The sequence below is a fragment of the Variovorax sp. 05L425 genome, from assembly GCF_056397705.1.
In genome coordinates this window covers 56,882-112,350 of the sequence record NZ_JBFTNY010000012.1, presented here as the reverse complement: position 1 = coordinate 112,350, position 55,469 = coordinate 56,882, and the positions used below count along the sequence as shown (strand labels likewise).

The following is a 55,469-nucleotide window of genomic DNA, read 5'->3' as shown; positions in this document are numbered from 1 at the left end:
ATTCGCGTTGCAAGCGCTCTACCAACATCTGGTGGGCCACAACGACGCGACGGCGATCGACGAATTCACGCGCGACCTCGCCGGCTTTCACAAGGCCGATGCGGCGCACTACGACGCGCTGCTGCATGGGTCGATCGCGTCCGCCGAGCAGCTCGATGCGCTGATCGTCCCGCTGCTCGATCGCAAGCTCGCGGAGATCTCGCCGATCGAGCACGCGGTGATGTGGATCGGCGTCTACGAATTCCAGAATTGCCTGGACGTACCGTGGCGCGTGGTGCTGAACGAATGCATCGAGCTCGCCAAGGAATTCGGCGGGACGGACGGCCACAAGTACGTGAATGCCGTGCTCAACGGACTCGCGCCGCAACTGCGCGCATTGGAGGTCGAGGCCGACCGCGCGAGTGGGAAGGCGAGGCCATGAGGATTTCGAAGCGCGCGGAGCGCATCGAGCCTTTTTATGTGATGGAGGTCGCCAAGGCCGCGTCGAAGCTCGCTCGCGAAGTGGCGCACACCGACCGCCCGATGATCTTCCTCAACATCGGCGAACCGGACTTCACCGCACCACCGCTTGTGCAGGAGCACGCCGCCCGCGCGGTTCGTGCCGGCGCCACCCAATACACACAGGCCACCGGGCTCGACCACCTGCGCGAACGCATCAGCAACTGGTACGCGCAGCGCTTCGGCGTCGACGTGCCGGCGCGCCGCATCGTCATCACAGCGGGAGCTTCGGCTGCCCTGCAGTTGGCCTGTCTTGCCCTGATCGAAGCCGGCGACGAGATGCTGCTGCCCGATCCGAGCTATCCGTGCAACCGGCATTTCGTCACCGCCGCAGACGGCCGCGCCGTGCTGGTGCCGACCACGGCGGCCGAGCGCTTCCAGCTCAGCGCCGCCAAGGTCGAAGCCGCATGGACCGACCGCACGCGGGGCGTGCTGCTGGCATCGCCATCCAACCCGACCGGCACCTCGATCGCGCCGGGCGAGCTTCGCCGCATCCACGAGGTTGTCAGCCAACGTGGCGGCATCACGCTCATCGACGAGATCTACCTCGGCCTGTCGTACGACGATGCCTTCGGGCAGACCGCGCTGGCGATCGACGACCAGGTCATCAGCATCAACAGCTTCAGCAAGTACTTCAACATGACGGGCTGGCGTCTCGGCTGGCTGGTGGTGCCGGAGTCGCTGGTGCCTGCGGTCGAGCGACTGGCGCAGAACCTCTTCATCTGCGCGAGCACGGTGTCGCAATACGCCGCCCTCGCCTGCTTCGAGCCCGACAGCATCGCCGAATACGAGCGGCGTCGCGCGGAGTTCAAGGCGCGGCGCGACTGGTTCATTCCGCAACTCAATGCGCTGGGCCTCGAGGTGCCGGTGATGCCCGACGGCGCCTTCTACGCCTGGGCCGACTGCACCAGCTTTGCTGAGCGGCTCGGCATCTCCGGCAGTTGGGACTTTGCCTTCGAGGCCATGAAGCAGGCCCATGTCGCTGTCACGCCGGGCCGCGATTTCGGTACCGCCGAAACCTCGCGCTTCATCCGTTTCTCGACGGCGAGTTCGATGGCGCACCTCGAAGAATCGATCGCGCGGCTGCGAGCCTGGGCAGGCGCCGCCGTTCCCGCATGAGCGCAGCGCCGGGCCGCCCCAAGCAAGCTCGCACCGCAGTGCGAAGCACGAAGGTACTCCAGTGAGCTTTGCGCTGCCCATCCGCGTTTACTGGGAAGACACCGATGCGGGTGGCATCGTGTTCTACGCCAACTATCTCAAGTTCATGGAACGCGCCCGCACCGAATGGCTGCGCTCCATGGGCATCGCGCAACGCCAGCTGCGCGACGAAACCGGCGGCATCTTCGTCGTCAGCGAGACGCAACTCAAGTACCACCGTCCGGCACGGCTCGACGATGAACTGCTGGTTACAGCCGAGCTTCGCCAGATCGGTTCCGCGTCGCTCATAATCGCGCAGCGCGTGCTATCAAAATCAGAGCAATACGCGGAGGTGGAGAAGATGGCGGATACCGCCCTCTTGTGCGAAGGCACGATCCGCATCGGCTGGGTCCATGCCGACACGCTGCGGCCTGCGCGCATCCCACGCCAAGTTTCGGGAACCCTCGAGCGCCACGCCGGCTCCATGTCTCAACCTTTCAAGCCATGAATCAAGAACTCTCGATCATTTCCCTGCTGCTGCACGCCAGCCTTCCGGTGCAGCTCGTGGTGCTGCTGCTCATCGTCGTTTCCGTCGCAAGCTGGGCCGCGATCTTTCGCAAGTACTTTGCGCTCAAGCGGACCCGCTCGCTCAACGAAGACTTCGAGCGCGACTTCTGGTCGGGCACCAGCCTGAACGAACTCTTCTCCTCGGCCGCGCAGAACGCCAAGTTCGCCGGGCCGATGGAACGCATCTTTGCGTCCGGCATGCGCGAATACCAGAAGCTGCGCGAGCGCCACGTGTCCGACACCGGCACCCTCCTCGACGGCGCACGTCGTGCGATGCGCGCGAGCTTCCAGCGTGAACTCGATGCGGTCGAGCAGAACCTCTCCTTCCTCGCGACCGTCGGCTCCGTTTCGCCTTACGTCGGCCTGTTCGGCACGGTGTGGGGGATCATGCATGCCTTCACGGGTCTCGCGGCCCTCGCACAGGTCACGCTCTCCACGGTCGCGCCCGGCATCGCCGAGGCACTGGTCGCCACCGCCATCGGCCTGTTTGCGGCCATTCCGGCCGTGGTCGCCTACAACCGCTTTGCGCGCGAAATCGACAAGATCGCCATCGCGCTCGAGACCTTCATCGAAGAGTTCTCGAACATCCTGCAGCGCAACCTGACGGCGCACGTGCATCCGGCGTCCGTCACCGCGGCCACGGGCCGCTGAAGCGGAGCATCCCACCATGCCAGCCCTGTCCTCCCGCGGCCGTGGCCGCCGAACGATCAACGAGATCAACATGGTCCCGTTCATCGACGTGATGCTGGTGCTGCTGATCATCTTCATGGTCACCGCGCCGCTGATCACGCCGAGCGTGATCAACCTGCCCACGGTCGATCGCGCCAACAAGCAGCCCGACAAGCCGATCGAGATCGTCATCAAGAGCGACGACGAAGTGCAGATCAAGAAAGACCCGTCAACCGGCAGCGGCGGCAGCTCCATCCCGATGACGCAGATCGGCTCGGCCGCCAAGACCGCGCAGGGTGGCGACGTCGACCGCCCGGTGGTCATCAGTGCCGACAAGTCCGTGAAGTACGAGACGGTCGTCAAGGCGATGAACCAGCTCAAACGCAGCGGCATCGAGCGCGTCGGCCTCTCCGTGCAGACGACAGGCGCGAAGTAAGGCATGTCGCTGGCCGCAGACCGCCCCGAATTCGCACCGCCGCCGCAGCGCGGCACGCCGCGCGCGGTGTTGCTGGCGCTGATTGCGCACGCGCTGCTCATCGCCGCCCTGACCTGGGGCGTCAATTGGCGCAGAGAAGCCGAGAACGACGCGGTCGAAGCCGAGCTGTGGTCTTCGACCGTCCAGCAGGCCGCGCCGCGTGCCGTTGCGCCAACGCCCACGCCGCCGGTACCGACGCCGACCCCCGCCCCACCGCTACCTCCCCCTCCGCCTCCTCCGCCGCAAGCGGTGAAGCCACCAGAGCCCACGCCGGCCCCGCGCGCGCCCGACATCGCGCTCGAACGCGAGAAGAAGCTCAAGGAGCAGAAGGAACGCGAACTGGAGCAGCAGGCGCAGCAACAGAAGAAGCTCGATGCCGCCAAGAAGGCCGCGCAGGAAAAGAAGGACGCCGAAGCGAAGCAACGCGCCGAGGACGAAGCCGAGCAGAAGAAGGAAGATCAGCAGAAGCAGGCGGAGCTGAAACGCAAGCAGGAAGCCGAGGCCAAGCAGGCCGAAGCCGCGAAGAAGAAGGAAGCCGAAGCCAAGCAGGCGGCGCAGGCCGCCGCCGACCGCGCAGCCACGCTCAAGCGCATGCAGGCCATGGCCGGGTCGGGAGGAGAAGGCGCCGCGGCGAAGTCTTCGGGGCCTTCCGGCAGTTACGGCGGCAAGGTCGCCGCGGCCGTGCGGCCCAACGTCGTGTTCCCCGACGCAGACCTCGTCGCCGGCAATCCTGCGGCCGAGTTCGACGTCCGCCTTGCGCCCGATGGAACCATCGTCGGCACGCCGACGCTCACGAAGTCGAGCGGCCTGCCGAATTGGGACGAGGCCGCGTTGCGCGCGCTACAAAAGACGGAGAAACTCCCACGGGACGTCGACGGAACCGTGCCACCGCGGTTGGTCGTGTCGCTGAAACCGAAGCGCTGAGTTCCGTCCAATGCACACCAACGACCTGACAGCGTGGCAACACGACCACGTATTCGACCAGGGCAACGCCGCCGGCGAGCGCGGCACCAAGCTTGTGATGTGGATCACGGCCATCATGATGGTGGCCGAAATCACCGCCGGCTGGGCCTACAACTCGATGGCGCTCTTGGCCGACGGCTTCCACATGAGCTCTCATGCGGTCGCCATCGGACTCAGCGCGTTCGCGTACGCTGCAGCGCGGCGCCATGCCAAGGACCGGCGCTTTGCATTCGGGACCTGGAAGATCGAAGTTCTCGGCGGCTTCGCCAGCGCGATCTTTCTGCTGGTGGTCGTCGGGCTGATGATCGTGGGCTCGGTCGAGCGGCTGATTTCCCCTGCGCCGATCCGTTATCAAGAGGCCATCGTCATCGGTGCGCTCGGCCTGGTCGTCAACATCGTGTCGGCATTCATCCTGGGTGCGGCGCATCACCACGGGCACGATGACCATCATCACGATGGGCACCATCACGGGCACGGCCACCACCACGACCTCAACCTCAAGTCGGCCTATGTCCATGTCGTTGCCGATGCGGCGACGTCCGTGCTGGCGATCGTTGCACTCGTGGGCGGCTGGCTCTACGGCTGGTCGTGGCTGGACCCCGTCATGGGCATCGTGGGCGCAGTCGTCGTGGCGCTTTGGGCCAAGCGCCTGATCGCCGACACGAGCAAGGTGCTGCTCGACCGCGAAATGGACCACCCCGTGGTGGATGAGATCCGGGAAGTCATCGAAGACGGCGGCCGTGCCAGCGAAACGCGCGTGACAGACTTGCACGTCTGGCGGGTTGGCAAGGCGACCTACGCCTGCGCCGTCAGTGTCGTCACGCATGACGAGGCGCTCACCCCGGAAATCGTTCGCCGCTGGATCTCGGTGCACGAGGAGGTCGTCCACGCCACGATCGAAATCAACCACTGCCCAGACGATCACGGTTCTTGACATTCCCACAGTGGCAAGCTTTAGAGTCGCAGCTTCGGCTGAAACTCGGTCCATCGTCTTCTTGAAATTCCTTCGGATATTCCTCCTGCTCATGCTTGCGATCTCGCTGCCCATCCGGGGCGCGAGCGCAGCGGCCATGCCGTGCATGCCGGCGGCAGCGGAAATCCATGCATCGACAGCTGCGGCCGGTCACGACCACACGGCGCATGTCCACGACTCGACGGCGCATGAACAGCACGACAAGTCCGCCGGCACTTCGCACAAATGCAATCTCTGCTGCGACCTCTGCTCCCTGACGCCGCTGGCGAGCAGTTGGCCCACCATCCCGATGCCGCAAGACACTGCATCGGTCATCTTCCCCGACGTTTCCGCTCCCTCTCCGAGCTTCCTCTCGGAGCGGCAGGAGCGACCTCCAAGAAGCATCTGACCCCACACGGCCTCCATTGCGAGGCCTGAAGGCGCTCGTGCGTCCGCCGCACGGGCAATGGTTGGCCGGCCCAGACCCAGGCCAACGGCTCAGATGCTTCCAACATGAATATCTACGTCAAGACAATGGCGGGCGCTGCGGCACTCGTCCTTGCTGGCTGCGCCTCTTTCTCGAAGGACGGTGGCTTTGACAAGGTCGCCGAACTGACGAAGGAGCGCACCGGGCAAACCGCCAAGTGGCAGCGCACGCCTTCGGACACCGACTCCGCCCAGAAGCGCACCAGTGAAATCCTGAGTCAGCCGCTCACGGCGGACGGCGCCGTTGAACTCGCGCTCCTCAACAATCCCGGACTGCAGGCCAGCTATGCCGACCTCGGTATTGCCGAATCCGACCTCGTTCGGGCCGGGCGCCTCGCCAACCCGTCCTTCGGCTTCGGGCGGCTGAGCGGCGGCGGTGTCACCGAAATCGACCGCTCCATCCTGTTCAACGTGCTGGGGCTGCTGACGCTGCCCGTTGCCCAGGAGGTGGAGCAACGCCGCTTCGAGCAAGCCCAATACCAGGCCGCCTCCAACACCGTGGCGCTTGCGGCCGACACGCGTAAGGCGTTCTTCGGCGCGGTGGCGTCGCGTGACCTCGTCACGTACTACCAGCGCGTCGAGAAAGCCGCGGACGCCTCCAATGAGCTCGCACGCCGCATGGTTCAAGCCGGCAACTTCAACAAGCTGTCGCAGATGCGCCAGCAATCCTTCCATGCGGATGCGACTTCGCAACTGGCCCGCGCTCAGCATCAGGCGATCGCCGATCGGGAGCGTCTGGTCCGGCTGCTCGGCCTGCCCGGCAGTCCGAACGCCCTCCAGCTTCCCGAGCGCCTGCCGGACCTGCCGAAAGAGCCGTTGGAGCCCAAGGACGCGGAACAGACGGCGATGGACAAGCGCCTCGACGTTCAGATGGCCAAGCGCAATTCGGAAGCCACCGCCAAGGCCCTCGGCCTGACCCGGGCGACGCGGTGGGTCAACGTCCTGAACGTGGGCTATGCGAACAAGAGCCAGACAGGCGAAGAGCGCGAGAACGGCTACGAAATCGAGGTCGAGCTGCCGCTGTTCGATTTCGGGACGGCACGCACCACGCGCGCCGAAGCGACCTACATGCAGTCGATGCACCGCGCCGCGGAAGTCGCCCTCAACGCGCAGTCGGAGGTTCGGGAATCGTATGCCGCCTATCGCACGGCCTACGACCTGGCCAGGCACTACCGCGACGAGGTGGTGCCGCTGAAGAAGCGCATCTCCGACGAGAACCTGCTTCGCTACAACGGCATGCTCATCAGCGTCTTTGATCTCCTTGCCGATTCGCGCGAACAGGTGATGAGCGTCACGGCATACATCGAAGCGCTACGCGACTACTGGGTCGCCGAAACAAACCTCCAAACGGCGCTCACCGGCCGATCGCCTGGCGCGGGCGGCCCATTGTCGCGCCCCTCCGCAAGCGCAGCCGCCTCTGGCGGCGACGCAGCGCATTGAGAGAACAGCCATGAACAACCGCAGAAACTTTCTCCGCAGCGCCGGCGCAACGGCACTTGGCACGACGGTCGTGAGCCGCGTCGGCGCGGCGTCCTTGCCGGAAGCCGCCACCCAGGCATCGCCGGCCACGCAGCCGCCGCTCGCCCCGAAAACGGGTCGCCCGTACAACCCCGTCGTCACGCTCAACGGCTGGTCGCTGCCGTGGCGCATGAAAGGTGGCGCCAAGGAGTTCCACCTCGTCGCAGAGCCCGTGGTGCGCGAACTGGCACCGGGCATGAAGGCGAACCTGTGGGGCTACAACGGCACGAGCGCAGGTCCGACCATCGAAGCCGTCGAAGGCGACCGTGTTCGCATCTTCGTGACCAACCGGCTGCCGGAGCCAACCAGCATCCACTGGCACGGGATGCTGCTGCCCTCCGGGATGGACGGGGTGACCGGCCTGACACAGCCGGCCATCGCACCCGGCAAGACCTTCGTCTACGAGTTCCTTCTCAAGAAGTCGGGCACCTTCATGTACCACCCTCATGCGGACGAAACGCTGCAGATGGCGATGGGAATGATGGGCATGTTCATCGTCCATCCGAAGGATCCGGACGCGTTCAAGGTCGACCGCGACTTCGTCTTCCTGCTCGCCGCCTATGACATCGAGCCGGGCTCGGCGACGCCCAAGGTCAACACGATGCTCGACTTCAACCTCTGGACCTGGAACAGTCGCGTGTTCCCCGGCATCGACCCCCTCGTCGCGAGGACCGGCGACCGCGTGCGCATTCGCGTCGGGAATCTCACGATGACCAATCATCCGATGCACCTCCACGGGCACCACTTCGAGGTGACCGGCACCGATGGCGGCTGGGTGCCGCCATCCGCCCGCTGGCCGGAAGTGACGACCGATGTGGCGGTCGGGCAGATGAGAGCGTTCGAGTTCGACGCAACCGCCGGCGACTGGGCGTTCCACTGCCACAAGTCACATCACACGATGAACGCGATGGGTCACGACGTCCCGACGATGCTCGGGGTCGATGGCCGCGACGTCGCCGAGAAGATCACGCAGCTCATCCCCGACTACATGCACATGGGCGACCGCGGCATGCACGACATGGCGGAAATGGAAATGCCGCTGCCGGACAACACGCTGCCGATGATGACGGGCTCCGGTCCGTTCGGTGCCATCGGCATGGGCGGCATGTTCAGCGTGGTCAAGGTGCGCGACAACCAGAAGCCCGGCGACTACAAGGACCCCGGTTGGTTCAAACATGCCGCCGGCACGCTTGCGCGGGAATACACGGGCCACCTCGAACAACCCGTTCGCGGTCGAGCACCCGCCGCGGACGCTGGCACGCTCAACGCCCGCAAGCCATCGGGCCATCAAGGCCACTGACTCTACGCAATCCCATTGAAAGCATCGCCATGAAAACCAAACTCGGCCTGCCTGTCCTTGCCGCTTCTCTTTTGTTCGCGTCGAACGCAGCCCTCGCTCACGGTGACGAAGACCATGCCGCAACACCAAGGAAATACGACGCCGGCAAGGTGGAAGCAAAGTCCTTCGGCCAGGAAGGCGACCCGAAGAAGGTGACACGCACTGTCAAGGTGAGCATGGCCGACACCATGCGATTCACGCCCGGCAACGTCACGATACGTCGAGGCGAAACCGTCAGGTTTCTCGTTCACAACGATGGGACGGTGCTCCACGAAATGGTGCTCGGCACCCCGGAAGAACTCAAGGCGCATGCCGAGTTGATGAGGAAATTCCCGGAGATGGAGCACGCGGACGCGAACATGGCGCACGTCAAGCCCAACGCCAGCGGTGAAATCGTCTGGCAGTTCACCCAGCCGGGTGAGTTCCAGTTTGCGTGCCTCATTCCCGGCCACTTCGAAGCAGGAATGGTCGGCAAGATCACCGTCAGATGAAAGCCTTCGCCTACCCTCCCCAACTTATTTCAAGAAGCACTCCCATGAAAAAACTACATCTGTTGACCGCCGCACTTGTCGTTGTTTCCGCCGTAGGCGTTCATGCACAAACCAACCCGGCCGCGCCCCCGAACTCAGCTGCTGCGGCAGCGACATCCATGACTGACGGCGAAGTCCGGAAAGTAGACCCTGGCGCGGGGAAGGTGACGCTGCGTCACGGCCCCATCGCCAACCTCGACATGCCTGGCATGACGATGGTCTTCAAGGCCACGGACCCGAAGATGCTGGAGCACCTCAAGGAAGGCGACAAGGTGCAGTTCTCCGCGGACCGCGTCAACGGCGCGATCACCGTCACGCGGATCGAAGCGGTGAACTGACGGCGCTCACCGCGGGCGCCGCGCTCGCCTATTCGTAAACCACCGCCGCCTTGCCGGCCTCCGCCTGCGCCATCCAGCTCGCCAGCGCAGCATCCGTCGGGAAGAACTTCGCGCGCTCGCCCAGTTGCAGTTCGACCTGTGCGCCGCCTCGCGCCATCGACAGCCGCACGCCGAGCCCTTGCTGCAGTTCGCCGTGCTCGCTCTGCTCGGTGCGCGGCGGGAACTCCCGCACCAGGCGCGCGATGTCCGGCGCCTTGCCGTTGACCGCCACGCGCAGGTACTTTCCGAAACGGCAACGCGCGGCCGCGAGATCCCAGACCTGCATGACCTGGAAGCGCGCCTCGAAGCCGCCGCGGCCCGGCTGAAGGCGGCCGCTCACGATGATCAGCTCGTCGTCCTTGAGAACGTTGCGGTTGTTGTTGCAGAGCGCTTCGTCGGCCGTCGCCTCGATCGAACCCGACTTGTCGTCGAGCTTGAAGATCGCCAGCCGGCCGCGCTGGCCGTTGATCACGCGGAAGTCGCTCACGATGCCGGCAATGACCTGCTGCTCGCGACTGTCGATCAGGTCATCGATCTCCCGCTTGCAGAAGCGACGCACTTCATGCGCGACTTCATCGAAGAGATGGCCCGACAGGTAGAAGCCGACCGCGGTCTTCTCGTAAGTCAGGCGCTCCTTCACGCCCCAGGGCGTGGCATCGATCATCTCGGGCTCTTGTGTCGCGGAACCGTGCTCGCTGTCCCCGAAGATGTCCACCTGCGCCGCATTGGCCTCGGTCGCCACGGCGAATTCGAAGGCGCGGTCGAGCGAGGCGATCAGCGAAGCCCGGTTCTGCTGCAGTGAGTCGAACGCCCCGGCCTTGATCAAGGCCTCGACGGTGCGCTTGTTGATGCGCTGCCGGTCCACACGCACGCAAAAGTCGAAAAGGCTCCTGAACGGCCCGCCCTCTTCCCGCGCCTTGACGACCGACTCGACCGCCAGTTGGCCCGTGCCCTTGACGGCACCGAGACCGTAGCGGATGACCTTGTCGTTGACCGGCTCGAAGCGATAGTTCCCGCGGTTCACGTCCGGCGGCTCGAAGCTCATGCCGAAATTCTTCTGCGCATCCTCGAACAACACCTTCAGCTTGTCGGTGTTGTCCATTTCCACGGTCATGTTGGCGCAGAAGAACTCTGCCGTGTAGTGCACCTTGAGCCAGCCCGTGTGATAGGCCAGCAGCGAGTAAGCGGCCGCGTGCGACTTGTTGAAGCCGTAGCCCGCGAACTTCTCCATCAAGTCGAAGATCTCGTCGGCCTTCTTCTGGTCGATGCCGTTCTTGGCGGCACCCTTGCGGAAGATCTCGCGGTGCTCGGCCATTTCCTCGGCCTTCTTCTTGCCCATCGCGCGGCGAAGCAAGTCGGCGCCCCCCAGCGAGTAGCCGCCGAGGATCTGGGCGGTCTGCATCACCTGTTCCTGGTAGACCATGATCCCGTAGGTCTCGGAAAGCATGTCGGCCACCAGCGGATGCGGATACTCCACAGGCTCGCGCCCATGCTTGCGCGCCACGAAGCTCGGGATCAGGTCCATCGGGCCCGGGCGGTACAGCGCGTTCAGCGCGATCAGGTCTTCGAGCCGCGTCGGTCGCGCGTCCTTCAACATGCCCTGCATGCCGCGCGATTCAAACTGGAACACGGCCTCCGTCTTCCCGTCGGCGAAGAGCCTGTAGGTCTGCGCGTCGTCGAGCCGAATGTTCTCGAAGGCGAAGTTCTCCTGGCCCTTGTGGCGCTTGACGATGAATTCCTTGGCGATCTCCAGGATCGTCAGCGTCGCCAGCCCCAGAAAGTCGAACTTCACGAGGCCGACGGCTTCGACGTCGTCCTTGTCGTACTGACTCACGGCCGAGTCGCTGCCCGGCTGCTGGTAGAGCGGGCAGAAGTCGGTGAGCTTGCCCGGCGCGATCAGCACGCCGCCGGCGTGCATGCCGATGTTGCGGGTCATACCTTCGAGCTTCTGGGCCAGCTCGACCAGGGTGCGGACTTCCTCTTCCTTCTCGATGCGGGACGCAAGCTGCGGCTCCATGTCGATGGCGTAGTTGTTCTTGTCGCCCTCGACCTTCGGACTCGGCGGGTATTGCAGCGTGACCGACATGCCCGGCTTGTTCGGGATCAGCTTGCTGATGCCGTCGCAGAACATGTAGCTCATGTCGAGCACGCGTCCCACGTCGCGGATGGCGGCGCGCGCCGCCATGGTTCCGAAGGTGGCGATCTGGCTGACGGCATCGCGGCCGTATTTGTCCTTGACGTAGTCGATCACGCGGTCGCGGTTGCCTTGGCAGAAGTCGATGTCGAAGTCGGGCATCGAGACGCGTTCGGGATTCAGGAAACGCTCGAACAGCAGCTTGTATTCGAGCGGATCGAGGTCGGTGATCTTCAGCGCATAGGCGACCAGCGAGCCTGCGCCCGAGCCGCGGCCAGGGCCGACCGGGCAACCGTTGTTCTTGGCCCAGTTGATGAAGTCGCCCACGATCAGGAAGTAGCCGGGGAACCCCATCTTGAGGATGGTGTTGATCTCGAATTCGAGCCGCTCGACGTAACGCGGGCGCTCGGCATCGCGCTTGGCGAAATCGGGGTACAAGTGCGCGAGGCGCTCTTCCAGGCCCTCGAACGAAGCGACCCGGAAGTACTCCTCGATCGGCATGCCGTTGGGCGTCGGAAAATTCGGCAGTTGCGGCTTGCCGAGCACGAGCGTCAGATTGCAGCGCTTGGCAATCTCGACCGTATTGGCAATGGCGCTCGGCACGTCGGCGAAAAGCTTCTCCATCTCCGCGGTCGACTTGAAGTACTGCTCGCGCGTGAACTTGCGAACGCGGCGCGGATTGCCCAGGATCTCGCCTTCGGAAATGCAGACGCGCGCTTCGTGCGCCTCGTAGTCGTCGGCCGTGCCGAACTGCACCGGATGCGTCGCCACCACCGGCAGCTTGAGCCGCGCGGCAAGTTGGACCGCCGCCACGACGTGCGGCTCATCCTCGGGACGTCCGGCACGCTGCAGTTCGATGTAGAAGCGATGCGGAAAGAGGCCGGCCAGTTGCAGTGCGACTTCGGCTGCCCGCTCGGCCTGGCCTTGCAGCAGCGGCGCACCCAGGGGGCCTGCCTGCGCGCCCGACAGCGCGATCAGCCCGCCCTGCAATTCCTGCAGCCAAGCCAGCTTGCAGGCGGCCTGCGCCTGTCCCCGGCCCACGTTCTGCGTCCAGGCGCGCGCGAGAAGCTCGGAGAGATTGAGATAGCCCTCCTTGTTCTGCACCAGAAGGATGATGCGCGTGAGCGAGCCGGGCTCCGCGCCGAACCCTTCGACGAACACTTCGGCGCCCAGCACCGGCTTGACGCCCTTGCCGCGCGCCTCCTTGTAGAACTTGACGCCGCCGAAGAGATTGTTGAGGTCGGTGATCGCCAAGGCAGGCTGGCCATCCTTGGCGGCGGACTTGACGATTTCATCGATGCGGTTGGTGCCGTCGACGACGGAAAACTCGGTGTGCAGGCGCAGGTGAACGAACATCCGTCGATTGTAGGAAGGCCGCCCCCCACGATGTGATGTGGCTCTCCCTAGCCCCACCTAAAATCCCGCCCCGTGCAACAGATTTTGAATATCGCGGCCTACAAGTTCGTCCCGATTGACGACGCCGCAGAACTGCGTGAAGAACTTCGGACGAGCACCCACGCGCTCGCGCTCAAGGGCACGATCCTGATCGCGCCGGAGGGAATCAACCTTTTCCTGGCGGGCGCCCCCGAATCGGTGCATGCGTTTCTGGCGTCGCTGAGAGCGAATGCGCGATTTGCCGACCTGGAGGCCAAGGAAAGCTGGTCTGCCAGCCAGCCTTTCCGCCGCATGCTGGTCAAGCTCAAGCGCGAAATCATCCGAATGGACCACCCGGCCATCCAGCCGGCCGCCGGTCGCGCACCGGGGGTGGACGCGCCGACGCTCAAGCGCTGGCTCGACCAGGGCCACGACGATGCGGGCAAGCCGGTTGCGCTGCTCGATACGCGCAATGCCTTCGAGGTCGACTACGGCACCTTCGAAACCGCCATCGATTGGCGCATCCACAAGTTCACGGAATTCCCGAAGGCCTTGCAGAAGCACCGCGACGACCTCGCGGGCAAGACCGTGGTCAGTTTCTGCACGGGCGGCATCCGCTGCGAGAAGGCCGCGATCCTGATGCGAGAGGTCGGCGTGGCCGATGTGCTGCAACTCGAAGGCGGCATCCTCAAATATTTCGAACAGGTGGGCGGCGCGCACTACCAGGGCGAGTGCTTCGTCTTCGACGGACGCGAATCGCTGTCGCCGGACCTGAAGGCGCGTGCCAGCGGCGTGAGCGCCCGGGCTGCCGAAGACCCGGACATTTCGATCAAAAAATAAGCTCGCCCCCAGGTTGCCCGCACTTCGCGTCGGGCGCCCACCCCCTACCGGGGGCAACACCGGCGGCCCGGCAAAGCCGGTTCCGCGGTGTTCCCCCGATCAGGTCGGTGCCTGGACCTGGAAGGGATGGCCCGGCAGCGGAATGAATTCGGTCTCGCCGGGCACATGGCCCATGCGTTGAGCGGACCAGTCCGTGCCGGCTTCGAGAATGCGCTCGCGCCGGCTGGAAACGAAGTTCCAGGTGATGAAGCGCGGTCCGTCGAGCGGCTCGCCGCCGATGACCACGACCCGGACGGCGCCCTGGGTCGTCAGCACGGCGCCTTCGCCATCCGCCAGCATTGCCATCGTGTGCTGCTCGACGGGCTCGCCGTCGATCGACAGATCGCCATCGACCGGGTAGATCGCGAGCTCGGGCGCCAGGGCAGGCAACTCGAAACGCGCGCCGGCCGGTAACGCGAGATCGAGATAGATGGTCTTGGAAAACGTCGCCACCGGCGAACGAGCGGCGAATGCCTCGCCCACCAGGACCCGGACCCTCACCCCTTGCACTTCCAGTGACGGAATGTCTTCCGCCGCCGTGTGCGCGAAGCTCGGTTCGACCTCCTCGTAGGCCTGCGGCAAGGCGGCCCACAGTTGAAGGCCGTGGTTTTCGTAGGTCGCTTCGAACAGACGCTCGGGCTTGCGCTCCGAGTGCACGATGCCGCGCCCGGCGGTCATCCAGTTGATCGCGCCGGGGCGGATTTCCTGCACGCTGCCGAGGCTGTCGCGATGCATCATCGCGCCCTCGAAAAGATAGGTCACGGTCGCCAGGCCGATGTGTGGATGGGGCCGCACATCATGCTGGGAACCGGGCACCTCGGTCGCGGGACCGAAGTGATCGAAGAACACGAAAGGTCCGACCGAGCGGCGCTTGGCCGCAGGCAGGAGGCGCCGGACCTTGAAGCCCCCGCCCAGATCCTTGTCATGTGGTTGCAGCAGCGTAGCGGTCATCGGACGTTCTCCATGGTCGGGCAGTGAATCAGCCGCGTGATCTTGCCACCTCGGCTACGCGTTCGCCAAATGCAATCGCGGTGTCGAGGTCGCCCCGCGCCATCTCGGCCGGACTGGCATCGGTAGGCGACGTGGTCAACAAGCCGTTGTAGCCGCCGACGTAGTTGATCGAATCGCGCTTCGCCGCCTTGTCGCTGCTCGGCATGATGCCGAGGCTGACCCACAGGCCGCCGTGCTGCATGGCGAGATGCCACAGGTAGGTCAGCGTGGCGTCCTTGTCGCCGTTCATGGTGCCGCTGTTGGTGAAGCCCGCGAAGAGCTTGTTCTTCCAGCCCTGGGTGTACCAGACCTTGGAAGACGCATCCGCGAACTTCTTGAACTGCCAGCTGACGCCGCCCATGTAGGTCGGCGATCCCATGATGATCGCATCCGCCGCCGCCAGCATCTCCCAGCCATGGGCCGGGAGATTGCCGTCGGCATCGATCGCAAGCAGATGCGCGCCAGCGCCGTCGGCCACCGCCTGCGCAACGCGCTGCGTGTGGCCGTAGCCCGAATGAAAGACCACAACAATGTCGGCCATCACGTTTGTCCGAGTGAATGAACCCGCATCCTACGGCCGGCGCAGCCCTACCCAATTCGTGAAACACCGCGGAACCGGCTTTGCCGGGCCGCTGGTGTTGCCCCCGGTAGGGGGTGGGCGGGCTACACGAAGTGAGCCCAACCTGGGGGCGAGTTATTTCTTATCGATGCTGAAACGTCCTGCGCCGAAGGCGGCAACAAAGAGCAGGCCACCGGCGATCGCGATGTTCTTGAAGAACATCAGTTGGTTCACGTAGGCCTTCTCGACAGGCATGGCCCAGTAGTTGTGGAAGAACACCGCAGCAGCCACTGTGAACACGGCGAGGACGATGGCCGTCAGTCGCGACTTGAAGCCGACCAGAAACAGGATGCCGAAGCCGAGTTCCACGATGATCGCGAGCGCAGCGCCAAGCTGTGGCAACGGGAGGCCAGCAGAGGCGATATAGCCCACAGTACCGGCAAAACCGGTGAGCTTGCCGAAGCCGGCCGGAATGAAAAGCAGCGCGATCAGAACGCGACCGATCAGTGCCAGCGTGTCTTGTGCAGCGCCGGTCGTGGCCGGGGCGGCATAGTTGGAAGCAGTGGTGGTGGTCATGGGTGGACTCCTGGGTTGAAAAGGACTATGGATTGAAAAAAAGCTCGCGGACTCAGGCCGCGAGGTCGAACACCAGCACTTCGGCCTTCTTGCCGGCGCCGAGCGTGAGTTGCGATTCGCCCTGGATCAGCGCGGCATCGCCTGTCGTCAGTTTCGTCCCATTGGCCTCGAGCTCGCCGCGCACCAGGTGCACGTAGCTCTTGCGCTTCGGGTCGAGCGCCAGGCTGGCCTTTTCATCGCCGTCGAGCAGCCCTGCGAACAGCCGCGCATCGGCGTGCACCAGCACCGACCCGTCCGCGCCGTCAGGCGAAGCGACAAGGCGGAGCTTGCCGCGCTTCTCGGCTTCGGCAAAGGTCTTCTGTTCGTAGCTCGGCGCGATGCCGCGCACGTTCGGCTCGATCCAGATCTGCAGGAAGTGCGTCGTCTCGTCGGCCTTGTGGTTGAACTCGCTGTGCATCACACCGCGTCCGGCACTCATTCGCTGCACGTCGCCCGGCGGAATGGACTCGACATTGCCCATGCTGTCCTTGTGCGCCAGTTCGCCTGAAAGCACGTAGCTGATGATTTCCATGTCCTTGTGGCCATGGGTGCCGAAACCGGCGCCTGCCGCCACGCGATCCTCGTTGATCACGCGCAGGTTGCCGAAACCCATGTGCTCGGGATCGTAATAGCCGGCAAAGGAAAAACTGTGAAACGAGCGCAGCCAGCCGTGATCGGCATAACCGCGTTCCTGGGATTTACGGACTTGCAACATCGTTGAACTCCTGCCCTGTCGAGGGCCTTCTTGCATGCCGCGCCCTGTGCGCAGCGGATGTGAAGAACTTTAGGGCCCGCGCCGGCTGCGAAAAGCGATGCCGTTTGATGGCATCATTCAATTTTTTTGATCGATCGGCCACCATGCCCACTGCCCGCGACGTCCTCACGCCCGATGCACTGTCCATGCTGCAGACCGTGGCCAGCACGGGAAGTTTCGCGGCCGCCGCACGCTCCCTCAACCTTGTTCCCAGCGCGCTGAGCTACCGGGTGCGCCTCATCGAAGACGCGCTCGACGTGCTGCTTTTCGACCGAAGCGGCCGCCAGGCGCGCGTGACGGAGGCCGGCGTGGAGTTGCTGCGCGAGGCAACCCGTCTGCTCGGCGAGATCGATGCCGTGGCCAATCGCGTCAAGCGCATCGCGACGGGCTGGGAGCCGATGCTGACAATCGCCGTCGACAGCGTCATCGCGCGCGATCCGCTGCTCGACCTGGTCAACGCCTTCTATGCGCTCGAACCGCCCACGCGGCTCAAGCTGCGCGACGAAACGCTGTTGGGCACCATCGAGGCGCTGACGAGCGGCGAAGCCGACCTTGCGGTGGGCGCGGTACTCGATGCGGCCAGCCTCGCGTTCACCGCGACGGGCATCCGCAGCCGGCCGCTGGGCAAGCTGGCCTTCGTCTATGCGGTGGCGCCGCACCATCCCCTGGCGCGCATCGACGTGCCCTTGAGCGACGAGGTGCTGCGCCAGCATCGCGCCGTGGCAGCAGCCGATTCGTCGCGCGCCGGGCCCAGCATGACGGTCAATCTCGTCGGCGGCCAGGACGTGCTGACCGTACCGACCATGCAGGCCAAGCTGGCGGCGCAATTGCACGGGTTGGGGGGAGGTTTCCTGCCCGAGCCGATGGCGCGGCCCTACATCGAGGCCGGGCACCTGGTCGAGCGAAAGACGGAACGTGTCGCCCCGTTGGCCACCATGCACTGCGCCTGGCGCGTTCGCACCGCGGGCAATCCGGGACGCGCGCTGCAGTGGTGGCTCGAACAGTTCGAACACGAAGGCAGCCGCTTGGCGCTGCTCGAGCGTCACCGCGGACGATAGAAATGAACGGCCCGGCGCAGGCCGGGCCACCCGCCAACCCGGTTAGAGTGCTTTGCCTGCCACACATCAATGAGACTGCCATGACCATCCGACCCATTGCCGATCGCCACCGACCCACCCCCCAGCGCCACTTCGCCATCATCGGCGCGGGCATTGCCGGCGTGGCATGCGCCCGCACGCTGCTCCAGGCCGGCCACCGCGTCACCGTGTTCGAGCGCGAGTCGGTACCGGGAGGCCGCATGGCCAGCGTGTCGACACCTTTCGGCCGCTTCGACAGCGGCGCGCAGTATTTCACCGTGCGCGATCCGCGTTTCGCGCAGGCTCTGGAGACTGCACCCCGCATCTGCAAGCCCTGGAGCGCGAACCTGGTCCGCGTGCTCGACGCACACGGCCGCGTCGCCGAAGCCGCCCTGCCCGGCATGGAAAAGCACTGGGTCGCGCAGCCCGGCATGGATGCACTGGTCATCGATTGGGCGGCGCCGCTGGGCGACGCACTCATCACGCAGACGCAGGTGACGCGGATCGAACGCGACGCACTCGACGCGAAGCGCTGGCAGCTCCGCACCGCCGGCATCGATGATTCGCAGCACGTCTATTCAGGTTTCGATGCGGTACTCCTCGCAGTGCCGCCGGCCCGCACGCGCGACCTGCTCGACAACGGCAGGCTCTCCGGTGAACTGAGCAAGAAGATCGAATCGGTGCGCATCGCGCCGTGCTGGACGCTGATGATTGCCTTCCCCCAGGCCAACCAGCCCACGCTGTCGCATCTCGGCCCCCAGTGGAACGCCGCACGCAGCAATCACCATCGCGTCGCCTGGCTGGCGCGCGAGTCGTCCAAGCCCGGCCGCGACCTCATCGAGCGCTGGACCGTGCAGGCCAGCCCGAAGTGGTCGCAAGAACATTTGCGCGACGATCACTCGCGCGTCGAGGCGAAGCTGCTTCGCGCCTTCGCGGAGATCACCGGCATTCGCGCCGAACCATCCCATGCGCAGGCACGCTGCTGGCCGGAAGCGCAGACCGACGTGTCGGTGGGCAAGCCACACCTGTGGGACCCCAAGGCCGGCATCGGCGTGGCCGGCGACTGGTGCACGGGCCATCGCGTCGAGGACGCGTTCCTGTCGGGGCTCACGCTCGCGCTCAAGCTCGCCTGATTTGCCCCCGATGTCGCGGTCATGACCCGGATCGGCCGTTTCGCCCCCTCGCCCACCGGACCGTTGCACGCTGGCTCGCTCGTGGCCGCGCTCGCCAGTTGGCTCGACGTGCGGGCCCGCGGACCTCAGGCGCGCTGGCTGGTCCGGATCGAGGACGCCGACACCGAGCGTTGCCTGCCTGGCATGGGCGAAGTGATCCTGTCGCAACTGGCTGCCTGCGCCATGATTCCCGACGAACCGCCGGTGTGGCAGACACGACGAACGTCCCTGTACGAGCGTGCATTCGAGCAATTGCAGGCCGCGCAACTGGTCTACCCCTGCGGCTGCTCCCGCAAGGACATCGACGATGCACTGGCGCGCCGCGGCGTCGTGCACACCCGCCATGGCGAGCGCGTCTACCCGGGCACCTGCCGCAACGGCCTGCACGGCAAGCCGGCACGTGCATGGCGCTTCGCCACCACGAAATTCGAGGACTCGCCCGCGCACGAACCGATGCGGTGGCGCGATCGCCGTCTCGGCACACAACAGCAGGACGTCACGCGCGAAGTGGGCGACTTCATCCTCAAGCGGGCGGACGGCCCCTGGGCCTATCAGCTTGCTGTCGTGATGGACGACGCCGATCAGGGCGTGACGGACGTCGTGCGTGGCGAAGACCTCGCGGACAACACAGCACGCCAGATCCTGCTGCAGCGGGCGCTCGGCCTGCCGACGCCCACCTACCTCCACACGCCGCTGGTGCGCGGCACGGACGGCGACAAGCTCTCGAAGCAGAACGGCGCGACCGCGCTGCAAACCGACACGCCCGCCGACGCGCTGGCGGCCCTGGATGCTGCCGCGCGGGTGCTGGGCCTGCGCTCGACCGCAGCCTCGTCACCCGCCGTGGCGCTCGCGCTCTGGATTCCGCAATGGCGCGATCTCTACAATGCGCGGCCGTGATCAGCCCCTCCATCGACCTCCCCCCCGATCCGCCGGACGACAACGCCGGCGACAAACCCACCGGCGAAGCGCATCCGTTGCACCGCCGCCTCAAGAGCTTCGTCAAGCGCGGAGGCCGCACGACGGAGGGCCAGGCACGCGCCTACGAGCAGTTCGGCCCGAAATTCCTGCTGCCCTACAAGGCCGAGGCGCTGGACTTCGAATCGGCCTTCGGCCGCAAGGCGCCAACCATCCTGGAAATCGGCTTCGGCATGGGCGAAGCCACCGCGCACATCGCCGGCCTGATGCCCGAGAAGAACTTCCTGTGCTGCGAAGTGCATGAACCCGGCGTCGGCGCGCTGCTCAAACGCATCGGCGAGCACGACCTGCAGAACATCCGCATCTGCGCGCACGATGCCGTCGACGTGATCGACCACATGCTGCCCCTGGCGACACTCGCAGGCGTGCACGTGTTCTTTCCGGACCCATGGCACAAGACGCGGCACAACAAGCGACGGCTGATCCAGCCGCCCTTCGTCCGCAAGCTGGCGGATCGTCTGGCACCCGGAGGCTACCTGCACTGCGCTACCGACTGGCAGCCCTACGCCGAGCAAATGCTCGAAGTGCTCTCGCAAGAACCTCTGCTGCGCAACACCGCGCAGGCCTATGCGCCCAAGCCGTCCTACCGGCCATTGACCAAGTTCGAGAACCGTGGTCTCAAGCTCGGCCACGGCGTGTGGGACGTGGTGTTCGAGCGTGGCTGAGCGACGTCCTTCAGTCGCTCAACGCAGCGAACATCGAACGCTCCCCACTGTCCACTGACGCGGCACGCTGCGTTGCCGGGGTGTTTTGCTGTGACGCCATGATCAGCGCAGCCCGGTGGGCAGACCGGCTGGCGATCTTGGTGTAGGTGATCATCGCTTCCCACTCGCGCTCGATGTCGTGCGACGCGCGTTCGCCGCGCGCGCTGATCAGCGTTCGGCTCACATCGACCAGGGCCGCCGCGGCACTCAGGCAGACGTTGGCCGCAGACTCCGCGGCACTGGAGTTGAATCGGTGCTGTCCGGCCCACGCGCGGGCGTTCAGACCTTCGAGGGACGCTTGTTGGGAGTTGCTATCGGCATGCGCAAGCACTTTCTCGATGGCCAGGAGCGCGTTTTCGAGCAGTGCAATATCAGTTGACTTTGGCTTCATTTCATCCAGCCGGATGTATTCCGGTCCGCCTCGGATTTGACCGCGGAACCCGCGTTGCCGCTGTGCAAAATGCCACAAGCGAGATACATAAGTTAACAAGCTGGCGATTGCCCTGATGGGTTGGAAGCATCATCCGACAGCTTTTTGACCGGGCACGCGTCACTCCCGTGAACTAATCCCTTCGTTTGTGACACTCGTGTTGCTACATTTTTCAAGATCTGCAACAAAGGGTTTTGACATGCAACTGACGCGCAGGAATTGGATGGGCAAGGCCGGCGCCACGTTGTGGCTCGGTTCCGGATTGTTGGCAGGCCGGGCGAGCCATGCCCAGGCGCAGACGGCCCCGCGCGCCGCCGCTTCCGCGACACGAACCGTCATCCTCGGGCAATCGGTCCCACTGACAGGCGCCGCCAGCGAGATCGGCCTGGCATTCGCCGCGGGAAGCAAGCTCTACGCGAACCAGTTCAACGACGCCAATGCGGCAAGCGGCTTGCAGCTCAAACTGCTGCAACTGGACGACGGCTACGACGCCACCCGCGCCGCCGCCAATGCGAAAACCCTGCTCGCCAGCGAGAAGGCCGACATCCTCTTTGGCTTTGTCGGCACGGCCAGCAGCGACGCCGCCGCGGCCGTCGCCACCCAGCAGGGCGCGGTGCTTTTTGCGCCCTTTGCCGCTGCCGACAACCTGCGGGGATCGAACTTTCCCAACGTCTTCCACGTGCGCCCCAGCATGGCCGACGAGGCCGTCAAGATCGTGCGCCAATGCGGCGCTGTCGGCCAGACACGCATCGCGCTGGTCGGCGATGACGATGCCATGGGCCGCGCCGGACTCGCTGCCGTGCAGCAGGCCCTGGCCGATCTCAAGCTTCAACCGCTCGTCGCAAGTGCACTCGTGCATGCGAATGGCGACAACCTGGATGCAGGGCTCCAGGCCGTGCAGAAACAGTCACCCCAGGCCATCGTGCTGGTATCGCTGTCCGGCACGACGGCCACCGTCGTTCGCAAACTGCGAAAGAGCAGCTACTTCGGCACTTTCATGGCCTTCTCGATCGTCGGCATCGACCCGCTTTTCACGGCGCTCGGCAAGGACGTCAGCGGCATCGTGATCTCGCAGGTCGTTCCGTCGCCGCGCCCCTCGGCGATTCCGATCGTCAAGGAGTATCTGGAAGCCATCGACAACTCGGACCAGTCGCCCTCCTACGAAGGCCTGGAAGGTTTCATTGCCGCCAAGGCGGCGGGCGAGGCGGTTCGCCGTGCGGGCAAGGGCTTCACGCCCGCGACGCTGCAACGCGTGATGGCGAGCATGACCGACTACGACGTCGGCGGCTTCCGCATCAACCTGCGGCCTGGGCTGCACGATCCGGCACGAAGCATCGACCTCGTGAGCATCACCAAGGAAGGCCGGATCCTGCGTTGACACCGGGGCCGCGCACTCATGCGCTGGCGGCCAGCCTGTGCAGTTCGTCGAGCGACAGCAGTTCGATGCGACCGTAGCCCAGCGCGATCACGCCGTCGCGCGCCAGCGCGTTGAGTTCCTTCGAGAGCGTCTGCCGCGTGACGCCGAGCATCATCGCGAAGGACTCCTGGGGCAGCGTCAAATGCCGTCGTGCAATAGGTGATTGCGTCACGTCGCCATGCGCGAAAGCCACCAGCCGGCGCGCCACGCGCGCACGCAGACCACGCAGCGTGGCGTCCTCCATCAGCCCGTAAAGGCCGCGCACGCGCGACGCGAGCAACGCTGCGATCGCCCTCGCGAAGCCCGCCCCCTGCATCTGCTTCGCGAAGGCCTCGTAGGGCACAACAAGCAGATCAATGGCCGAGAGGGCCGTCGCGTCGTGCGTGCGCGGGGATCCGTCGATCAGGCTGATTTCGCCGAACCAGTTGCCGGGTTCGAGCACCGCGAGGATGGCTTCGCGGCCATCCTGGCGCAGCGTCGAAATCTTGATCGTGCCGGCTGCCAGCCCGTAGAAACCCGCCCCCGCCACAGGGACGGGGTCGCCCTGGCGGAACACCATCGCGCCCCGTCGCACGTGGATCAGTTCGGCGGCGCCCAGCAGCGATTCGCGCTGCGCGCGAGGCATCGAAGCGAACCAGGGGTTGGCCTCGATGGCGGAGAAGTGGTCGGTGGCCGCAGCCGCCCGCGGCCGGGATTTCGAAGGCATGGAAGATCGGAGCTTACGGGGTTTGTCAGCGTTGACCGAGGCGCTTCACGACCTTACGGTCACGGCTTCAGTCTACTGGCGTTGACCGCCGAACCGCTGCCGTGGATCTCGTCTTCAATACCCAAGAATTCTCTGCCGCCAAGCGCTTTGAAGCGAAACACGATCACGACATGCCCGCAGGCATGATGAGCACGGTCCAGGCCGACGTCGGTCGGCAGGTCGCCAGTGCACTGATCGAACTGCTTCATCAAGGTGCAACCGCCGACGACTTCGCGCGTTGTCTCGCCGAGGTGGAGGCGCTGCCGGACGGATGCACGGGCAAGTCGAAACTGATCGAAACGGTTCGAATGGCGATGGGTGTTCGCAACCGGCTTGAACTGCTGCAACAGCGCGAGCGCGGCATGCTTGCCGTCATCGAGTCGGCCCAGGATCTTTCGAGCCGACTCGACCTGACCGGCTTGCTCAGCGCGATCGTTTCACGCGCTCGCAACCTGTTGGACTCGCATGTGGCGTGGCTCTCCACCTACGATGCGGAGCGCGGCGAGTATCAGGTGCTCGTCGCCGACGGTGCGCTTTCGCAGAGCACCTCGAGCATGGTCGCCAGCCGCGATCGCGGCGTGGGGAGCATCCTGATGTCGACGCGGCTGCCGTTCACAACGCCGGACTACCTGCATGACACGCGTTTCGCGCACGATGCCAAACTTGACGACACGTTTCGCGACGAAGGCATCGCCGCGCTGGTCGGGGTGCCGCTGATCTGGGACGGGGAAGTGATCGGTCTGCTTTTCGTGGCCGATCGATACCCACGCATGCATACGGCGCAGAGCGTCTCGATCCTCAGCACGTTGGCGACGCATGGTGCGGTCGCATTGAAAAACGCGAGGGATTTCAAGCGGGCCAATGCCGCGCTCGAAGCGGCCGAGCAGGCCCGCGCCGAACTCGAGCGGCACGTACGCGGCATTCAGGCTGCCGCCGAGGCGCACGAGCAGATGACATCGCTGCTGGCAAAAGGCGCATCGCTGTCCACGTTGTGCCAGGCGGTCGCGCGACTGCTCGGCGGCGGCGTGCTGGTGCTGGACGAAGCGGGACAAGTCGTCAGCAAGGGCACCGCGCCTGGTTACACCGGAACGGCCATCCAGACTTACGCTCCGCACGGAGATCGGAGTGTCGAACTGGGATCCGCACTGAGCCTGAGCCGCCAGTTGGGGCGCTCGGTTGTCGCCTACGAGACCGAGACCGAGGGCGAGTCATGCCGAGTCATGGCGGTGATCGGCGGCGACGACGTCCTGGGATCGACCGCGCTCTTTCATCGCGGCGACCTCGAGGAAATCTCGATCCGCACGTTCGAGCGCAGTTCGAGCGTCATCGGCATTGTGCTTCTGTCTCAGGAGCGCATGGAAGCGACGAAGAGCCGAGGCGTCTCGACTTTGCTGCGCGCGCTGGTCTCGCCACGACAGGACGAACCGGCTCTGATGGCGAACAATGCCGAGCGTCACGGCATGGATCTCTCGCAGCCGCTGTCGCTGATGCTGATCGAAATGGACGGCCCGAGCGCCGGCTACGCTGCGCGCCGGCTTAGGACCTTGACGCCGCTGGCGAATGTGCTGGTCGACGAGATCGACGGCATCCTCATCATCCTCTGCAGCGCAACCAGCGCCCCCGACGTGCGCCAGACCGTCTCGACCTGGGTACGGCGCGAGATCGGCGCCGTCCATCGCGGCGTGCTGTCGCGACCGGTGTCAGGCCCGGCGGAGATCCCGGCGTTGTACGCGACGCTCAAGCGCGCACTGGGGGTGCTTGGCCGCATCGGTGTCCACGGCCAAGTCATCAGCCAGAACGAACTGGCTCTCTACTCGACGTTGTTCGAGACTCATGATCAGGCGAGCCTGGCTGACTTTCTCGACGCGACGATCGGTGCGCTGATCTCGTACGACCGCAAGCGCGCCTCCGCGTTGACCCCCACGTTGCTGAGCTATTTCGACAGCAACCAGAATGCCACGATCACAGCTCAGCGGCTGCAGATCCATGTCAACACCGTCAGGCAACGGCTGGCCACCATCGAGGACCTGATCGGCCACTGGGGCAACGCCTCGCGGGCGCTCGAGATCTATGTCGCGCTGCGGTTATGGAGCCTCAACTCGTCGGCTGAGTGAGGTCGAAACTTGCGTCACCCCGGGTGCCACCGCGAGCCGGGGCGCGTACCTAGTCCGTGCAGGTGAACGAGGCCGCCAGGTTCACATCGCCTGCGCCCTTGTATTGAGGCCACTTCGGATAGTCGCAAAGGGGCCGGGTCCGACCCGGCACGCCTGCCGTGTCGGTCGTCACTTGCGCGCTCGGGCCGACGCCCTTCTCGACCCAGTTCTCAAGTGCCGTCAGCGAATCCCAGGTTGCGTTGAATACCGAACTGACCGCGTGCCCGAGGCCTGGCACCTCATAGTATCTGGCAAAGGTATCGACGTAGGCCGGTCCCATCTGCGCTTGCAGGCGCTGGTAATACTGCTCGGTCGCCCGCGTGCTGACCAGCACATCCGCCAAGCCGTGGGCGAGCAGAAGCTTGCCGCCGCGGTTCGCGAATGCCGAGATATCCGTGCTCGTGTCGAGCTGTGTGCTGAGCTCGCTGATCCGGCTGGCCCACGGTCCGGGGTTCTCGGGATCAAGCGTGAGCGAATGGAACGTCGGGTCACGTGTCACGGCGTACTTGACCCACTGGTCCAGCAATAGGCCAATATAGGGTGCACCTGCTGTCGGCATGGGGTCCGCCGGCGCGACGGTTCCCATGGCCAGGAAGGTGACGGTCGGCTGCAATGGCGAAGAACCCGCCCTGCCGAGGTCCCCGCCCCAGACGTTGTAGCCCGGGTATCCCGTCTCTCCACTGGCTAGCTGGAAGTTGAACCGTGCATCCGTGTTGAGCGTCTTGAGTGCGTTGATCTGCGCGTCCGACAGGCAGGTGTCGCCCGTATCTGCGCCGTTCGGGCAGCGCACGGCCACGCCGGCCAGGGTTGCGGTCGCGGGATCGAAGACGGCGTTGCATTTCGACTGGTTGCTGATGAGGCCGTCGACGACACCGTCCAACGCATCACAGGCCTCCATCGCGGCCTGGAAGATGACTCCCTTCTTGGCAGTGTTCGGGTAAGCGCCCGGCTGCGCCAAGGTCCGGTTGGCCTTCTGGCCGAACAGGAGGGCGGAAGCATCGTTCCAGGCCGGATACCAGGCGATAGCGCCGTTCCAGTCGGCTGGCCACCGCTGGATCGCTGCCAGCGCTTCACGCCCGCCGGTCGAGCCGCCGGCAAAATAGGCCTTGGCTGGAGCGCCGGCGGCGTAGCGGGCATTGATCAGGAAGATCGCGGCGTCGCGTGTCTTCTTGAGCGCGTCGCCTCCAAAGTTCCGCACGGCCTCGTCATTGACGAAGGAAGACCCGTCCTGCGAGCCGAACGCGTTGGCCTGGTGCCCGGAGTCGCTGGCGAACGTCGCGTAGCCGCGACCCAACGGCGTCGGTTGGTCGGTCGGACCATTCGGCACGTTGCCCGCCACGTTGGGAATGGTGCCGTTGAAGCCACCGCCGCCGAACATGACGACCTTCGTGTTCCAGACGGTCGGGAGCGCGACCCTGAACAGGATCTTTGGTGCAGTACTGTCGACCGGCGAGATGCTGCCGTTGACGAGGCAGTATTCGGGAATGGCGGCGGCACCGGTTCCGCTGGGGGCAACCACAACGGCCGTCGTCACGGCCCCACCGGTCGTCGGCAGGCCTATCGAAGTCGCTGGTATCGCCATGCCCGCCAGCTGCGTGCAGCTGAGCGGCGTGGCCGCTGACGGCGGCGCGGGAGGAGGCGCAGGCGCAGGCGCAGGCGCAGGCGCAGGAGCGGGCGCAGGAGTGGGAGTGAAAGCAAAGTCGTGGCCGCCGCCGCCGCAGGCGGTCAACTGCGCTGCGATCGCGAGTGTCCCAAGGAAGGGCCAGGGGCGCTTCATATTCATTTTGTCTCCTGAAGTTGCGGGTCTGTGCCCGGTGACATTGCAAATGAGTGCAGAGTTTCCGGCTCGTAGTCTGATGGTCGCCGAGGCAAAAACCAATGTGGTTCGGCCACACATGGGAGAGACCTTGAATGTGCGAAGCGACGCGTGAAGGCTGAAGCAACAAGCTCCAGCAACCCAATCCGCACGCGTGACCGACACGTTGGATACCGATCACCGTGCGGCAGCGGACGGCCACATTGTTTGGCCCGCAAAAGTGTGCGCGCGCCACATTGGGTTCGCACGTCCATCAGGTGAGACTTGAGTGATCGGCGCCCGTCGGTGATGGCGCCAACGCACCGTTGGGCATCGACCCGCGGTAGTGGAAAGACTCACATGCCCATCCTGGATTCACTTCGTCCGGCGCGCGACCTGCGCGTCCTCGTCACAGGAGCCGCCAGCGGTATCGGCGCCACGATTGCACGCGCCTTTCATGAAGCGGGCTCGCGCGTGCACGTGTGCGACATCGATCGTGCCGCTCTCGATCGATTGAACGCGCAGGCGCCGGGCATCATGGCAAGCATGGCCGACGCCTCTGTCGCCGCCGATGTCGATCTCGTGTTCGACGACGTGAAGGGAACACTCGGCGGGCTCGACGTGCTCGTCAATAACGCCGGTATTGCCGGTCCCACGGGGGCGATCGAAAGCGTCGACACAGGCGGCTGGGAACGCACGATCGCGGTCAACCTGAACAGCCAGTACTACTTCGCGCGCCGCGCGGTACCGCTGCTGAAGCAGTCGAGCGCCAGCCCGTGCCTGATCGCGATCGGTTCGGTCGCCGGACGACTGGGTTATGCCTTCCGAACGCCGTACGCGTCGAGCAAGTGGGCGATCGTGGGTCTCATGAAATCTCTCGCCATCGAGCTTGGCCCGCACGGCATCCGCGTCAATGCGATCCTCCCTGGCACGGTGGAAGGCGAGCGCATGCAGAGTGTCATCGCCGCGCGCGCCGCGGCGACCGGCGTCGGCGTCGACGCGATGCGCGAGCAGTACCTGAACAAGATCTCGCTGCGCCGCATGGTCAGCGCCGAAGACGTGGCCGCGATGGCGCTGTTCCTCTGCTCGCCGGCGGCGCGCAACGTCAGCGGTCAGGCGATCAGTGTCGACGGCAACGTCGAATACCTTTGACGGCGACTGTCAAATTCACGACAGTTTGAAAGCAAGCCGAGGTCTACAGTGCCTCACACCCACAGGAGACCTCACGATGAACGCAAGAGCGAATTTCACCCGCATGCAAGACAGCACGCGGGAAGACTGGCAACTGATCGGCGGCGAGTTCATGCAGTTCGCAGGCGCCCTGCCCGGGCGCGTGATCAAGCACCTGCAGATCCTCGAAGGCGATTACGGCGGCTTCCCCATCGACCGCTATGCGCATTCGCTGCAAACCGCCACACGCGCCCTGCGGGATGGCCGCGACGAGGAATACGTGGTGTGCGCGCTGCTGCACGACATCGGCGACACGCTCGGGACCTTCAATCATCCGGACATCGCCGCCGCCATCCTCAAGCCCTTCGTGAGCGAGGAGAACCACTGGATGGTGCAGCACCACGGCATCTTCCAGGGCCACTATTTCTTCCATCACATCGGCCTGGATCGCGACATGCGCGAGAACTTCCGCAGCCATCCCCACTTCGAGCGCACCGCCGAGTTCTGCGAGCTCTATGACAACCCGGCCTTCGACCCGAAGGCCGAGACCTTGCCGATCAGCGAATTCGAGCCGATGCTTCGGCGTGTGATGGCGCAGCCACGCCAGAGCATCTACAAGTCGGCCGTGACATCCGAACCGGCCACCACCTGATCCCCACCGCCAGATTCCGCCAGGAGACCCACCATGAACGCCACCTCCCCCTCCGAGATCCAGAAGCTTGTCAGCGCCGAAGAATGGCAGTTGCGCGTCGACCTCGCGGCCTGCTACCGGCTGGTCGCGCTGTACGGCTGGAGCGACCTCGTGTTCACGCACATCAGCGCGCGCGTTCCGGGTCCGGAACATCATTTCCTGATCAATCCGTACGGGCTCATGTTCGACGAGATCACGGCCTCCAGCCTGGTCAAGGTCGACCAGAACTGCAACAAGGTGATCGACTCGCCCTACCCCGTCAATCCGGCGGGCTTCGTGATCCACAGCGCCGTGCATGCGGCGCGCGAAGACATCCAGTGCGTGCTGCACACCCACACGCGGGCCGGCATCGCCGTGAGCGCGCAGAAGAACGGCGTGCTGCCGATCAGCCAGCAATCCACCTTCGTGCTGGCCTCGCTCGCCTATCACGACTACGAAGGCGTCGCCTTCCGCGACGACGAAAAGCCGCGCCTGCAGGCCGACATGGGCGAGGCCAACTTCCTCATGCTGCGCAATCACGGGCTGCTGACGGTGGGCAAGACCATCGCCGATGCCTTCCTCAGCATGTACACCTTCGAGAACACCTGCCAGATCCAGATCGCGGCACAGGCTGGCGGCGGCGAACTCACGCAAGTCGATCCGCGCATCGTCGAAGGCGTGGGCCATGCGATGAAGGTGCAGACCGGCGGAATGGGCGGCGCCTTCGTCTGGCCGTCCCTCATCCGCAAGCTGGACCGCGTCGACCCGTCGTACAAGAACTGACCCCCCAGGCTGCGCGCACTTCGTGTCGCTTCGCCCACCCCCCTCTTCGGGGGGGGGCGCCGCCGACGGCCCGGCTAAGCCGGTTCCGTGGCGGCTCCCGATTCCCGTTGCAGGCGAATCAAATGTCTAGGGAAGACGAATCGGGGGAATCGTCCTCGTGACCTCCTCGTCCTTCTCGGGCCTCTTCCCCCTCTTCCTCCACCCGGCAGTACTCGCGCAGCTTGATGAGCGCGCGGTACATCGCATCCCTCTCTGCCGGCTCGAGCACGCGGATCGCCGCGGCCTGCCGCCTGCGCGCGATCGGAATCGCCTCGGCATGAAGCTTCTTGCCTTCCGGCGTGACGGTGCAGAAGACCTTCTTGCGCGGCGTGTTCCCTTCGGAACTCAGTTGAACCAGTCCTCGGCTCTCGAGCAGCTTGAGGGTTCGGCTGACGAGTGCCTTGTCGGATGTCGACTGGACGACCAGGTCGCTGAACGCCACGGTCTCGGCGTGCGCCACGAGCGCCAGCACGCGCCATTCAGACACTGACAAGCCGAACTGATCGGCATAAGGCAGCGTGATCGTGCGCCTCAAGGCGTTGCCCACCTGACTCATCATCGTCGTGATGAATGCATCCACCGTCAGGGTGGTGCCCGCTTCATCCAGGTGGGTCCAGGGCGTGGGCTTCGCGTCGGCCGAGGCAGCGGAAATGGTCTTGCTTTCGTCTGTCATGTGGCGCGCATTGTGTTCCAAGTCAATGACGCGCAGGTCAGCGCTTCCAGTTCCATTTCCTACACGATTACTTACGCCACGTCAATTGGCGTTTGCGGCAAGTTGATGCATCAACTTGATCCTCGACAATGAGCATTCATTGGTGAATCAACGTTTCACTAATGGATCACTCTCGCCTTGCAACCTGCAGACGGGCCACTTTCGAGGACTTCAAACCATGCGCAATCCTCCAGATCTTCCGCCCGCCAGCGCTTCGACGCTGGGTACCGACATACCGCAGGTGACGGCGCGGTCCAAGGTATTGGGCCGGGCGATCTACGCGGGCGACCTCAAGGTGGCCGGCATGCTGCATGGCAAGGTGCTTCGCAGCCCCTACCCCCACGCGCGCATCGTTTCCATCGACACGTCTGAAGCGCTGGCGCTGCCGGGCGTGAAGGCTGTGCTCACAGGCGCCGAAGCCCCACGCGCCATGTGGGGCGTGCATCACAAGGAGCGACGCATCCTGGCCGAAGGCGTGGTGCGCTTTGCCGGCGAAGAAGTCGCAGCCGTCGCAGCGACGACCGAGGAGATCGCCCGCGACGCGCTGGACCTGATCCGCGTCGAGTACGAAGAGCTCCCCGCGATCCTCACGCCCGAAGAGGCGATGGATGAGGAAGCGCCCGGCGTGCATCCGGGCCGCGACAACGTCGCGCACGAAATCCGCTTCGAGCGTGGCGACATCGAAGCCGGCTTCGCCGCGGCGCACGTGATCCACGAAGCCACCTACGACACGCATGCCCAATACCCCGGCTACCTCGAGCCGATGGGCACCGTCGCCAGCATCGACCCGGACGGGCGCCTCGTGGTGTGGACCTCGACGCAATCCGTCACCCAGGCCCGGCTGCGCTTGGCCGCCGCGCTGGAACGGCCCATCTCCAGCATCCGCGTGATCCAGGCAACCACCGGCGGTGGCTTCGGCGGAAAGATGGTGGAAGACGCCAACAACCTCATCGCCGGATTGCTCGCCGTGAAGACAGGCAAGCCGGTGCGGCTGGTCAACAACCGGCTCGAAGACTTCCTCGCGGCCTGCTCCAGCGTCCCGGAGCGCATCACGCTCAAGCTGGGCATGGACCGCGACGGACGGATCGTCGCCAAGGACGTGCGCATCGTCGCCGAATGCGGTGCCTACAGCGGACTCTCCGGCGAAGTGATGCACGTGACCGCCATGCGCAGCGACAACATGCATCGCAACCCCAACGTGCGATCGCACGCCACGCTGGTCTACACGAACAACCCGCCGCACGGCGCCTTCCGCGGATTCGGCGGTACACAGATGCAGTTCGCGCTCAACAGCCACATCCACACGATGGCCGGCATGCTGGGCCTGGACCCGGTTGAGATTCACAAGCGCAACGCCATTGGCGCCGGCGAAGTGTCCGTCCACGGATGGCACATCGGCAGCACCGGCCTCGTCGAGTGCATCGACCAGGCCACCGAAGCGATCGGCTGGCAAGCCAGGCGCGCGGCGCCGAAATCGCACGGCGTGAAGCGCCGCGGTGTCGGCATGGCCGCGGCGATGCACGTCAGCGGCAACCGCACCATCGGCAACTGGGACGGCTCCACCGTCGTCGTCAAGATCAACGAGGACGGCCGCGTCTTCATCATGAGCGGCGAATGCGACATGGGCCAGGGCGCGATGACCATGCTGAGCCAGGTGGTCGCGCACGAGTTGGACCTGCCCCTCGCCCACATGTACGTGGTGCCGCCGGACACCGACACCTCGCCCATCGCCATCGGCTCACTCGCTTCGCGCGTGACCATCGCGGCCGGCAACGCTGCCATCGTGTCGGCCCGCATGGCGCGCGACAAGCTCTTCGCGCTCGCTTCCAAGAAGTGGGACGTGCCCGTCGACCAACTCAAGATGGCCGGCGGTGCCGTGTTCGTCGCCGATGCGCCCGAGCGCCGCGCGTCGATTGCCGAACTCGCGAAGCTCCACATCTGGACCCATGGTGGCGAAGGCATCCAGGTCAGCGGCACCTGGGACGCCAAGACCGTCATGCACGACGACAAGGTCTACGGCAACATCGCGCCGGCCTATTCGTTCGCCGCTCAAGCGGTGGAAGTGGAAGTCGACACCGAGACCGGCCAGGTCACCGTGCTCGACAGCTACGTCGCCGACGACTGCGGCAAGGCGCTCAACCCCATCGCCATCCACGGCCAGACCAACGGCGCGACGGTGCAGGCCATCGGCTGGACGCTGTACGAGCAGATGCAGCTCGACGGCGGTCGCCTGATGAACGGCAACTTCGCCGACTACACGATGGCCACCGCAGACGCCGTGCCGCTGCTGCGCGGCGGCTTCGTCGAATCGAACGACCCGAACGGCCCCTACGGTGCCAAAGGCGCGAGCGAGACGGCCATCCTCCCCGGCGCGCCGGCCATCGCGAATGCGGTCTACGACGCTGTCGGCGTGCGCATCACCGACCTGCCGATCACGCCCGAAAAGATCCTCGCGGGGCTGCGCGAGCTGAACGCAAAGGACGCAAAGGAGATCAGCCATGCGTGATTTCGACTACCTCGAACCGACCACCATCGACGAGGCCAGCCGCATGCTCGCCGACCTCGGCGACGACTGCCGCGCCATTGCCGGCGGCACCGCACTGATGCTCGGCATGCGCCAGCGCATGCTGACGCCGACGCACCTCGTCTCGCTCGCCCGCCTGGAGCAGCTTCGCGGCATCGACTTCGACGAGCGGCACGGCTTGCGCATCGGCGCCCTGTCGCGCCATGCGGACGTGGCGAATTCGCCCGTCGTGCGCACGCACTACCCGGTGCTCGCAAGCATGGCGTCGCGCGTCGCGAATCCGCAAGTGCGCAACCAGGGCACGATCGGCGGCAACCTCTGCTATGCCGATCCGTCCACCGATCCGCCGGGCTGCCTGATGGCGCTCGACGCCAAGGTCGTGCTGAGCAGTGCACGCGGCGAACGCGTGCTGGGCATCGAGGAATTCCTCGTCGACTACTACGTCACGGCGCTGGAGCCTGACGAGATGGTGGTCGAGATCCGCGTGCCGCCGCTCGCGGCCGGCACCTCCGGTGTGTATTCGCGCTTCCTGCGCACGGCAGCGGAGCATCGGCCGCTCGCCAGCGTCGCATTCATCGCCCGGCGCGAGGGCGTGCTGTGCCGCGAGGCACGACTCGCTGTGGGCGCATCGACGCCCATCCCGACGCGGCTTGGGCGCGCCGAGGCTTTCCTCGAAGGCCGCACGGTCACCGCCGACATCGCGGCCGAAGTGGCCGACATCGTCGCCGCCGACATCGAACCGGTGTCGGACACGCGCGGCTCGGCGGATTTCCGCCGCGACATGGTGCGCATCGTCGCGCGCCGCACCGTCGCCGAACTGTTCGGCATCGATATCCATGAAGGGGCCGAGCAATGAGCCAACACCGCATCGAATGCATCGTCAACGGCGAGCCTTGCAGCGTCGACGTGCCGGCACGCCGCCTGCTGTCGGACTTCCTGCGCGATGACCTGCATCTCACCGGCACCAAGCGCGGGTGCGAAACCGGCATCTGCGGCGCCTGCTCGGTGCTGGTCGACGGTGAAGTCGTCAAGTCCTGCCTGATGCTCGCCGTGCAAGTCCAGGGGCGCGAGATCACCACCGTTGAAGGCCTTGGCAACGGCGACGAACTGCACCCGCTGCAGGAGAGCTTCATGCAATGCGGCGGCCTGCAATGCGGCTACTGCACGCCAGGTTTTCTCATGACCTCGTGCGCCATGCTGAAGAACAACCCCGACCCGACCGTCGACGAAGTGCGCCATGGCCTCAACGGCAACCTCTGCCGCTGTACGGGCTACACGCAGATCGTCGAATCCATCCTGACCGCCGCGGAGAAGATGCGTGGAAATTGAAAAGACACTGACCGTCGCGGCACCGCCGCAACGCGTATGGGCCCTGCTGCTCGACCCGCAAGTGATGGGCGGCTGCGTACCTGGCATGAAGTCCATCGAGGTCGTGAGCGACGTCGAGTACGTGGCGCTCATGCACGTGAAGATCGCGTTCATCAACGCCAAGTTCAAGCTGCGCACCACCATCGTGGAGCAGCGCGCGCCGAGCTACCTGCGCGCCGAAGGCACGGGGGAGGATGCGTCGGTCGCAAGTTCGCTGAAGCAGCAGAGCGAGATCTTCCTCACGCCCACGGCCGAGGGTGGCACTGAACTGCGCATCAAGGTTCAGGTCGACGTGCTGGGCCGCCTGGGCACCTTCGGCCTCAGCGTGATGAAGACCAAGGCCGATCGCATGTGGGAGGAATTCGGCACCAACCTCGTTGCGCGGATCGATGGCGGCGTCTTGCCCGCTCCGGCGCCAACAGCAGCACGCGCGCCTGCACTTGCGCCCGCTCCTGTGGCGGCCAAGACGCCCGCCCCGGCGATGGCGCCCGCCACTCCGGCTGCCCGTCCTGCCACCGCGCCGGCCCCCGTTGTCGCGACCGCAACCGTGGTCGACGCACCCGCCGATGCAGCCGACAGCCGCAACGATTCCACCTGGTGGTCCCGCCTGATCGGCAGCAAACCCGGCCGTTCGGCAAGCCTTGCCGGCTCCGGTCGCTTCATCCGCATCGAGGTGCGCCAACTCGACAAGACGATCAACGTCGACTGGCCGCTCGAAGGTGCCGACCAGTGCCAGGCCTGGTTGCGCGACCTCCTGAAGTGAAACGTCGGCCAGCCACCGTCAGCCCCACCCCCCTCCCTCAACCCCAGCCCAGAGAAAGCCCCACATGACTGCTCCCCTCTTCACCCGCAGAAAAGTCGTCCAGTTGACGGCCGCCACAGCCGCCGTGGGCGCGCTGCCGATTCTTTCGGCACGCGCCGCGACGCCCACCAAGGTCGGCGTGCTGCTCCCGACCAGCGGCGTCTACGCGTCGTCCGGACAGGCTGCGCGCAAGGGGATCGAGTTCGGCGCGCTCATCAACAAGGAGCAAGGCGGCCCGGAACTCGAACTGATGTTCGCCGACACCGAATCCAAGCCGGAGAACGGCCGCGTCGCCGCCGAGAAGCTCATCCGCGCAGGCTGCTCCGTGCTCATCGGTGCATGGGACACGGGTGCCACGATCTCGGCCGCGCAAGCTGCCGAAGCCGCCAAGGTGCCGCTGGTGATCAACATCGGCTCGGCGCCGCAGATCACCGAGCAGGGCTTCACGCAGGTCTTCCGCAACTTCACGCCCGTCACCTCGTTGATCGACAACGCCGTGGTGCGCATCAAGGAACTCGCCGCCTCCTCGGCCAAGCCGCCGAAGACGGCCGTGTTGCTCTACGTGAACGACACCTACGGGCAGGCCGCGCTGGCGGGTGTCTCCGCGCTGTGGGACAAGCAGAACGTGCCGATCAAGATCGTCGACAAGATCGGCTATGACGTCAAAGCCAAGGACCTGTCGGTCGAAGTCGCCAAGGCCAAGGCGAGCGGCGCGGACCTGCTGCTGCCGCTCACGCGCGTGAACGACGCGATCATGATCGTGCGCGAAGCAGTGAAGCAGAGCTTCAACCCGATGGCCATCATCGGCCCGGGCAGCGCCGGTCCCTACGAGCGCGCGTTCACCGACGCAGTCGGCAAGTACGGCGACGACTACATGATCTGCGTGCCCTGGTACAACCCGCAGAACCCGCGCGCCAAGGCGCTGGTCGAGCGCTACGAGCGCACCGAGAAGGGCCAGCGCTTCGAACTCAATGTGGGCTTCTCCTTCGAGGCGGTCGAGATCGTCGCCGATGCGGTCAAGCGCGCGAAGTCCTCCGACCCGGCCGCCCTGCACGCGGCGCTCAAGACGACGAACATCACCGACCACGTCATGTACGGCGGCCCGATCGTGTTCAACGAGAAGGGCCAGAACCCCAACATCGGGGTCGTGATGCTGCAGAACCGCAATGGCGCGCCGATCGTGGTCGGTCCGAAGGACGTCGCGGTGGCCACGCCGAACTTCCCGATGCAGCCCTTCGACCAGCGCTGATCCGCGGCCAGCCCCATGTTCGACCTCTACGCAAACGTCGTGGCCGGCGGCGTGCTCATCGGCCTCATCTACGCGCTCGTCGCGCTGGGGCTGACCATCATGTTCGGCGTAATGAAGATCGTCAATTTCGCGCACGGCGAAATGGTGGTCATCGGCATGTACCTCGGCTATGCGCTGTGGACTGCCTTCGCGCTGCCGCCGTGGGTCGCGATGCCGATCGCGGCCGTTGCGATGTTCGGCCTGGGCTATCTGCTGCAGGCCACCTTCGTGAATCGCTTCATCCGCAGGCCGCACCATGTGCAGTTCATCCTGTTCATCGGGCTGGCCTTTGTCATCACCGGCATCCACCTGATCGTCTTCGGTCCCGATACGCGCAGCATCAGTTCACCCGCGAACTTCGAAGTGGTGTCGCTCGGCGCGCTGCGGCTCGACATGGTCCGGCTGCAGGGCGGCGTCGCCGCATTGCTGCTGATCGTGCTGCTGCTCGCGTACCTGCGCTTCTCGCTGACCGGCGCATCGATCCGCGCTGCGGCGGACAACCAGGTCGGCGCACAAGCCATCGGCCTCCGGGTCAAGCATGTGTACGCGGTCACCGCAGGCATCGGCCTCGCATGCGCCGGTGCCGCGGGCGCGCTCGTCGCGCCGATCTTCGACGTGCAGCCCACGCTGGCGCAGGGCTTCACGATGGTCGCCTTCGTGACGGTCATCATCGGCGGCCTCGGCAGCCTGGTGGGGGCGCTGGTCGGCGGCATTCTCATCGGCGTGTCGGAGAGTCTGGCCGCCCTGCTCATCAACCCGGCCATGAAATCCATGATCTCGTACGGACTGCTCATCGTGATGCTGCTGGTCCGACCCGAAGGGCTGTTCGGCGGGAGGCGTCGATGAATCGCTGGCATTTCCAGGCGCTGCTGCCCACGGCGCTGTGCTTTGTCGCGCTCGCGCTGCTTCCGCTGGCGGTGAGCGAGTCATACCTGTCACTCCTGACGCTCGTGCTGATGTGCGCGTTCTTCGGCCAGGCGTGGAACCTCATGATGGGCTTCGTCGGCCAGTTGTCCCTCGGGCACGCGCTCTATGCGGGCATCGGCGCCTATTCGGCGGCCGTGGCCATCGGCACTTTCGGCGTATCGCCCTGGCTGGGCATCCTTGTGGGTGTCATGCTGAGCGCCGCAGCCGGCGCCGTCATCGCGTGGCTCGGCTTTCGCTTCGCGGTGCGCGGCATCTACTTCACGCTGCTGACCATCGCCTTCGCGGAAATGGGCCGGATGCTGTTCGAGAACTGGAGCTTCGTCGGCGGCAACGGCGGGTACTTTCTCAAGACCGTGGGCGCGGGCCATCCGCTGCTCACGCTCCGCGGCGGCACGACCTTCTACTACCTTGCCTTCCTGGTGCTGTGCGGTCTCGCCCTGGCGCTGTGCACCGCGCTGACACGCTCGCGCCTGGGTTACTTCTGGCGCGCGATCCGTGAAGATGAAGACGCCGCGCGTGCCATCGGCGTGCCGGCGCTGCGCCTGAAGATCGTCGCCGTGATGATCAGCGCGGCCATGACCAGCGTGGGCGGTTCCTTCTATGCCTTGTTCAACGGCAGCCTGTTCCCGGAAACCATCATGGGCATGCATTTCTCGATCGAGATGATCGTGGCGCCGATCCTCGGCGGCCTCGGCACTCTGCTGGGCCCGATCCTCGGTGCGCTGTTCGTCATTCCGGTGACGGAGTTCTCGAACCAACTGGCGCAGAGCATGAACATCTTCGGCTTCAACACGCTGATCTACGGCGTGCTGGTGCTGGTTGTCATCGGCTTCCTGCCGAACGGCATGTCGCCGGCGATTGCCTCGCTGGTGCGGCGCCGGAGCGGCCGCGATGCACGCGGTGCGAAGACAGCGGCAGCACCCGCGGAGGCCACGCGATGAGCGCAGCGCCGAGCCGCCCCAAGCAAGCTCGCGCCCCCTCGGGGGGCGGCGAGGACACGAAGTGCCGAGCGTGGGGGCTGCAATGAACAACGCACTCCTGAGCGTGCGCGGCCTCACCAAGCGCTTCACCGGGCTGACTGCCGTCAACGATGTCAGCTTCGACGTCCAGCCTGGCGCCATCGTCGGCCTGATCGGGCCGAACGGCGCCGGAAAGACCACCTGCTTCAGCATGATCGCGGGCGCGCAGACGCCCACCACCGGTTCCGTCCTCTTCGAAGGCCAGCCGCTCACCGGACTGCCTCCGGAACAGGTTTGCCGACGCGGCGTCGCGCGCACATTCCAGGTCGTGCGTCCGCTGCTCGAGATGACGGTGCTGGAGAACGCCACGGTCGGCGCGCTCCTGCACGCGACCCATCTGCAGGAAGCCCGCGAAGTCGCCGCGCAAACCCTGCGGCGCGTGGGCCTCGGGCACAAGCTCGATGTGCTCGCCGTCCACCTCACGCTGCCGGATCGCAAGATGCTCGAACTCGCGAAGGCCCTCGCCACGCAGCCCAAGCTCCTGTTGCTCGACGAAGTGATGGCCGGGCTGCGCCCGAGCGAGGCGAACGCCGTCATCGACGTGCTGCGCGAACTCAACGCGGGCGGCCTGACGATCATGCTGGTCGAGCATGTGATGCGCATCCTCATGTCGGTGGCAAGCCACGTCGTGGTGCTCCATCACGGCGAACTGGTCACGCAAGGCGCACCCCAGGAAGTCACGCAGGATCCGCGTGTCATTGAAAGCTATCTCGGACGAAAGGCCCAGCGTGAACACCACTAGCAGCCCCGCTCCCCTGCTCGAAGTCACGGACCTGCAGGCCTTCTACGGCGAGGCCCAGGCGCTCAGCGGGGTCAGCTTTCATATCCTGCCCGGCGAGATCGTCTCCATCGTCGGCGCCAACGGCGCGGGCAAGACGACGCTGATCCGCGCGATTGCCGGTATGACGCCGGTGCGCTCGGGCAGCATCCGCTTCAACGGGCGCGAGATCGCCGGTTCATCGAGCCCCGTGGTCTGCGAGCTGGGCATCGCCCAGGTGCCGGAAGGACGGCAGATCTTCCCCAGCCTGTCGGTGGAAGAGAACCTCCGCCTCGGCGCCGTGCTCCGTCGTGCGCGGGCGGACAAGGTCCGCAACTTCGAGCGCGTCTACGCCAGCTTTCCGAAGCTCGCCGAGCGACGCACCCAGAGCGCCGGAACGCTCTCGGGCGGCGAGCAGCAGATGCTCGCCATCGGCCGCGCGCTCATGGCCAATCCTTCACTGATCATGTTCGACGAGCCTTCGCTCGGTCTTTCTCCGGCGCTGACGGGCCAGATGTTCGACGTCGTCGCGTCGCTGCACCAGAGCGGCCTGAGCGTGGTTCTGGTGGAGCAGAACGTCGTCGAGTCGCTCGAACTCTGCCAGCGCGCCTACGTGCTCGAGAACGGCTCGATGACGCTCGAAGGGACGGGCGCCGAACTGCTCGAAGATGATCGGGTTCGGCGCGCCTATCTCGGGCTCTAGGCCTCTCAGGCTGGCGTAGCGCTCACCCCGGCCACCGACACATGGCGCTCCCTCAGCCAAAGGATGAAGCCGCAGATGAACACGATCGCCTGCGTGCCGATCAGCAGGGAGAAGCCCGCGAAGAACCCCGAGGCCGCGCCGCCGGAGGTCCCCGGCCCTGCGCTGACTGCGCTGATCACGCCACCCATGACCGCCGGCATGAAGCCTGCGACCAGACTGCCCGTGCCGTTGACGACGCCGAATGCGCTCGCGACGTGTTCCGGACGAGAGCAGTACTGCACGGTGCTCGGAATGGCCGGGCTGGCGAGACCCCAGCAGAAGTTGGCAGCGATGAGCGCATAGGCCGCCCAGTAGCGATCCTGCGCATTGATGGCCAGCAGCACCGCCAACGCAACGCCGAGGCTCGCCCCCATGAAGATGAAGGGCACGCGCCGACGCTCGATCTTGTCGATGATCACGCCGCCCACCATCACCGCGACCACGGTGGCGTACTGCGGCAACGATGCGAGCCAGCCCATCTCGCGGAGCGAGAATCCGCGCGCCTCCTTCAAGTAGGTCGGCAGCCAGTTGCTGCTGCCCCAGAGATAGGCCAGCGTCGCCGAAGTCAGCACGGTGATCAGCACCAGGTAGCGCGTGTGCAGCGCACCCTTCACGATGTCGCCCACTTTCGTCATGGCCTCGCCGAACGAAGCCGGCTTGCGCATGTCCGCGTAGGGGGCCGGCATGCGCACGAAGGCGATCACCAGCGGAATGCCGAGCGCGATGTTCAGCAAGCCCAGCACATAGAAGGACACTTCCCAGTGGAAGCTGGCGAGCAGCAACCCGATCATCGGATAGCCGAGCGCCAGTCCGAGGCCGGTGCCCATGTTGACGAAGGAATTGGGCTTGCCGTTCTCATGCGACTCGAAATGCGCCTTGATGTACGACGAAGCCAGCGAGAACAGCGGCCCTTCCGACACCCCGAGCAGGATGCGGGACGCCAGCAGCATGCCATAGCCGTTGAACCAGGGCGTGATGAAGGTGACCACGCCCCACAGCAGCAATCCGAACACCAGGCTCTTTCGAACCCCGAAGAGTGCCGCACAGAACGGCGTCAGCACGAACGCCGAAATGCCGTAACCGACCATGAAGGCGGTTGCCAGCAGTCCCTGGCTCACCCGGTCGCTTTTCGCGATCCCGACGTGATCCAGGAATCCGGCGTCGGTGATCAGGACCGCGATGTTGATCCGGTCGATGTAGGAGATGGCGACGATCACGAACAACGTGATGACGCCGTACCAACGAAACTGTCTGGCTTGCATTGCTTTGCTCCTTGGGTGGACTTGTTCGCCCGCGCTAGAACGCGTGGCGCATTCCGAATTCGGTGCCGGTCGACGCATGGTTCGGCGAGGTCATCACGCCACCGAGCGCCTGCGCCGCGCCGTTGCTGTTGGTCAGTCGCGCGACCGTCGCGTAGACCGCGCTGCGCTTCGACAGGTTGTAGATGTAGCCCAGAGCGATCTTCGAAGAGGTCGGGTCGGGCAAGTTGCCGGCGAGCTCGCGCTTGTAGCGTCCGTACGAGGCCTTGATCTCGCTGGCGCCGATCGGCAGGATGAAGCCCACGAGCGCGCCCTTGCCGTCCACGGAACCTTGCGATTCGTCGTAGTACTCGCCCATGAGCTTCAGGCTCATCAGCGACTCGAAGGTGTACCACGCACCCACGTTCGTCACGCGCAAGTCACCAATGGCGTTCTTGGTCTTGCCGGTAGACAGAGCGATGTTGAACGGACCGTTGAGGTAGCCCACGCGGACGCCGGCGTAGTCGCCATCGTCTTTCGTGGACAGCGGCACGGGGCCCGGCAGGACCGCATCCGAATTGTTCTCGCCCATCGCATACATCACCTGGCCGTAGAAGCCGGCAAGGTTGGGGGGCAGGAAATAGCCCACGCTGTTGGACGCACGCGTGCCGGTCGGCGAGCTGAGGCCGCCCAGGCTCGAGAAGTAGATCTGGTTGGCGCCGATTCCGCTGCCCGTTCCGAACGGGTCGAAGAGCGCGGTGTTCCAGAAGGTAGGCGTGTAGTCGCGGCCCGCGCGCACTTCGCCGAAGGGGCCGGAAATGCTGACCGTGGAACGGCGGTTGAAGGTCAGGCCGCCGGGCTGCGTGTTGCCGCTGGCCTGGTTGTTGGTGTTGGTGGAATAGCCGCTGCCGGTGTCGTTCATCAGGCCGGCTTCGAGCCAGAAGCCCGCCGCATAGCCGCCACCCAGGTCTTCGGTGCCCCGGAAGCCGAGGCGGCTGAAGGTGTTCGCGCTGTTCGTCAGTTGCCATTTGCTGGTTGAGACCGGGCCTGAACCGGTGGTGTAGGTCACCGCGGCGTCGACCACGCCGAACAAGGTCACGCTCGATTGCGCGCAGGCCCAGGACGCGACCGTGCACGCGGCCACGGCCACAATTTTCTTCTTCATGATTTTTTAGGGAGTTTGGGAAAACTGGCAGGTCGTTCAGATGTCGAGGACAAGTGGCCCGCGCTTGCAACCCGAGACACAAATCATCATGGTCTTGTTCGACGCGCGTTCCAGCTTGGTGAGGATGCCGTCGTGGTGGTCGATCTCACCCGAGATGACCTTCGTTTCGCAGGCGCCGCAAACGCCTTCCTTGCAGCTGTGGTCGGGGTTCAGGCCGGCATCGATCAGGCTGTCGAGGATGGACTTGCCCGGTGGCACTTCGACCGTCTTGCCGCTCTTCGCGCACTCGACCAGGTAGGTTTGTGTTGCGCTGGGCGCTTCGACGTGCACCGCGGCAAAGCGTTCGATGTGCGCGTTCGGGTAGCCGAGCTTCTCGCAGGTTTTCTCGAAACCGTCGAGCATGGGCGTGGGGCCGCAGCAGTAGTAGTGGCTGTCGGCGCCCTTGCCGCCCAGCAGCGCCGCGAGATCCGGCGGTCCGCCCTTCTCTTCGTCGAAGTGCCAGGTGAGCTGCACACCCTTTTCGGCCGCCAGTGCGCCGATGGCTTCGCAGAAGGCCGCCTCCTTGCGGGTGCGTGCGCAGTAGAGCAGCTCGACCGGCTTGCCGATCGCCACCAGGCGCTGCAGCATGCACCAGATGGGCGTCACGCCGATGCCGCCGGCCACCAGCACCGAACGCTCGGCGCCCTCTTCCAGCTTGAAGTTGTTGCGCGGCACCGAGATCGGCAGCGTCATGCCCACGCGCAACTGCTGGTGCACGTAGCGCGAACCGCCACGGCTCTTGCGGTCGTTGAGCACGCCGACCACATAGCGCTGGCGGTCGCTCGAAGGGTTGCACAGCGAATAGCTGCGCACCAGTCCGTTGGGCAGGTGAAGGTCGATGTGGGAGCCGGCCTCGAAAGCGGGGAAATCCACTTCCGGCGCAGCCGGGCGGAATTCGACGCTGACGATGCCGTCGGCTTCGTAGCGCATCGTGTGCACCAGGGCGTTCAGCGTGGGGGATGACATGGCGGGAACCTCGGGAGAAACGATTCGATTCAGTGGGCCGTGCGCAGGTCGACATCGAGCCGCGCGAATGCGTCGATCTCGACGCGGAGTTCAGGAAACACGAGCGCCTGCACCGCCACCAGGGTGGAGGCCGGGTAAGACGCTCCGGGCGCCTGCGCGAAGAACTCTCGTCGCGCACGTCCGACTTCGTCCTTGTCCGCGATGTCGGTCACGTACACGACGAGCTTGACGATGTTGTGCACGCCGCCGCCAGCCGCTTCCAGCAATGCCTGGATCTTGCGCAGCACCACGAGCGTCTGCTCGTAGGCGCCCAGCGGCGCGCCTGCCTGTGCGGCATCGCGTGTCGCGGGATGCGCGGTCTGTCCGGACAGCACCACCTCTTGCCCGACGACCAGTGCGTTGGACCAGGTGGCGTGCGGCAGATCGGGCACCGCTTCGCAAGCGACGCGACGGACCGGCATGGCGGCTTGGGTTGTCATGCTTCCTGCGTGCCTTCGAGCTGCTGCTGCGCCAGGCCGCGCATGTGGCGACGCAGGCGGACGATGCCGAGGTCGTGCTGGTAGAGCTGCTCGTGCTGGTTGGCATCGGGCTCCATGTTCTCGATCAGCACGCGGTCCTGTTCGAGCACGTGCCAGTGACGCGCTTCCAGGCGGTTCTTGTAGAGGAAGCGCCAGGTGTCGCGCTCCCAGCCCTTTGCCAGCTTGCGCACGCGCCAGTGGAAGGCGCACGACAGCGTCGGCGAAATCGGCGTGTAGCTGCCGATGATGATGAAGTTGCCGCCGGGGCCGCCGGTCTTCGGGTACGGAATCTCCAGGCGCATCCAGTGCATACCGGTATCAGCCCACTCGGTCCAGTCGAAGTTGACGTTGCGCTGGCCTTCCTTCTCGAACACGAAGCCGGTGTCGGTCTGGCGGATGCCGAACTTGGCGGTCGAATCGCCCTCGGCCATCGAGTGCGACTGCTTGTGCAGGAAGGTGCCGTGCATCGGGTCCATCACGTTGTCCAGCACGTAGCGGTAGTCGCCCTTCCACTCCGCGTAGCAGAGGAAGGACGAGTATTCGTCGTCATTGGTCAGCTGCTCGGGCAGCACCAGCGGCGGCGGCGTCTCGACCGACTCCTTGCCGTTGTAGAGCCAGACGGCGCCGGCCTTCTCTTCCACGTGGAAGAAGCGCGTGGCCTGCGAGCCTTCGAGCTTGCAGCCGGGGCTTCCGGGCACCTTCATGACCACGCCGTCGCAGCGCACTTCGACGCCGTGGTAGGGGCACGACAGGCGGTCGCCGAGGATCACGCCCTGCGACAGCGGTGCGCCGCGGTGCGGGCAGCGGTCTTCCAGCGCGTGCAGCTTGCCGGCGTGATCGCGCCAGAAGGCGAACTTGCGGCCAAGGCGGCGCAGCGAGACAGGCGATTCCTTGATGAAGGACGACGGGCAGATCGGATACCAGAGATCCTTGAGGCCGATTTCGAGAAGTTGGTCGACCGGCTCGATTGGAATGATGGTCATGATGGTTCCTCTTGAAGGGAAGAAAATTGATGTCGCGACGGATCACACGCCCAGGGCAGCGATCTCTTCGCGGTAGATGGCCTCGGTCCAGAGCTTGCCGCTGGGGCTGGTCAGGCCGCTGTTGTTGAGCGCCTCCACCAGGCCCGGCAGGTCATGGATGCCTGCCGCATAGGCTCGCTCGATCGCGTCGCCGAGCAGGTCTTCGTAGGTGGTGGGGGTACGCGTGCGCGCTTGGTGCGGTTCGAGGTTTCGGTCAGTCATGGTTCGCTCCATCGGGGTAGGTTGGACGTGCGGAAAAAACAGAAGGCGATCGGTGCGGCCTCACTGGCCGCCGTTGCGTACGCGCTCGCGAATGCGTTCGCGCACCGGAACGAAGTCGTAGGTCGCATAGCACTCGGTGCTGAACACGCCCCACGCACGACGTTCGAGTTCGAGGTTCACCAGCGGCAGCTTCTCGGGTGGCAGCTCCAGGGTGAGGATCTGGCCCAGGCCCATCGCCACCGTCCACGAAACGACCCGCGTGCCCTCGGGCGGGAAAGATTCCCACCAGTCGCTGGACTTCATGCGCGACTGCACGTCGTCCAGCGTGAGGCCGGGGTGGTGCTTCATCACGATCGTGAGAAGCAGGTTCGGCGAAGCGACGGGCGTGGTGCTCATTGCGTGCTCGCGCTTACAGTTGCAGTTGCGGTCTGGGCCGCCACGGGCACGGCCCAGGCGTCGTAGGCGTAGACCCAGTCGGCATTGCCGCCTTCGCGCAACCAGTTGTTGCCGCGCGAGCCGAGCTGGATCTTGCTGGCGCGCTCGATGCGGGCCTCTTCGTAGCGCTTGAGCGCCTTGGGCGCGTCGCCGGCTGCGATGCCTTCGAGATGACGCGCAAGCACCACGGCGTCTTCAATGGCCATCCCGGCGCCCTGCGCCATGAAAGGCAGCATCGGGTGCGCCGCGTCGCCAAGCAGCACCATGCGGCCGGAAGCCCAGGCCGTCATCGGATCGCGTTCGTACAGCGCGGTCTTGAGCACCGTGTCGCAGGCGTCGAGCAGCGCGCGTGCATCGGGGTGATAGGCCACGTATTGCTCGCGCAGTTCATCGACGCTGCCGGGCGCGGTCCACGATTCCAGGTGCCAGGTATCTTGCGGCGTGGTCGCGAAAATGAAGATGTCCTTGCCGCGATTGAGCGGGAAGGTCACGATCTGGCTCTCCGGATTCGGGCCCCACCACTTGGTGAAGGCGCCCAGGTTCGGCACAGCGGACACGCGCTCGGCCGGCACCACGGCGCGATAGGCAACGATGCCCGTGAAGCGCGGGCTTTCGGCGCCGAACATTGCGGTGCGCACTGCCGAGTGGATGCCGTCCGCGCCGATCAGCACACCGACGCGCACGCTGGTGCCATCTTCGAAGCTCAGGCTCACGCCCTTGTCGTCGGGGACGATCGACTTGGCGCGCTTGCCCAGCGCGACGCATTCGGCCGGCACCATGTCGGCCAGCGCGGCCAGCAGGTCTGCACGGTGAATGGTGAGTTGCGGCGCGCCATAGCGCTGCTCTGCCGAGTCGGCCATTTCGAGGCGCGAGGTTTCCTCGCCCGTGTCGTAGGTCCGGCTGATGCGGTGCGATGGACGCGCCGCCGTCACGCGGGCTGCCTCGCCCACGCCGAGGCCGTCGAGTGCGCGCACTGCGTTGGGCGTCAGGTTGATGTCGGCACCGACGCGGGCGAATTCCTTCGCCTGCTCGAACACGATCACGTCGTGCCCCGCGCGGCGCAGCGCGATGGCGGCAACCAGCCCGCCGATGCCGGCACCGACGATGCCGATGGTGGATTCGCTCGTTGTCACGTAAGTCTCCTGTTCCTGTTTTTATTCGGCGACGATGTTCCGGGCCTTGATGATCTTGGCCCACACCGCCGTCTCTTCGCGCATCGCGGCAGCGAACTCGGCCGGCTTCATCGCAGCGCTGGTCATGCCCTGCGTCTGCAGGCGTTCGCGCACTTCGGGCGTGGCCAGGATCTCGGCCGCGTCCTTCGCGAGCTGGTCGACGACGGCCTGCGGCGTGCCGGCGGGGGCCAGCAGGCCGTACCAAGAGGTCACGTTCACGCCCTGGATGCCCTGCTCCGCCAGCGTCGGGATTTCAGGCGCGACGGGTGTGCGCTTCGCTTCGGTCACGCCGAGCGCGACCAGCTTGCCGCTCTTGATGAAAGGGAGCGTTGCGGGCAGATTGCTGAACATCAGCGGCACCACGCCGCCGAGGACGTCGTTGAGCGCCGGGCCCGTGCCCTTGTAAGGCACATGCAGCAGATCGACGCCGGCCTGCTGCTTGAACAGCTCGCCCGCGAGATGCAGGCCGCTGCCCACACCCGGCGACGCATACGACAGCGTGTTGGGCTTGGCCTTCGCCATCGCGACGAGGTCCTTCGCGCTCTTGATGCCCGACGCCGGCGAAGCCACCAGCACGTTCGGCGCCTTGGCGAGCATCGTGACCGGCACGAAGTCCTTCTCGATGTTGAACGGGAAGTTCGGCATCAGCGTCGGGTTGATCGTGAGATTTCCCGCCGGCACGACCAGCAGCGTGTGCCCATCGCCCTTGGCGCGCTTGACCTTGTCCATCCCGATGTTGCCGGCCGCGCCTGCATCGTTCTCGACCACTGCAGCCTGGCCGTAGCGCTTGCCGAGGCCTTCCGACAGCATGCGTGCCAGCGTGTCGACCGGACCACCGGGCGGGAACGGCGAGATGATGGTGAAGCGATTGCTGGCAAGCTGCTTCTGCGAGTCGCTCTGTGCATAGGCGGACGTCACGGCGGCGATAGAAAGGAGCGCCGTGCCGAAAACACGGAAAAGCGAGGCGCGGCGATTCATGTTGAGTGCGTTCATTTCTTTTCTGTGAGGAACTTGCCCTGGGGGCCTTCGACGTTTTTCTGACGACGCGTATTGCCGTCCAACCCGCCATCCACGGCCCATTCGGCGAACACCGTCGGACCCGGTTCGAACTCGCGCGGCTGCCATTCGGCAGTGAGTTGGTCTTCGTCGGCGTAGTACTCGATCAGCCCACCGGCCGGGTTCTTGAAGTACCAGAAGTACGCCGACGACACCGGATGCCGGCCCGGGCCCAATTGCGTTTCCCAGCCCTTGCGCGAGAAATGCAGGCCACCGCCGAACACTTCGTGGATGTCGCGCACGGTGAAGGCCACGTGGTTGATCCCGCGCTTGCCCGAAGGAAGTTGCAGCAGGAAGAGATCGTGGTGGCCGCCGCTGGGTGCGCAGCGCATGAACGAACCCCGGTTGGGGTAGCTGTCCGACGCGACGAAGCCGAAACGGTCGCCGTAGAAAGCGCTCGTCGCCTTCACGTCGCTGACGAAGAACACCACGTGGCCGACTTCGATCGGCGTTCCACGCTCATAGACCGGCGCCGCCTGGTTGATGCGCGGCTTGGCGTTCCAGGTGTTCATGGCACCGCATTCGATGTCGATAGGGTGCTTGCGGCTGACCTGCAGGCGCACGGCCAGGCCGTTGGGGTCGGTGCAGCCGATGCGACGTCCGCCATCGACAACGCTGTCGACGAAGCCGGCATCCTTGGCGATGGCAGCCGCGTAGCGGTCGAGGTCGGCGTCGCTCTCGACGCCCCAGACCACTTCACGCAGGGTCGGACCCTCTTCGATGGCCGGCGGCAGGCCGGGCTTGTCCAGCGCGGCGACGATGACGCGGCACCCGTTCAGGCACTCGAAGACGAGTTCGTCGACTGCCTCGGACTTCAGGGTCAGGCCCCAGTCCTGGAAGAAGGTGCGGCAGGTGGCGAGGTCGTCCGCGCCGTAGGTGATTTGGTCGATGCCCAGTACGCTCATTTCAATTTCTCCGTGTTCACGCGTTTGCCCACGGCAGCGGCTGCTCGTTCGTGCCCCAGTACATGCTCTTCTGCTCCATGTACTGGAAGATGCCTTCGCGGCCCTTCTCGCGGCCCAGGCCGCTGTCGCGCCAGCCGCCGAAGGGCGTGGAGACGGAGAACTGCTTGTAGGTATTGACCCAGACCGTGCCGGCCTGCACCGCACGGCCCAGGCGCCAGGCGCGCTTGAAGTCACGGCTCCACACGCCCGCGGCCAGCGCGTAGACGCTGTCGTTGGCCTGCGCGATCAACTCTTCCTCGTTGTCGAAGGGCATCGCGACGAGCACCGGCCCGAAGATCTCTTCCTGGCTGATGCGCGCGTTGTTGGTCAGGCCTTCGAGGATGGTCGGCGTGTAGAAGTAGCCACGGTCCAACCCATTGCCGTGCGGGCGCACGCCGCCGGTGCGAATACGTCCACCCTCGGACACGCCGAGCTCGACATAGCGCTCGATCCCCTCACGATGGCGGGCGGTGATCAGCGGACCCATCTGCGTGCGCTCCGAGGCCGGGTCGCCCACGCGCAGCGCGTTGGCGCCTTCGGCGAGCCGCGTCAGGAACTCGTCGTAGATCGAGCGCGCGACGAACAGGCGCGAGCCTGCGATGCACGATTCGCCCGACGAACTGAAGATGCCGTAGAGCACGCCATTGACCGCATGGTCGAGGTCGGCGTCTTCGAGCACCATGGTGGGCGACTTGCCGCCGAGCTCCAGCGACACCGGCATCATCTTGTCGGCCGCGATGTGCGCGATGTGCTTGCCGGTCGTGGTGCCGCCGGTGAAGGACACGCGCTTGACCAGCGGATGCTTGGTGATCGCGTCGCCGATGACCGAGCCTTTGCCCGGCAGCACGCTGATGATGCCCTTGGGCACGCCGGCCTCTTCGCAGATGCGGGCGAGTTCGAGCGCCATCACCGGGGTGACCTCGGCGGGCTTGACGACCACCGCATTGCCGGCGGCAAGTGCGGGCGCGAGCTTCTGCGCTTCGCTCGCAATGGGCGAGTTCCACGGGGTGATGGCGGCGACGACACCCATCGGCTCGTGCACGCTCATCGTCACGAAGGGGCCGCGCGATGGGGTAATGGTTTCTTCAAGCGTCTCCAGCGCAGCGGCAAAGAACTGGAAGGTGCCCGCGGCGCTCGCCACCAGGGCACGCGTCTCGCTGATGGGCTTGCCGTTGTCCAGTCGCTGCTTCTGCGCCAGCGTCTCGGCCTGTTCGCGGATCAGGTGGGCCACGCGATGCAGCACCGCGGCGCGCTCGTGCGGCAGCTTCTGGGCCCAGCCGCTGGTGAGGAAGGCGTGGTGCGCACGGGTGATGGCTTCTTCGACATCGGCGAGGCTCGCGGCCTGCAGGCGCGCGATGGGTTCGCCCGTGGCCGGATAGAGGCTCTCGTACACGTCGCCGCCGCCGAGGCGCCATTCGCCCGCGATGTTGAGGGGGAGCAGTTCAGAGGAAATCATGAGAGGTGCCTCGCTTCAGATCGAAAGTGCCGCGACGCGGTTGCGCAGCGCCCGCACGGCGCTGTAGACAGTCAGTGCGGAAGTCTTGGGATTGGCCGCCAGCGCCTTGTTGCGCATCGTCAGCTCGAAGCTGCCGAAGGCGCCATCGGCTTCGACCGTGTGGACGTTCTCGGCGACGGCCGGGTCGGCAATGAGGCGCACGTGGGTGCGATCGAGACCGAGGCCGGCGAGCGACACCGTGGCAGCGACGTTGGCGTTCTTCGGATAGAGCGTTGCGGCCTCGCGGGCGCTGCCTTCGAAGATCACGGTTTCGCCTTTGAGCGCAGAGAGATCGCGGCCTTGCTCTGCCGGGGTCCCCTTCCACGCATGGGGCGGCTTGCGGCCGGTGTAGCGCACGCTGTCGAGTCCGCCGATGCGGGCTGCAGCCAGCGCATCGATGGCGCCAATGGCACCTGCGATCAGTTGCACTTGCGTCCTGCCGGCTGTTGCCGCCGCTTCGAGCTGCTCGGCCAAGCCTTTCGCCGAGAGCGCGCCCACCGAGGCCACGATGCACGGCGTGCCGCGCTGCAGGGCTGGAAGGACGTGCGCTTCGATCGCCGCGTGGCCGGCCGCCTCGATCACGAGGTCGATGCCCTGCTCGGGCACGGACGACACCACCTGCGCGCCGGACGCCAGACGCTGCGCGACGGCCTGGGCGGCCTCGAAGGCATCGGCGGGCACGACGATCGCCGCGACCGACAGGCCCGCATCGTCGCGCAACAGTTCGAGCGCGGCAGTGCCGATGGCGCCACAGCCGATGAGTGCAACGCGCAGGACGGGCACGGACATCTTCATGGCCTCGCTCACTTGCCCAACACGCCGAGCGCGGGGATCTGCGTGATCTTGTTGGTCGGCGGGCCTGCGAAGGTGCTCTTGAAGCCCCCGATCGACAGCATGTCGATCTCGAGCAGGAAGGGACCATCGGTCGACAACGCCTCGTCCAGGCGCGCCGGCAGCTCGTCCAGGCTCTTCACGCGGGCATGCGGCAGCGCGAGCGACTTGCACAGCAGGTCGTAGTCGGGCGTGTGCAGCTCGGCGTAGCAGCGGCGGCCGCCGTACTGCACGTCCTGGATGTTCTTGATGACGCCGTAGCTCTTGTCGTTCATCAGCACGATCACCATGGGGGCCTTCTCCTGCACCATGCAGGCCAGTTCGCCCAGGTTGAGGATGAAGCCGCCGTCGCCGGCCAGGCAGAAGGTCTTGCGGCCGGAGCCGGTCACCGCCGCGCCGATGGCCGCGCCGATGGCCATGGGCATGCCCTGGCCGATGCCGCCGCCGGTGGCGTGCACGCCAGCGCTGGGTTCGAACACGCGCAGTTCGCGGTTGCCCCAGGTGCTGTTGGAGACGGTGACGTCACGCACCCAGTTGAAGTTGCGGCCCGCCACGGCCTGCAGTTGGCGCACGAGTTCGGCATACGGGCCGAGGCCGTCGCGCAGCGTGGCCACAACCTGGTCGTGGGCCGCGCGCAGGTCGCTCAACAGCTTCGGGTCAGCCTTGTACCTGATCGCTTCCAGGCGGTCTGCCAAGCCTTCGAGCGCCAGTGCAGAGTCGCCGCAGACAAAGGCGTCGGTGGCATAGCAGCGGCCTTCCGCGGCAGCGTCGGCGTCGATGCGGTACAGCGGGCGCGGCAGCTTCAGCTCGTACTTGAGCGTTTCGTTGCCGCGCAGGCGCGAGCCCACCACGAGCATCGCGTCGCAGGTCTGATAGAGGTCCTCAACGGGCTTCTGGATGTTGTAGGCGCCCAGCGAGCCGGCATCGTCCTCCGGCACGATGCCGCGGCCCTGCGTGGTCGTGACGACACCGAAGCCGAGCTTCTGCAAACGCTTGATCGCCGCACCGGCGTTGCGCGCACCGCCGCCGACCCACAGCATCGGGCGCTTGGCCTTGGCCAGGCTTGCAGCCAGTGCATCGAGGCCAACCTTCGAGGGCACGGCGGCCTCGATGGGCAGCGGCGACAGGTCCGCCGGCATCGTCGTGAGTGCCGACTGAATGTCGATTGGAATCTCCACGCTCACGGGGCCGGTCGGCGCGGTCATCGCGACCTGCACCGCGCGCTTGAGCGTGCCGAGCACGTTCTCAACGCTGCGCACGCGGAAGGCGGCCTTGGAGACGGCCTTGAGCATGGTGAGCTGGTCGGGCGCCTCGTGGATGTACGACATGCCCTTGTCGATGTAGGGCGTCTCGATCTGGCCGGTGATGTGCAGCAGCGGCGCGCCGGCGGTGAGCGCCTCGACCATGCTGCCCGCGATGTTGCCCGCGGCGGGGCCGGTGCTGGTCACACACACGCCCAGGCTGGCGGTGGAGCGCGCATAGGCGTCGGCCATGTTGCCCGCGCCGGCTTCGCCGCGTGCCGAGATGAAGCGGATCGCGCCGCGCTGTGCGAAGGCGTCCAGGATCGGCATGTTGTGGATGGAGATCACGCCGAACGCAGCCTTCACGCCGCACTGTTCGAGGAAAGCCGCGACGACGGCGCCGACGGTCACGGTGTTGGTGGGGTTATGCATGGCGGGAATGGCCTCCGGAGATATCGATGTGGGCACCCGTCGTGTAGGACGCGAGGGGCGAAGCGAGGAAAAGAATGGCACGCGCGGCTTCGATCGGAAGTCCCAGGCGGCCCAGCGGGATGTGTTTGCTGTGGGCGAGTTGACTGCTCCAGGCGGACCAGTCGAGCGACTTGTCTTCGCGCGCTTCGAAGCGGCGGCGCCATTGGCCGGACTCGACCAGACCGATGAGGATGCCGTTGACGCGCACGCCCTGCGGCGCGAACTCGGTCGCCATGGAGCGCACGAGGTTGAGCAGCCCCGCGCGTGCGGCCGATGTGGCGACCATGTGCGGCTCGGGCTGGCGCGCGAGTAGCGAATTGGCGCAGACGATCGCGGCGTCGCCAAGCACGACGCGCTGGGCCGCCAGTTGCGGCAGGAAGGCGCGCGTCGGATGGATGACGGAGAAGAACTTGAGGTTCAGCTCTTCGGTCCAGGCCTTGTCTTCGGTGTCGGCAAAGGTCGACACGCGGCCCTGGCCTGCGTTGTTGATGAGCATGGAGGCCGGGCCGAGCGCGGCCTCGCTCTCGGCGGCGAAGCTCTGTACGGCGGCGGGATCGAGCACATCGCAGGTGCGGGCGAAGAGCTTGGCTTGCGGGCGCTTGGCACGCAGGGTGGCCACGGCGCTATCGAGGCGCTCGGCATTGCGGCCGCACAGCGCAACGGCGGCGCCGCAATCCAGAAGCTGCTCGACCGTCGCCAGGCCGATGCCGGAGGAGCCACCGGTCACCACCGCCACGCGGCCCGAGAGGGCGTGGGGCGAGAAGAAGGATGCGGAAATCGTGGGCGTCGTCATGATCGTCGTCCCCTGCCCTTCAGGCGCGGTTGCCGCCGCGCAGCGGAACCACCTTGGACGCCGGCGAATAGTTCAGCAGCCCCGAGATGCCGTCGGCCGTCTCGCGCACCCGCTGCACCATCTCGTCCATGCGGGCTTCGTCGATGTGACCCGAGGTGATGGTGGCGCCCAGCGCAGCCACGATATGGCCGCTGTGGTCGCGCACCGGCGCGGCGATGGTGGAGATGTTCGACTCGAAGAAGCCCTCGCCCAGCACATAGCCGCGCTCGCGGTCGCTCTGGACCATGTCGAAGAGTTCGTTGACCGTCTTCGGCGTGCTCGGCGAGAAGGTCTCGAGCTTGTCTTCGGGGTAGAGCGCGCGCAGTTGCACCAGGCTCAGGTCTTCGAGAAGGATGCGACCGAGCACCGTGGCGTGCGCGGGCAGCCGCGTGCCGACCGTGACCGAGCTTGCGAACGGCGTGGGCGGCGCGACCTTCGCGACGTAGACGATCGAGCGGCCGTCGCGCACCACCAGGTTGCACGGCGTGCGCAACTCTTCGCACAGGCGCTGCAACAGCGGCGTGCCGAGCTGCGTGAGCTCCAGCGAGGCCAGGTATTCGAAGCCGAGGCGCAGCACGGCCAGGCCGAGACGGTAGTCGCGACCGCCTTCTGCGCGCTCCAGGAAGCCCATGTTCTCCAGCGTCGTCAGCAGGCGAAACACCGTCGAGCGCGGCAGGTCGAAGCGGCGCGCGAGTTCGGGCGCGGACAGCGTGCGGTTCTCGCGGCTGAACTCGCACAGCACGCGCAGGCCGCGCTCGAGCGCCGGAACGTTGTAGCGGTCGGCGCCCTCTTCGATCACTTCATTGCCAGGGGTGGTCATAAGTCTCTGGTTCCTGTGGTTTGTTGTTCGGTCAGGACGACAGCGTGTCGCGCAGGATCGCGGCCACGGTCTCGGGCTGTTCAACGTAGCTGGCATGCCCGGCGCCTGCCAGCAGTTCGAGCGTGACGCCGCACTTGCGCGCGACTTCGTCGCATGCGGCGGGCGTCGTGACGACGTCCAGCGCACCGCAGGCCACGCGGACCGGCATCGCGGGTGGCAGATCGGCGAGAAGATCGCCACCGCACAGCAACTCAACAGCCTGGCGGTAGCCGTGGTCATTCAAACGAGCCATGTTCCAGCGCACCCACTGGCGGGCCAGCTCGCTCGCGTTGTCCGACACGAGGCGGCCGGAACGCTGCGCGGCCATGCCGGCGATGCCGAGCTTGGCGAGCGTGTCGAGTCGTTCCGTGTGGACGCGTTGGCGGGCTTCCGCACGCGCGGGCGCGCCGTATCCACCGGCCGGGCTGATGAGGACCAGCCTCTTGATCCGTGCGGCCGACGGCGATCCCGCACGCGCAGCGGAAGCGGCCGTGAGCGCGCCGAGCGAATGCCCGACCAGCACGCAGGATTCGATGTCCATCGCATCCAGCAAGGCATGCAGGCGCTGCGCATAGTCCGATGCGGTCGGCGCCTCGGGCACCACCGGCGTCGATTCGCCGTAGCCGGGCGCGTCCCACGCGATCAGGCGAGCGTGCGGCGCCAGCACCCATGCCGTGTCGAGCCACGAGGCAGCGCCCGAACCGATGCCATGCAGGCACACCACGACAGGCCCCGCGCCGCACTCGCGCACGGACACCACGCCGCCGCTCACCGGCACGCTGCGTGCCGGAAAGCGCGCGTCAAGGCGCGCGACTTCGGACTGGGGCAGGACAGAGGTCATGGCGGCTTCGCTCATCGCAGTGCTCAGCGTTTGATCTT

The 55,469-nt window shown here is 65.8% G+C and carries 57 protein-coding genes (2 of these 57 running past the window's edge); 31 read left to right on the top strand and 26 right to left on the bottom strand.

From position 1 onward, the window contains the following. The 12 genes from nusB to AC1DN9_RS15435 form a co-directional block, all read left to right on the top strand. Window positions 1-421, top strand: the 3' portion of a protein-coding gene (gene nusB, locus AC1DN9_RS15490) for a transcription antitermination factor NusB (RefSeq protein WP_478101626.1). The gene continues 113 nt to the left of window position 1, outside the view; 421 of the gene's 534 nt are visible here — the last part of the coding sequence; the start codon falls outside the window, past its left edge; its stop codon occupies window positions 419-421. Continuing rightward, window positions 418-1,617, top strand: coding sequence for a pyridoxal phosphate-dependent aminotransferase (locus AC1DN9_RS15485; RefSeq protein ID WP_478101624.1), 1,200 nt, complete (start codon window positions 418-420; stop codon window positions 1,615-1,617). The genes nusB and AC1DN9_RS15485 overlap by 4 nt, the downstream gene beginning before the upstream one ends. Window positions 1,618-1,678: 61 nt before the next feature. Then, window positions 1,679-2,143: a tol-pal system-associated acyl-CoA thioesterase gene (ybgC, locus tag AC1DN9_RS15480; RefSeq protein WP_478101622.1), complete on the top strand. Its 465-nt coding sequence runs from the start codon at window positions 1,679-1,681 to the stop codon at window positions 2,141-2,143. Continuing rightward, window positions 2,140-2,853 (top strand): protein TolQ, encoded by a 714-nt coding sequence (gene tolQ, locus AC1DN9_RS15475; RefSeq protein ID WP_478101620.1) that lies wholly within the window; start codon window positions 2,140-2,142, stop codon window positions 2,851-2,853. The genes ybgC and tolQ overlap by 4 nt, the downstream gene beginning before the upstream one ends. A 16-nt stretch (window positions 2,854-2,869) precedes the next feature. Continuing rightward, window positions 2,870-3,307, top strand: a complete 438-nt coding sequence (locus AC1DN9_RS15470; RefSeq protein ID WP_478101618.1) for a biopolymer transporter ExbD — start codon at window positions 2,870-2,872, stop codon at window positions 3,305-3,307. Window positions 3,308-3,310: 3 nt separating this feature from the next. Then, entirely contained in the window at window positions 3,311-4,270 is a 960-nt protein-coding gene (tolA, locus tag AC1DN9_RS15465) for a cell envelope integrity protein TolA (protein ID WP_478101616.1), read from the top strand. A 10-nt stretch (window positions 4,271-4,280) separates the two neighbouring features. Continuing rightward, the gene (gene dmeF / locus AC1DN9_RS15460; protein WP_478101614.1) at window positions 4,281-5,243 is read left to right on the top strand and encodes a CDF family Co(II)/Ni(II) efflux transporter DmeF; all 963 of its coding nucleotides are present in this window, start codon (window positions 4,281-4,283) and stop codon (window positions 5,241-5,243) included. Between the two features lie 61 nt (window positions 5,244-5,304). Next, window positions 5,305-5,670, top strand: a complete 366-nt coding sequence (locus tag AC1DN9_RS15455) for a DUF2946 family protein (RefSeq protein WP_478101612.1) — start codon at window positions 5,305-5,307, stop codon at window positions 5,668-5,670. 104 nt (window positions 5,671-5,774) lie between these two features. After that, the gene (locus tag AC1DN9_RS15450) at window positions 5,775-7,187 is read left to right on the top strand and encodes a TolC family protein (protein ID WP_478101610.1); all 1,413 of its coding nucleotides are present in this window, start codon (window positions 5,775-5,777) and stop codon (window positions 7,185-7,187) included. Window positions 7,188-7,197: 10 nt separating this feature from the next. After that, window positions 7,198-8,565, top strand: coding sequence for a multicopper oxidase family protein (locus AC1DN9_RS15445; RefSeq protein ID WP_478101608.1), 1,368 nt, complete (start codon window positions 7,198-7,200; stop codon window positions 8,563-8,565). 29 nt (window positions 8,566-8,594) lie between these two features. Beyond that, window positions 8,595-9,095, top strand: a complete 501-nt coding sequence (locus AC1DN9_RS15440; RefSeq protein WP_478101606.1) for a cupredoxin domain-containing protein — start codon at window positions 8,595-8,597, stop codon at window positions 9,093-9,095. Between the two features lie 44 nt (window positions 9,096-9,139). Then, a complete protein-coding gene (locus tag AC1DN9_RS15435) occupies window positions 9,140-9,472 on the top strand; it encodes a copper-binding protein (protein ID WP_478101604.1) in 333 nt (110 codons plus the stop codon). 28 nt (window positions 9,473-9,500) lie between these two features. On the opposite strand, the gene dnaE is transcribed toward AC1DN9_RS15435, so the two are convergent. Continuing rightward, a complete protein-coding gene (gene dnaE, locus AC1DN9_RS15430) occupies window positions 9,501-13,001 on the bottom strand; it encodes a DNA polymerase III subunit alpha (protein ID WP_478101602.1) in 3,501 nt (1,166 codons plus the stop codon). A 72-nt stretch (window positions 13,002-13,073) separates the two neighbouring features. Here dnaE and AC1DN9_RS15425 point away from each other — a divergent pair, with 72 nt between their 5' ends. Then, window positions 13,074-13,859: a sulfurtransferase gene (locus AC1DN9_RS15425; protein ID WP_478101600.1), complete on the top strand. Its 786-nt coding sequence runs from the start codon at window positions 13,074-13,076 to the stop codon at window positions 13,857-13,859. A gap of 99 nt (window positions 13,860-13,958) precedes the next feature. Here AC1DN9_RS15425 and AC1DN9_RS15420 read toward each other — a convergent pair whose 3' ends face one another. The 4 genes from AC1DN9_RS15420 to AC1DN9_RS15405 form a co-directional block, all read right to left on the bottom strand. Beyond that, complete coding sequence (locus AC1DN9_RS15420) at window positions 13,959-14,849, bottom strand: pirin family protein (RefSeq protein WP_478101598.1); 891 nt, start codon at window positions 14,847-14,849, stop codon at window positions 13,959-13,961. Window positions 14,850-14,877: 28 nt separating this feature from the next. Next, window positions 14,878-15,429: a flavodoxin family protein gene (locus AC1DN9_RS15415; RefSeq protein ID WP_478101596.1), complete on the bottom strand. Its 552-nt coding sequence runs from the start codon at window positions 15,427-15,429 to the stop codon at window positions 14,878-14,880. Between the two features lie 153 nt (window positions 15,430-15,582). Continuing rightward, a complete protein-coding gene (locus AC1DN9_RS15410) occupies window positions 15,583-16,023 on the bottom strand; it encodes a DoxX family protein (RefSeq protein ID WP_478101594.1) in 441 nt (146 codons plus the stop codon). A gap of 52 nt (window positions 16,024-16,075) precedes the next feature. After that, window positions 16,076-16,777 (bottom strand): pirin family protein, encoded by a 702-nt coding sequence (locus tag AC1DN9_RS15405; protein ID WP_478101592.1) that lies wholly within the window; start codon window positions 16,775-16,777, stop codon window positions 16,076-16,078. A 143-nt stretch (window positions 16,778-16,920) separates the two neighbouring features. Here AC1DN9_RS15405 and AC1DN9_RS15400 point away from each other — a divergent pair, with 143 nt between their 5' ends. The 4 genes from AC1DN9_RS15400 (at window position 16,921) to trmB (ending at window position 20,704) form a co-directional block, all read left to right on the top strand. After that, a complete protein-coding gene (locus AC1DN9_RS15400; RefSeq protein WP_478101590.1) occupies window positions 16,921-17,874 on the top strand; it encodes a LysR family transcriptional regulator in 954 nt (317 codons plus the stop codon). Between the two features lie 80 nt (window positions 17,875-17,954). Further along, window positions 17,955-19,025, top strand: a complete 1,071-nt coding sequence (locus AC1DN9_RS15395; protein ID WP_478101588.1) for an NAD(P)/FAD-dependent oxidoreductase — start codon at window positions 17,955-17,957, stop codon at window positions 19,023-19,025. 21 nt (window positions 19,026-19,046) lie between these two features. Beyond that, on the top strand, window positions 19,047-19,961 hold the full coding sequence (gluQRS, locus tag AC1DN9_RS15390; protein WP_478101586.1) for a tRNA glutamyl-Q(34) synthetase GluQRS: 915 nt from the start codon (window positions 19,047-19,049) through the stop codon (window positions 19,959-19,961). Further along, the gene (trmB, locus tag AC1DN9_RS15385; RefSeq protein ID WP_478101585.1) at window positions 19,931-20,704 is read left to right on the top strand and encodes a tRNA (guanosine(46)-N7)-methyltransferase TrmB; all 774 of its coding nucleotides are present in this window, start codon (window positions 19,931-19,933) and stop codon (window positions 20,702-20,704) included. Before gluQRS ends, trmB begins: the two co-directional genes overlap by 31 nt. 10 nt (window positions 20,705-20,714) lie before the next feature. Here trmB and AC1DN9_RS15380 read toward each other — a convergent pair whose 3' ends face one another. Continuing rightward, window positions 20,715-21,134 (bottom strand): hypothetical protein, encoded by a 420-nt coding sequence (locus AC1DN9_RS15380; RefSeq protein ID WP_478101583.1) that lies wholly within the window; start codon window positions 21,132-21,134, stop codon window positions 20,715-20,717. A 238-nt stretch (window positions 21,135-21,372) separates the two neighbouring features. Between AC1DN9_RS15380 and AC1DN9_RS15375 the strand changes: the two genes are divergently transcribed. Next, a complete protein-coding gene (locus AC1DN9_RS15375; protein ID WP_478101582.1) occupies window positions 21,373-22,551 on the top strand; it encodes an ABC transporter substrate-binding protein in 1,179 nt (392 codons plus the stop codon). Window positions 22,552-22,567: 16 nt separating this feature from the next. On the opposite strand, the gene AC1DN9_RS15370 is transcribed toward AC1DN9_RS15375, so the two are convergent. Next, on the bottom strand, window positions 22,568-23,296 hold the full coding sequence (locus AC1DN9_RS15370) for a Crp/Fnr family transcriptional regulator (protein WP_478101580.1): 729 nt from the start codon (window positions 23,294-23,296) through the stop codon (window positions 22,568-22,570). Window positions 23,297-23,466: 170 nt separating this feature from the next. Here AC1DN9_RS15370 and AC1DN9_RS15365 point away from each other — a divergent pair, with 170 nt between their 5' ends. Next, on the top strand, window positions 23,467-25,449 hold the full coding sequence (locus tag AC1DN9_RS15365) for a helix-turn-helix domain-containing protein (RefSeq protein ID WP_478101579.1): 1,983 nt from the start codon (window positions 23,467-23,469) through the stop codon (window positions 25,447-25,449). Between the two features lie 49 nt (window positions 25,450-25,498). On the opposite strand, the gene AC1DN9_RS15360 is transcribed toward AC1DN9_RS15365, so the two are convergent. Further along, window positions 25,499-27,271, bottom strand: coding sequence for a tannase/feruloyl esterase family alpha/beta hydrolase (locus AC1DN9_RS15360; RefSeq protein WP_478101578.1), 1,773 nt, complete (start codon window positions 27,269-27,271; stop codon window positions 25,499-25,501). 372 nt (window positions 27,272-27,643) lie between these two features. Here AC1DN9_RS15360 and AC1DN9_RS15355 point away from each other — a divergent pair, with 372 nt between their 5' ends. From AC1DN9_RS15355 to AC1DN9_RS15345, 3 genes are all read left to right on the top strand, one after another. Next, on the top strand, window positions 27,644-28,435 hold the full coding sequence (locus AC1DN9_RS15355) for an SDR family oxidoreductase (protein WP_478101576.1): 792 nt from the start codon (window positions 27,644-27,646) through the stop codon (window positions 28,433-28,435). A gap of 76 nt (window positions 28,436-28,511) precedes the next feature. Continuing rightward, window positions 28,512-29,105: an HD domain-containing protein gene (locus AC1DN9_RS15350; RefSeq protein ID WP_478101574.1), complete on the top strand. Its 594-nt coding sequence runs from the start codon at window positions 28,512-28,514 to the stop codon at window positions 29,103-29,105. 33 nt (window positions 29,106-29,138) lie between these two features. Continuing rightward, window positions 29,139-29,906, top strand: coding sequence for a class II aldolase/adducin family protein (locus tag AC1DN9_RS15345; RefSeq protein ID WP_478101572.1), 768 nt, complete (start codon window positions 29,139-29,141; stop codon window positions 29,904-29,906). Between the two features lie 118 nt (window positions 29,907-30,024). On the opposite strand, the gene AC1DN9_RS15340 is transcribed toward AC1DN9_RS15345, so the two are convergent. Beyond that, entirely contained in the window at window positions 30,025-30,618 is a 594-nt protein-coding gene (locus AC1DN9_RS15340) for a MarR family winged helix-turn-helix transcriptional regulator (protein WP_478101571.1), read from the bottom strand. Between the two features lie 217 nt (window positions 30,619-30,835). Between AC1DN9_RS15340 and AC1DN9_RS15335 the strand changes: the two genes are divergently transcribed. The 9 genes from AC1DN9_RS15335 (at window position 30,836) to AC1DN9_RS15295 (ending at window position 40,045) form a co-directional block, all read left to right on the top strand. After that, on the top strand, window positions 30,836-33,163 hold the full coding sequence (locus AC1DN9_RS15335; RefSeq protein ID WP_478101569.1) for a xanthine dehydrogenase family protein molybdopterin-binding subunit: 2,328 nt from the start codon (window positions 30,836-30,838) through the stop codon (window positions 33,161-33,163). Then, the gene (locus tag AC1DN9_RS15330; protein ID WP_478101567.1) at window positions 33,156-34,037 is read left to right on the top strand and encodes an FAD binding domain-containing protein; all 882 of its coding nucleotides are present in this window, start codon (window positions 33,156-33,158) and stop codon (window positions 34,035-34,037) included. The genes AC1DN9_RS15335 and AC1DN9_RS15330 overlap by 8 nt, the downstream gene beginning before the upstream one ends. Next, window positions 34,034-34,510, top strand: coding sequence for a (2Fe-2S)-binding protein (locus AC1DN9_RS15325; RefSeq protein WP_478101565.1), 477 nt, complete (start codon window positions 34,034-34,036; stop codon window positions 34,508-34,510). The genes AC1DN9_RS15330 and AC1DN9_RS15325 overlap by 4 nt, the downstream gene beginning before the upstream one ends. Continuing rightward, window positions 34,500-35,312 (top strand): CoxG family protein, encoded by an 813-nt coding sequence (locus AC1DN9_RS15320; protein ID WP_478101563.1) that lies wholly within the window; start codon window positions 34,500-34,502, stop codon window positions 35,310-35,312. Before AC1DN9_RS15325 ends, AC1DN9_RS15320 begins: the two co-directional genes overlap by 11 nt. A 64-nt stretch (window positions 35,313-35,376) precedes the next feature. Continuing rightward, entirely contained in the window at window positions 35,377-36,600 is a 1,224-nt protein-coding gene (locus AC1DN9_RS15315) for an ABC transporter substrate-binding protein (protein ID WP_478101561.1), read from the top strand. Window positions 36,601-36,615: 15 nt separating this feature from the next. Beyond that, on the top strand, window positions 36,616-37,485 hold the full coding sequence (locus tag AC1DN9_RS15310) for a branched-chain amino acid ABC transporter permease (RefSeq protein WP_478101559.1): 870 nt from the start codon (window positions 36,616-36,618) through the stop codon (window positions 37,483-37,485). Continuing rightward, a complete protein-coding gene (locus AC1DN9_RS15305) occupies window positions 37,482-38,507 on the top strand; it encodes a branched-chain amino acid ABC transporter permease (RefSeq protein WP_478101557.1) in 1,026 nt (341 codons plus the stop codon). The genes AC1DN9_RS15310 and AC1DN9_RS15305 overlap by 4 nt, the downstream gene beginning before the upstream one ends. An 82-nt stretch (window positions 38,508-38,589) precedes the next feature. Continuing rightward, window positions 38,590-39,327: an ABC transporter ATP-binding protein gene (locus AC1DN9_RS15300; protein ID WP_478101555.1), complete on the top strand. Its 738-nt coding sequence runs from the start codon at window positions 38,590-38,592 to the stop codon at window positions 39,325-39,327. Beyond that, window positions 39,314-40,045 (top strand): ABC transporter ATP-binding protein, encoded by a 732-nt coding sequence (locus AC1DN9_RS15295; RefSeq protein ID WP_478101553.1) that lies wholly within the window; start codon window positions 39,314-39,316, stop codon window positions 40,043-40,045. The genes AC1DN9_RS15300 and AC1DN9_RS15295 overlap by 14 nt, the downstream gene beginning before the upstream one ends. A gap of 5 nt (window positions 40,046-40,050) precedes the next feature. Here AC1DN9_RS15295 and AC1DN9_RS15290 read toward each other — a convergent pair whose 3' ends face one another. The 17 genes in view from AC1DN9_RS15290 to AC1DN9_RS15210 are tightly spaced (at most 60 nt apart) and all read right to left on the bottom strand, a layout consistent with a single transcriptional unit that may run on beyond the window. Further along, window positions 40,051-41,346 (bottom strand): MFS transporter, encoded by a 1,296-nt coding sequence (locus AC1DN9_RS15290; RefSeq protein ID WP_478101551.1) that lies wholly within the window; start codon window positions 41,344-41,346, stop codon window positions 40,051-40,053. Between the two features lie 34 nt (window positions 41,347-41,380). Next, window positions 41,381-42,487 (bottom strand): porin, encoded by a 1,107-nt coding sequence (locus tag AC1DN9_RS15285; protein WP_478101549.1) that lies wholly within the window; start codon window positions 42,485-42,487, stop codon window positions 41,381-41,383. 36 nt (window positions 42,488-42,523) lie between these two features. Next, window positions 42,524-43,492 carry a PDR/VanB family oxidoreductase gene (locus tag AC1DN9_RS15280; RefSeq protein WP_478101547.1) on the bottom strand — a complete coding sequence of 323 codons (969 nt, stop codon included), beginning with the start codon at window positions 43,490-43,492 and terminating at the stop codon, window positions 42,524-42,526. A gap of 29 nt (window positions 43,493-43,521) precedes the next feature. Then, window positions 43,522-43,971 (bottom strand): RidA family protein, encoded by a 450-nt coding sequence (locus AC1DN9_RS15275; RefSeq protein WP_478101545.1) that lies wholly within the window; start codon window positions 43,969-43,971, stop codon window positions 43,522-43,524. Further along, entirely contained in the window at window positions 43,968-44,993 is a 1,026-nt protein-coding gene (locus AC1DN9_RS15270; RefSeq protein WP_478101543.1) for a Rieske 2Fe-2S domain-containing protein, read from the bottom strand. Before AC1DN9_RS15270 ends, AC1DN9_RS15275 begins: the two co-directional genes overlap by 4 nt. A 42-nt stretch (window positions 44,994-45,035) precedes the next feature. Next, window positions 45,036-45,254 carry a recombinase-like helix-turn-helix domain-containing protein gene (locus tag AC1DN9_RS15265; protein ID WP_478101541.1) on the bottom strand — a complete coding sequence of 73 codons (219 nt, stop codon included), beginning with the start codon at window positions 45,252-45,254 and terminating at the stop codon, window positions 45,036-45,038. Between the two features lie 60 nt (window positions 45,255-45,314). Then, entirely contained in the window at window positions 45,315-45,650 is a 336-nt protein-coding gene (locus tag AC1DN9_RS15260) for a hypothetical protein (protein WP_478101539.1), read from the bottom strand. Further along, the gene (locus AC1DN9_RS15255; RefSeq protein ID WP_478101537.1) at window positions 45,647-46,822 is read right to left on the bottom strand and encodes an FAD-dependent monooxygenase; all 1,176 of its coding nucleotides are present in this window, start codon (window positions 46,820-46,822) and stop codon (window positions 45,647-45,649) included. The genes AC1DN9_RS15260 and AC1DN9_RS15255 overlap by 4 nt, the downstream gene beginning before the upstream one ends. A gap of 21 nt (window positions 46,823-46,843) precedes the next feature. Then, window positions 46,844-47,854 (bottom strand): Bug family tripartite tricarboxylate transporter substrate binding protein, encoded by a 1,011-nt coding sequence (locus AC1DN9_RS15250; RefSeq protein ID WP_478101535.1) that lies wholly within the window; start codon window positions 47,852-47,854, stop codon window positions 46,844-46,846. Continuing rightward, entirely contained in the window at window positions 47,851-48,822 is a 972-nt protein-coding gene (locus tag AC1DN9_RS15245) for a VOC family protein (RefSeq protein ID WP_478101533.1), read from the bottom strand. Before AC1DN9_RS15245 ends, AC1DN9_RS15250 begins: the two co-directional genes overlap by 4 nt. 16 nt (window positions 48,823-48,838) lie before the next feature. Next, window positions 48,839-50,317: an aldehyde dehydrogenase gene (locus tag AC1DN9_RS15240; RefSeq protein ID WP_478101531.1), complete on the bottom strand. Its 1,479-nt coding sequence runs from the start codon at window positions 50,315-50,317 to the stop codon at window positions 48,839-48,841. A 15-nt stretch (window positions 50,318-50,332) separates the two neighbouring features. Beyond that, window positions 50,333-51,151: an aspartate dehydrogenase gene (locus tag AC1DN9_RS15235; protein ID WP_478101529.1), complete on the bottom strand. Its 819-nt coding sequence runs from the start codon at window positions 51,149-51,151 to the stop codon at window positions 50,333-50,335. Between the two features lie 8 nt (window positions 51,152-51,159). Continuing rightward, window positions 51,160-52,860: a thiamine pyrophosphate-binding protein gene (locus AC1DN9_RS15230; RefSeq protein WP_478101527.1), complete on the bottom strand. Its 1,701-nt coding sequence runs from the start codon at window positions 52,858-52,860 to the stop codon at window positions 51,160-51,162. Continuing rightward, window positions 52,853-53,692 (bottom strand): SDR family oxidoreductase, encoded by an 840-nt coding sequence (locus AC1DN9_RS15225; protein ID WP_478101525.1) that lies wholly within the window; start codon window positions 53,690-53,692, stop codon window positions 52,853-52,855. Before AC1DN9_RS15225 ends, AC1DN9_RS15230 begins: the two co-directional genes overlap by 8 nt. Before the next feature lie 19 nt (window positions 53,693-53,711). Continuing rightward, complete coding sequence (locus AC1DN9_RS15220) at window positions 53,712-54,551, bottom strand: IclR family transcriptional regulator (protein ID WP_478101523.1); 840 nt, start codon at window positions 54,549-54,551, stop codon at window positions 53,712-53,714. A gap of 31 nt (window positions 54,552-54,582) precedes the next feature. Further along, window positions 54,583-55,431, bottom strand: coding sequence for an alpha/beta fold hydrolase (locus AC1DN9_RS15215; RefSeq protein WP_478101521.1), 849 nt, complete (start codon window positions 55,429-55,431; stop codon window positions 54,583-54,585). A gap of 23 nt (window positions 55,432-55,454) precedes the next feature. After that, window positions 55,455-55,469, bottom strand: the 3' portion of a protein-coding gene (locus tag AC1DN9_RS15210) for a cupin domain-containing protein (RefSeq protein ID WP_478101519.1). Its footprint extends 528 nt past the window's final position; the window shows 15 of its 543 coding nt (coding positions 529-543); its start codon lies off the right edge, out of view; the stop codon is at window positions 55,455-55,457.

Coding starts and splice junctions, on each gene's coding strand:
- tolQ (WP_478101620.1), top strand. CDS start 2,140: ATGAATCAAGAACTCTCGATCATTTCCCTGCTGCTGCACGCCAGCCTT.
- AC1DN9_RS15335 (WP_478101569.1), top strand. CDS start 30,836: ATGCGCAATCCTCCAGATCTTCCGCCCGCCAGCGCTTCGACGCTGGGT.
- AC1DN9_RS15370 (WP_478101580.1), bottom strand. CDS start 23,296: ATGCCTTCGAAATCCCGGCCGCGGGCGGCTGCGGCCACCGACCACTTC.
- AC1DN9_RS15280 (WP_478101547.1), bottom strand. CDS start 43,492: ATGTCATCCCCCACGCTGAACGCCCTGGTGCACACGATGCGCTACGAA.
- AC1DN9_RS15290 (WP_478101551.1), bottom strand. CDS start 41,346: ATGCAAGCCAGACAGTTTCGTTGGTACGGCGTCATCACGTTGTTCGTG.
- AC1DN9_RS15360 (WP_478101578.1), bottom strand. CDS start 27,271: ATGAATATGAAGCGCCCCTGGCCCTTCCTTGGGACACTCGCGATCGCA.
- AC1DN9_RS15305 (WP_478101557.1), top strand. CDS start 37,482: ATGAATCGCTGGCATTTCCAGGCGCTGCTGCCCACGGCGCTGTGCTTT.
- dmeF (WP_478101614.1), top strand. CDS start 4,281: ATGCACACCAACGACCTGACAGCGTGGCAACACGACCACGTATTCGAC.
- AC1DN9_RS15315 (WP_478101561.1), top strand. CDS start 35,377: ATGACTGCTCCCCTCTTCACCCGCAGAAAAGTCGTCCAGTTGACGGCC.
- AC1DN9_RS15220 (WP_478101523.1), bottom strand. CDS start 54,551: ATGACCACCCCTGGCAATGAAGTGATCGAAGAGGGCGCCGACCGCTAC.
- AC1DN9_RS15405 (WP_478101592.1), bottom strand. CDS start 16,777: ATGTTGCAAGTCCGTAAATCCCAGGAACGCGGTTATGCCGATCACGGC.
- AC1DN9_RS15420 (WP_478101598.1), bottom strand. CDS start 14,849: ATGACCGCTACGCTGCTGCAACCACATGACAAGGATCTGGGCGGGGGC.
- tolA (WP_478101616.1), top strand. CDS start 3,311: ATGTCGCTGGCCGCAGACCGCCCCGAATTCGCACCGCCGCCGCAGCGC.
- AC1DN9_RS15450 (WP_478101610.1), top strand. CDS start 5,775: ATGAATATCTACGTCAAGACAATGGCGGGCGCTGCGGCACTCGTCCTT.
- AC1DN9_RS15485 (WP_478101624.1), top strand. CDS start 418: ATGAGGATTTCGAAGCGCGCGGAGCGCATCGAGCCTTTTTATGTGATG.
- AC1DN9_RS15240 (WP_478101531.1), bottom strand. CDS start 50,317: ATGATTTCCTCTGAACTGCTCCCCCTCAACATCGCGGGCGAATGGCGC.
- AC1DN9_RS15235 (WP_478101529.1), bottom strand. CDS start 51,151: ATGAAGATGTCCGTGCCCGTCCTGCGCGTTGCACTCATCGGCTGTGGC.
- AC1DN9_RS15285 (WP_478101549.1), bottom strand. CDS start 42,487: ATGAAGAAGAAAATTGTGGCCGTGGCCGCGTGCACGGTCGCGTCCTGG.
- AC1DN9_RS15230 (WP_478101527.1), bottom strand. CDS start 52,860: ATGCATAACCCCACCAACACCGTGACCGTCGGCGCCGTCGTCGCGGCT.
- AC1DN9_RS15310 (WP_478101559.1), top strand. CDS start 36,616: ATGTTCGACCTCTACGCAAACGTCGTGGCCGGCGGCGTGCTCATCGGC.
- gluQRS (WP_478101586.1), top strand. CDS start 19,047: ATGACCCGGATCGGCCGTTTCGCCCCCTCGCCCACCGGACCGTTGCAC.
- AC1DN9_RS15245 (WP_478101533.1), bottom strand. CDS start 48,822: ATGAGCGTACTGGGCATCGACCAAATCACCTACGGCGCGGACGACCTC.
- AC1DN9_RS15380 (WP_478101583.1), bottom strand. CDS start 21,134: ATGAAGCCAAAGTCAACTGATATTGCACTGCTCGAAAACGCGCTCCTG.
- AC1DN9_RS15440 (WP_478101606.1), top strand. CDS start 8,595: ATGAAAACCAAACTCGGCCTGCCTGTCCTTGCCGCTTCTCTTTTGTTC.
- AC1DN9_RS15415 (WP_478101596.1), bottom strand. CDS start 15,429: ATGGCCGACATTGTTGTGGTCTTTCATTCGGGCTACGGCCACACGCAG.
- AC1DN9_RS15350 (WP_478101574.1), top strand. CDS start 28,512: ATGAACGCAAGAGCGAATTTCACCCGCATGCAAGACAGCACGCGGGAA.
- AC1DN9_RS15365 (WP_478101579.1), top strand. CDS start 23,467: ATGCCCGCAGGCATGATGAGCACGGTCCAGGCCGACGTCGGTCGGCAG.
- AC1DN9_RS15330 (WP_478101567.1), top strand. CDS start 33,156: ATGCGTGATTTCGACTACCTCGAACCGACCACCATCGACGAGGCCAGC.
- AC1DN9_RS15260 (WP_478101539.1), bottom strand. CDS start 45,650: ATGAGCACCACGCCCGTCGCTTCGCCGAACCTGCTTCTCACGATCGTG.
- AC1DN9_RS15375 (WP_478101582.1), top strand. CDS start 21,373: ATGCAACTGACGCGCAGGAATTGGATGGGCAAGGCCGGCGCCACGTTG.
- AC1DN9_RS15445 (WP_478101608.1), top strand. CDS start 7,198: ATGAACAACCGCAGAAACTTTCTCCGCAGCGCCGGCGCAACGGCACTT.
- AC1DN9_RS15215 (WP_478101521.1), bottom strand. CDS start 55,431: ATGACCTCTGTCCTGCCCCAGTCCGAAGTCGCGCGCCTTGACGCGCGC.
- AC1DN9_RS15300 (WP_478101555.1), top strand. CDS start 38,590: ATGAACAACGCACTCCTGAGCGTGCGCGGCCTCACCAAGCGCTTCACC.
- trmB (WP_478101585.1), top strand. CDS start 19,931: ATGGCGCGATCTCTACAATGCGCGGCCGTGATCAGCCCCTCCATCGAC.
- AC1DN9_RS15265 (WP_478101541.1), bottom strand. CDS start 45,254: ATGACTGACCGAAACCTCGAACCGCACCAAGCGCGCACGCGTACCCCC.
- AC1DN9_RS15355 (WP_478101576.1), top strand. CDS start 27,644: ATGCCCATCCTGGATTCACTTCGTCCGGCGCGCGACCTGCGCGTCCTC.
- AC1DN9_RS15470 (WP_478101618.1), top strand. CDS start 2,870: ATGCCAGCCCTGTCCTCCCGCGGCCGTGGCCGCCGAACGATCAACGAG.
- AC1DN9_RS15410 (WP_478101594.1), bottom strand. CDS start 16,023: ATGACCACCACCACTGCTTCCAACTATGCCGCCCCGGCCACGACCGGC.
- AC1DN9_RS15340 (WP_478101571.1), bottom strand. CDS start 30,618: ATGACAGACGAAAGCAAGACCATTTCCGCTGCCTCGGCCGACGCGAAG.
- dnaE (WP_478101602.1), bottom strand. CDS start 13,001: ATGTTCGTTCACCTGCGCCTGCACACCGAGTTTTCCGTCGTCGACGGC.
- AC1DN9_RS15435 (WP_478101604.1), top strand. CDS start 9,140: ATGAAAAAACTACATCTGTTGACCGCCGCACTTGTCGTTGTTTCCGCC.
- AC1DN9_RS15400 (WP_478101590.1), top strand. CDS start 16,921: ATGCCCACTGCCCGCGACGTCCTCACGCCCGATGCACTGTCCATGCTG.
- AC1DN9_RS15275 (WP_478101545.1), bottom strand. CDS start 43,971: ATGACAACCCAAGCCGCCATGCCGGTCCGTCGCGTCGCTTGCGAAGCG.
- AC1DN9_RS15395 (WP_478101588.1), top strand. CDS start 17,955: ATGACCATCCGACCCATTGCCGATCGCCACCGACCCACCCCCCAGCGC.
- AC1DN9_RS15325 (WP_478101565.1), top strand. CDS start 34,034: ATGAGCCAACACCGCATCGAATGCATCGTCAACGGCGAGCCTTGCAGC.
- AC1DN9_RS15345 (WP_478101572.1), top strand. CDS start 29,139: ATGAACGCCACCTCCCCCTCCGAGATCCAGAAGCTTGTCAGCGCCGAA.
- AC1DN9_RS15225 (WP_478101525.1), bottom strand. CDS start 53,692: ATGACGACGCCCACGATTTCCGCATCCTTCTTCTCGCCCCACGCCCTC.
- AC1DN9_RS15250 (WP_478101535.1), bottom strand. CDS start 47,854: ATGAACGCACTCAACATGAATCGCCGCGCCTCGCTTTTCCGTGTTTTC.
- AC1DN9_RS15270 (WP_478101543.1), bottom strand. CDS start 44,993: ATGACCATCATTCCAATCGAGCCGGTCGACCAACTTCTCGAAATCGGC.